The sequence below is a fragment of the Aeromonas sp. 102P genome, assembly GCF_051920345.1.
GTDB lineage: Bacteria > Pseudomonadota > Gammaproteobacteria > Enterobacterales > Aeromonadaceae > Aeromonas > Aeromonas veronii.
This window is the reverse complement of record NZ_JBQBCZ010000001.1, coordinates 373955-431401: the sequence shown is the minus strand read 5'-3', so window position 1 is coordinate 431401 and position 57447 is coordinate 373955. Positions and strand designations below refer to the sequence as shown.

Here is a 57447-nt window from a genome sequence, read left to right as displayed (position 1 = left end):
TTCCGGCACAAATTCACCGGCCAGCCACTCGATGCTCCCGTTGGCAGCCAGTTCCGCCAGCTCGGGGTCGAGCTCGGGCGCGACCACTGTGAGGTGGGCACCGGCATCCAGCAGCAGGCGCGCCTTGCGCTCCGCTACCTCGCCGCCGCCGACTAGCAGCACGGGTTTGTTGTCGAGTCGGCAAAAGATGGGCAAGTAGTCCATGGGGCCTCCGGATCAGGCGGTTCGGGTCTGGTTGGCGGTGCTGGTGGTCTCGTGTACCGCGACCGGGCGCTCTGCTTTCGGGGTGGCATACCAGTAGCCGAGGCCCATAAAGAGAACGCCGGAGACGGTGTTGCCCAGCGTCACCCACAGCAGGTTGTGGCCGATGCCGCCCAGGGTGTAGGCATCCGAGTGGGCGCCGAACCAAGAGAGGGCGAACAGGGTCATGTTGGCGATGGAGTGCTCGTAGCCGGAGGCGATAAAGGCCAGCAGGCACCACCAGATGGCGATGAAGCGGGAGGCCCCTTCGGTGCGCAGCGCCATCCAGATGGCGAGGCAGACCAGCCAGTTGCAGAGGATCCCCTTCATAAACAGGGTCAGGGCCGGGGCCTGAGTCTTGGCCAGCGCCACCTTGTGGGCCAGACTGCCCGCGTCCGGCAGCAGACTGCCGCCGTAGGAGTAGATGAGCGCCACCACGACGGAGCCAATCAGGTTGCCCGCCCAGGTCTGCGGTAGGATACGCAGCAGGTCGGCCATGGTGATTTTGCCCGTCTTCACCCCGAAGGTGAGGAACATGGTGTGGCCGGTAAACAGCTCGGAGCCGGCGATGATCACCAGCGTCAGGGCGATACCGAAGGTGGCCCCCATCACCAGCGGCCGGATGGCGGGATCCACCAGATTGCCGAGGGTGAAGATCAGGATGATGCCGAGGCCCACATAGGCCCCCGCCATGGCGGAGCTGAGCCAGAAGCCGAGCTTGTCGCTGCGCTCGAAGCGGTTGATGCGGGCCGCGTTGGCGGCGCACTTGTTGATGGTTTCCGTGTACATCTTGTGAGTCCTTGAAAGGGCTGCCCACAGGCAGCCCGAAAGAGAGTGAATTTGTCTTTAGACAGCGACCCAGACCTGCTGGTCGCGCACTTCAACGGGGTAGCTTTGAACCGACATGGCGGGGTTGTCGAAACAGTGGCCATCGCTCAGACGAAAGCGCTGCTTCTTGAGCGGGCTGGCGACCCAGAGCTCGCCGTCGTGTTCGCAAATCAGGCCCCGCGACAGCACATTGGCGGCGAAGAAGGGATCCCGGTTGTCGATGGCGAACACCTCGGCCGCCACGCTCGGGCGGAACAGGGCGATCTGGCGACCTTCAATGAGTGCGCAGACACCGGTTCCCGGCAGGATGTCGTTGAGTTGGCAGGCAAGTTTCATCATTTGGTCTCCACCTCGATCTGGTAGACGGGGATGCGCTCGGCCGGGGTCGCCGGTCGATGCTGGTCACGCTCGGCGACGAACTGAACGTCCGGGTCGCGCTTATCGCTGTTGATGAAGTGGCTGAAGCGCTTGAGCGCCTCCTCTTCATTGAGGGTGCGCGACCATTCGCACTCGTAGCTGTCGATGAGAGTCTGGATATCGCGCTCCAGCGTCTCGGCCAGTCCCAGCTTGTCGTCGACGATCACCTCGCGCAGGTAGTCGACGCCCCCTTCCAGATTGCCGAGCCAGACCGAGGTGCGCTGCAGTTTGTCGGCGCTGGTGACGTAGAACATCATAAAGCGGTCGATCAGCTTGATGAGGGTCTCGCGGTCGAGGTCAGACGCCAGCAGGTCGGCGTGGCGCGGTTTCATGCCGCCGTTGCCGCCCACATAGAGGTTCCAGCCCGCGTCGGTGGCGATGATGCCGACATCCTTGCCCTGCGCTTCCGCACATTCGCGGGTACAGCCGGAGACACCGAACTTCATCTTGTGCGGGGTGCGAATGCCCTTGTAGCGGTTCTCGAGGAAGACCCCGAGGCCGACGCTGTCCTGCACGCCGAAGCGGCACCAGGTGCTGCCGACGCAGGTCTTGGCCATGCGCAGCGCCTTGGCGTAGGCCTGACCGGTCTCGAAACCCGCCGCCAGCAGCTTGCGCCAGATGGCGGGCAGGTCATCCTTCTGGGCCCCGAACAGACCGATGCGCTGGGCGCCGGTGATCTTGGTGTAGAGCTTGTAGTCGCGGGCCACTTCGGCCACCGCCAGCAGCCCTTCCGGGGTCACTTCGCCACCGGCCATACGCGGGATGACGGAGTAGCTGCCGTCCTTTTGCATGTTGCCGAGGAAGATGTCGTTGGTGTCCTGCAGCGGGATATTGCGCGGGCTCAGCACATGCTCGTTCCAGCAGGAGGCGAGGATGGAGCCGACGGTCGGTTTGCACACCTCGCAGCCATAGCCCTGACCGTGCTTGGCCAGCAGCTCGTCGAAGCTCTTGATCCCCTCCACCTTGACCAGATGGAACAGCTCCTGACGGGAGTGGGGGAAGTGGGCGCAGAGGTGGTTGTTGACCTCGATGCCCTGCTTCACCAGCTCGGCGTTGAGCACCTGACTGATGAGCGGTACGCAGCCGCCGCAGCCGGTGCCGGCCTTGGTGTGCTGCTTGATGGCGGCCAGCGTGGTGTGACCTTCGGCTACGGCCTTGGCGATGTCGCCCTTGGAGACGTCGAAGCAGGAGCAGATCTGGGCGCTTTCCGGCAGGGCATCCACCCCCAGCGTCGGCTTCGCACCGGCGTAGGCGGGCAGGATCAGGGTATCCGGGTGGCTCGGCAGCGGCAGGGCGTTGAGCATCATCTGCAGCAGGTTGCCGTAATCTTCCACGTCACCCACCAGCACGGCGCCGAGCAATCGGCTGTTGTCTTCGCTCACCACGATCTTCTTGTAGACGCCGGCCTGATCGTCCTGAAACACATAGCTGTGGCTGCCCGGGGTGCGGCCGTGGGCATCGCCGATGGAGCCGACGGAGACGCCGAGCAGCTTGAGCTTGGCGCTCATGTCCGCCCCCTCGAAACGGCTGTCGCCGCCGAGCAGGTGGTCGACGGTGATCTGGGCCATCTTGTAGCCCGGCGCCACCAGCCCGAAGAAGCGGCCCTGCCAGGCGGCGCACTCGCCGATGGCATAGATGTCGGGGTCGGAGGTGAGGCAGTGATCGTCGATGACGATACCGCCGCGCTCAGCGATGACGAGATCACCGTAGCGGCCCAGGGTATCTTGCGGGCGAATGCCGGTGGAGAAGACCACCACATCCACTTCCAGCTGGCTGCCATCGGCAAAGGCGAGGCGGTGTTTCGCCTGCTCGCCGCCATGCATCAGGATCTCGCTGGTGCTCTTGCTGGTGTGTACCTGCACGCCCATGGATTCAATCTTGCGGCGCAGCAGCTGGCCGCCCTGACCGTCGAGCTGCTCGGCCATCAGCACAGGAGCAAACTCCACCACGTGGGTCTCGAGACCCAGCGCCTTGAGGGCACCGGCCGCTTCGAGGCCAAGCAGACCGCCCCCGATCACCACCCCGCTCTTGCCGCTCCTGGCGGCGCTGCGGATGGCTTTCAGATCCTCGATGGTGCGATAGACGAAGCACTCGTGGTGCTGACTGCCCGCAATGGGCGGCACCCAGGGGTAGGAGCCGGTGGCCAGCACCAGCTTGTCGTACCCGACCACAGTACCCTTGTTGGAGTGCACTTCGCGGTTGGCCCTGTCGATTTTTTTCACCGCTTCGCCGAGCAGCAGGCGGATGCCGTGCTTGTCGTAGAAACCGGGTTTGACGAGGGAGAGATCTTCGCTGGTGTGATGGGAGAAGTAGGAGGAGAGATGGACGCGATCGTAGGCGGGGCGGGGTTCTGCACCGAAGACGGTGATCTCGTAGCGGCCCGGGGCGGCCCGCTCGATCAACTCTTCGATGAAGCGGTGCCCCACCATGCCGTTACCCACAACGACCAGTCTGACTTTGCTCATGATTGCCTCTAGTTTGGAGTAATAAAACATCATTCTGGGGCTAGGCTACCCAGTCAGTCGGGGCGGGCAATTGATGCAAATCAAGTGTCTATTTATATATCTCATCAGGGGTAATTCGATAAAATTCAAAGATATACAAAAATAGGTATACCAGTTGAGTGTTTTGCAGCTGGGTGCGAGTGGGACATAGAGAGAAGGGGGCTATGTCTTAAAATGCAAAACGCCCCCATTTCTGGAGGCGTTTTTTTACAAACGGAACTGCGCTTACAGAATAAAGCGGCTCAGATCCTCATCCTCGACAAGCGCACCGAGGTGGGCGTTGACGTAGTCGGTATCGATGACAAAGGTCTCGCCGGATTTCTCGGAGGCGTCATAGGAGATATCTTCCATCAGGCGCTCCATCACGGTGTGCAGACGGCGGGCACCGATGTTCTCGGTACGCTCGTTGACTTGCCAGGCCGCTTCGGCCAGACGGCGGATGCCATCCTTGGTGAACTCGATATTGACCCCTTCGGTGGCCATCAGCGCCTTGTACTGATCGGTCAGCGAGGCGTTCGGTTCGGTCAGGATACGCTCGAAGTCATCTGTGGTCAGTGCGGTCAGCTCGACCCGGATCGGCAGACGGCCTTGCAGCTCGGGGATGAGGTCGGACGGCTTGGCAATCTGGAAGGCGCCGGAGGCGACAAACAGGATATGGTCGGTCTTGACCATGCCGTGCTTGGTGTTGACGGTACAGCCCTCGACCAGCGGCAGCAGGTCGCGTTGTACCCCTTCACGGGAGACATCCGGGCCCGAGCTCTCGCCGCGCTTGCAGATCTTGTCGATCTCGTCGAGGAAGACGATGCCGTTGTTCTCGACCGCTGCGATCGCTTTCTGCTTCAGCTCTTCCGGATTGACCAGACGGGCTGCTTCCTCTTCGATCAGCGCCTTCATGGCCTCTTTGACCTTGATCTTGCGCTTCTTCTTCTGGTTCTGGCCCAGGTTCTGGAACAGCCCCTGCAGCTGGTTGGCCATCTCTTCCATGCCCGGCGGGGTCATGATTTCGACGCCCATTGGGGAGGCGGAGAGTTCCAGCTCGATCTCCTTGTCATCCAGCTGACCTTCCCGCAGTTTCTTGCGGAAGATCTGGCGGGTGTTGGAGTTGTCGGCTTTCTCTTCCTCACCCCAGGTGTTGCGCGGATTGGGCAGCAGGGCGTCGAGGATGCGCTCTTCGGCGGCTTCCTCGGCGCGGTATTTCATCTTCTCCATCTCGGTTTCGCGCACCAGCTTGATGGCGGCATCGGTCAAATCGCGGATGATGCTGTCTACTTCCTTGCCGACATAGCCCACTTCGGTGAACTTGGTCGCTTCCACCTTGATGAAGGGGGCGTTGGCCAGCTTGGCCAGACGACGGGCGATCTCGGTCTTGCCGACACCGGTCGGGCCGATCATCAGGATGTTTTTCGGGGTTACTTCATGGCGCATCTCTTCATCGAGTTGCATCCGGCGCCAGCGGTTGCGCAGGGCAACGGCAACGGCACGCTTGGCATCGGCCTGACCAATGATGTGACGATCCAGCTCGTGGACGATTTCTCTCGGGGTCATCTCGGACATGATGGTGTTCCTGTATCCGGGGCGGGCAGTGCCCACCCCTTGGGAAATTGGGTTGGCTGGCGGCCTTATTTGGCTGCGTAGTCCAGCACTTCGATGGTGTGGTTGCCGTTGGTGAAGACGCAGATGTCGCCCGCAATCTTGAGGGACTTCTCGACAATGGTCCTGGCATCCAGCTCGGTGTTTTCCAGCAGCGCGATGGCGGCGGACTGGGCGAAGTTGCCGCCGCTGCCGATGGCGATGAGATCGTGCTCCGGCTGCACCACGTCACCGTTGCCGGTGATGATGAAGGATTTGTGTTCGTCGGCCACGGCCAGCAGCGCTTCGAGGCGGCGCAGGGCGCGATCGGTGCGCCAATCTTTGGCCAGCGCCACGGCGGCGCGCTCCAGATTACCCTGATGGGCCTGCAGTTTTGCTTCGAAACGCTCGAGCAGGGTGAAGGCGTCGGCGGTACCGCCAGCGAAACCGGCCAGCACCTTGCCGTTATAGAGGCGATGAACCTTGCGGGCGTTGCCCTTCATGACGGTGTTGCCAAGAGAGACCTGGCCATCGCCACCGATGACGACCTGACCGTTGCGGCGAACTGAAACTATGGTAGTCACTTTACTTACCTCGCTTGAGCCGAATGACGGCCTGACTGTGCATGACAAGAAAGATGGGGATGGCAAACGGGCTTTTCAACCCTGCCTTTGGTCGGGATAAACGGGGTAGTAAAGAGCGTGGGTGCGAGTGGCACCAAAAGAACAGGGCCGGGTGTTGCCACCCGGCCCTGCGTCATCGGTAAGCGGATTACCCTTTCTTGGGAATGCAGCCGCTGATGCCGGAGCTCTGCAGCTTGCTGTTGGCCGCGTCGGCGGCCGCCTTGCCGTTGAAGGGGCCCACCATCACCTTGTAGACGGTGCCGTTGGCGCCATTGATCACCTGCAGGCTGGAAGAGAGACCAGCGGTGAAGGCGATACGTGCCTTGAGCGACTCTGCGGAATCCTGCGAGCGCAGGGCGGCGCACTGCATCATATAGCGACCGCTGTCGGCGGCTGCGGTCTGGGCTGGCGGAGTGGCCGCTTTGGCCTTGGCCGCTTCGGCCCGCTCCCGTTCCAGCTCGGCGCGGATCTCCCGCTCCATCCGTTCCCGTTCGGCCTTGCGGTCGATCACCTGCTCTTGCGCGCTGGCAACCGGTGCACCCGAGGTGGAAGGGGTGGTCGCCGGATTGGGCTGATAGGGCTTGGGCTGGCCGATGGGCGTTCCCGGTTGGGGAATGTCGGTCGGCACCGGCTGCGGCAGTTTTTCCGGCTGCAGGGTCATGGTATCTGCCGGCGGTGGCGGCAGCACACCCGGCTGGGTCGGCGGCTCTATGATATCGACCTGCTTGTTCTCAAGCCGTTCGATGTAGCTCCACTTCTCCTGAGGCAGCCCGTTATTCTGCGCTTTTGGCTTGTTGGCCTTTACCTGCTCCTCAATGGTGGGGGCGTCGTTGCCCTTGCCATTGATCATGTAAAGGAAGCCACCAAAGCCTGCCAGCAGTGCCACGACCAGCAGCACTGGAATAACAGGAAAGCGGCGAGGGGCCGCTTTCTTGGTATTGCGGCCACCCGCCCGACGTCGCGGGCGGCTGCCGACATAATCCCGGGTTGCCATCTATTACATGCGCTCCAGGGTATGGATGCCCAGTACGCCGAGGCCCAGTTTCAGCACCTTGGCGGTGGCGGCGCACAGCAGCAGACGGCTCTGACGGGTTGCTTCGTCCACGCCATCCTTGTTGATCGGGCAGGCTTCATAGAAGGTCATGAAGTTGCCGGACAACTCGTACAGGTAGGTACAGAGCAGGTGTGGCATGCCTTTGTCGGCTACGCCGTTGACCGCGTCGGAGAACTGGATCAGCTTCTGGGCCAGCACCTCTTCGGCTTCTTCGTTCAGGGTCACCTTGCCGGTCAGCGTCTCGGCATCGATGTTGGCCTTGCGGAAGATGGACTGGATACGGGTGTAGGCGTACTGCAGGTAAGGGGCAGTGTTGCCTTCAAAGGAGAGCATCAGATCCCAGTCGAAGATGTAGTCGGTAGTACGGTTCTTGGAGAGATCCGCATACTTGACCGCACCCATGGCGATGGCGTTGACCACGTTGGCCTTCTCTTCGGCAGAGAGGTCGCTGTTGCGGCTCTCCAGCAGGGCAGCGGCGCGTTCTTCCGCTTCGTTCAGCAGGTCAACCAGCTTGACGGTGCCACCGGAACGGGTCTTGTAGGGACGACCATCCTTGCCCAGCATCATGCCGAAGGCGTGGTGCTCGAGGGGGACGGATTCCGGTACATAGCCCGCTTTGCGGGTGATGGTCCAAGCCTGCATCAGGTGCTGGTGCTGACGGGAGTCGATGAAGTACATGACACGGTCGGCGCCCAGGGTTTCATAACGGTATTTGGCACAGGCGATGTCGGTGGTGGTGTAGAGGAAACCGCCATCGCTCTTCTGGATGATGACGCCCATGGCCTCGCCATCCTTGTTCTTGAACTCGTCCAGGAAGACAACGGTGGCGCCTTCGCTTTCGACCGCCAGCCCCTTGGCTTTCAGGTCGGCCACGATCTCCGGCAGCATGTCGTTGTACATGGACTCGCCCATGATGTCCTTGTTGGTCAGGGAGACATTCAGGCGGTCATAGTTGATCTGGTTCTGTTCCATGGTCATGTCGACCAGCTTCTTCCACATGGTACGGCAGTACTCATCGCCGCCCTGCAGCTTGACCACGTAGTTACGGGCGCGCTCGGCGAAGGCTTCGTCTTCGTCGTAGCAACGCTTGGCCTGGGTGTAGAAGGCTTCCAGATCCTTGAGCGCCATGTCGCTGGCGTGCTCGTTGGACATTTTCTCCAGATAGGCGATCAGCATGCCGAACTGGGTGCCCCAGTCGCCGATGTGGTTGGCGCGGATCACTTTGTGGCCGAGGAACTCCAGCGCGCGCGCAGCCACGTCACCGAGTACGGTGGAGCGGATGTGGTGCACCGCCATCTCTTTGGCCACGTTGGGGGCGGAGTAGTCCACCACCACGGTTTGTGGAGCGGGCAACCGTACGTTGGCGTTGGCAGAGGTCACCATGGCCTCGACCTGACCGGCCAGCCAGCGCTGGTCGAAGAAGAAGTTGATGAAGCCGGGGCCGGCGATCTCGACCTTGGCGATCAGGTCGGAGGCAGGCAGGTGCTCGATGATGGCCGCTGCCAGCTCACGGGGATTCTTGCGGGCCGGTTTGGCCAGCAGCATGGCCAGGTTGGTAGCCAGGTCGCCGTGAGCTTTTTCCTTGCATCGGTCTACTTGCACGCGGGCTTCCAGGTCCGCCGGCAGGACGCCTGCTGACTTGAGATTGGCTACCGTTTGTTCAAGTAGATGATGAATATGCTCTTTCATAACTGACCACCAAGGTTGCGCGTCGAAAAATGACTGATATATAAGGGCGTGAATTTTACCCGCATCGGCCCGAGAAAACTATAGGGATGACCCGCCGCTCGCTGTCGGGCGGATATTTCACTGCGTTTGGCGCCATATTCCAGAATATTGGGCGGAAATTACGGTGCTTATCCATTTCTACTGCATATCGAAGCGGCTTGTCCAGGCTATTTTCCCCTGATTGTTAAGGGTTTTTCCTTTCCGATGACGGGAATGATCTCCTCCCTCTGGCCCGGCGTATTAACAGAGGTTCCCAACCGAGGAGTTTGCGATGCGACTGGCGCTGTTTCCCCTATCTGCCCACCTGCTGCCCGGCGGCATCATGCCGCTGCGGATCTTCGAACCGAGATACCAGCGGATGATCGCCGAGGCGGGGGAGTCCGGCTTTGCCCTCTGCATGGTGGACCCTCGCCAGCCCGACGCCCTGCGCAACATGCTGCCCATCGCCACCCGGGTTACCATCATCGATTTCGACCGGCTGCCGGACGGCATGCTGGGGATCACGGTGCAGGGGATGGAGCGGGTGCAGATAGAGGATCTGTGGCAGGAGCAGGATGGCCTGCGTATCGGCGAGGTGACGCCGCTGACGGCCTGGCCGCCCCGCCGGCTCCATCCCGATCAGCAACCGCTGGTCGAGGCGCTGCGGGAGGTGTTTGCCGACTATCCCGACTACGCCGCCCTCTATCCCGCCCCCCGCTGGGACGATGGCAACTGGGTGGCCCAACGCTGGCTGGAGGTGCTGCCTATCCCCCCCGAGCAGAAACAGCTGCTGCTGGCCGCCGCCGACAATCAGCCCGCCATCGCCCTGCTCAAGGGGGTACTGGTGGCCAGCCACTGATTTTTTCTGACCCGCTGATCCGCCACTGCCGCAGCACCGTACAAGTCATCACCACAGCATGATGTTCGACAGCACACCAAAGGGATGGCGCAATGGCATATACTGGCCAACCACACTCGACCATACGCAGGACCTCACCCGTGATGGATAACCCGGATGGCGACCTCAAATCTCTGCTGAGCAGGGTGGCAGAGCAGGCCGACAAGGCTGCTTTTGCCCGCCTGTTCCAACACTTTGCGCCGCGTATTCGCAGCTACGGCCTGCGCCACCTCGGCAGCGAAGCCAACGCCATGGAGCTGGTACAGGAGACCATGCTGCTGGTGTGGCAAAAGGCGCGCCTCTACCACCCCGAGAAGGGGGCGCCGACCACCTGGATCTACACCGTGATGCGCAACCAGTGCTTCGACATGCTGCGCCGTCGTCGCGCCAGCAAGGAGGATCTCTGTGCCGAGGAGCTGTGGCCGGTGCTGGAGTTTCAGGCCGAAGAGGAGCACCTGAGCGGGGGGGAAGATGCGGTGCTGACTCGTCAGATGGCCCATTATTTGGGCACCCTGCCGGAGCCGCAACAGCAGGTGGTGCGTGGCATCTATCTGCAGGAGTTCTCCCAGCAGGAGTTGGCGGAACGACTCGGCGTGCCGCTCGGTACCATCAAGTCCCGCCTGCGGCTGGCGTTACAGAAACTGAAAGAGCAAGTGGAGCAAGGCCATGATTAAAGCCCATCCGACCGACCCTATGCTGCGTGCCTTCGCCGCTGACGAGCTCCCTCTGCCGCTGGCGGTGGGGCTCTCCGCTCACTGTGAACTCTGCCCCGATTGTGCTGCCCGACTGAAGACATTCGAAGAGGAGCTGGCGCAGCAATATCTTGCTTCGCCAGCGGAGCCCGACGTGGACTCCCGCGATGAAGTGGCGCTGGATGCCGGATTCGACGCCATGCTGGCGGATATTCTGGCCCAGCCGCTGGCTGAGCCCCTCTCCGAGCCAACACACGACCAGCCCCGAGCACAGCCCGGCGAGCTGGAGGTGGCCGGTCACGCCTACCGTTTGCCACGGGTGCTGGCCCGTTATCGTTCGCCCAAGTGGCGCCATATCGGGGCCATTCGTCAACAGAGTTTGCCGCTGGACGAGATGGGGGCGCGAGCCAGTTTGCTCCACATCGAAGCGGGCGGCCGCATCCCCGAACACACTCATCAGGGCTATGAGCTGACCCTGCTGCTGGCGGGCAATATTCAGGATGGCGATACCCTTTACAAGGCGGGTGATTTCATCTGGCGCGATGCCAGCCACTCCCACAGCCCGCATACGCCGGACGGTTGCCTCTGCTACACGGTGCAGGATGCGCCGGTGCAGTTCACCAAGGGGTTGTCGCGGCTGCTGAATGGCATCAGCCAGCACCTCTACTGAGCACCATGACGCCATAGAAAAAGGGACCAAGTTGGTCCCTTTTGTCATTCCATGGCTGTCGGTCAGGCGACAAACACCAGATAGACGGCGAATGCCACGATAAAGCGGTAGATGGCGAACGGGATAAAGTCGATGCGGCGGATCAATGTCAGAAAGGTCTTTATCGCAAACATTGCTACCACGAAAGCGGTGATAAAGCCCACGGCAAACATCGGGAAGTCGGCCATCGAGAGAAAATCGCGGCTCTTGTAGAGATCAAGCCCGCTGGCCGCCACCATCATGGGCACCGCCATGATGAAAGAGAACTCGGCGGCGGCGTGACGGCTGATCCCCATCAGCATGCCACCACTGATGGTGGCGCCGGAGCGGGAGAAGCCGGGCCACAGGGCCAGACACTGGAACAGACCGATGCCGAACGCCTGCTTGTAGCTGATGTCATCCAGGGTTTCAGCTGTGACGGCCGGGCGGAACTTCTCGGCGATGATCAGCAGGATGCCCCCCGCGACCAGCGCGTACATGACGGTCTGTGGGCCAAACAGGTTGGCCTTGATCCAGCTGTGGATGGCCAGACCGACCACGATGGCGGGCATCATGCCGAGGATGACATGCACCAGCGACAGGGTCGCGTGATCCCGGGACGGCTTCTGGCCGAAGTGAATGCCAATCAGGCCAAACAGGCGGCGCCAGAAGACGGCGACCACGGCGAGGATGGAGCCAAGCTGGATCACCACTTCGAAAGTGGCAGCCTTGGGCCCTTCAAAGCCCAGCAGATGGCCGACGATAATCATGTGGCCGGTGGAGGAGACGGGGAGGAACTCGGTCAGTCCCTCGACGACGCCCAGAATAAAGGCGACCAGCAGGCTATAGGTGTCAGTCATCGAACAAATAATCCTTAACTTCGTTGATGTAAAAACGCCCCGGGAGGGTCTCGGGGCGGCTTATCTTGCTCGATAGTGACTGCTGAGGCTATGTAAAAATCATGAAACCTTTAAGTCAGTCGCGGATAAAACGGTAGCGGGTTTGGTGGTGATAACGCCCGCCCGGCAGCAGCCAGGGGTTGCCCAGCTCGGGGCGATTGGGGCTGTCCGGTAGCTGTTGCGCCTCAAGACAGAAGCCGTCGTGATCCCGGTGCGACTGGCCGCTGCGGTTCGGGGTATTGGCCAGCCAGTTGCCGCTATAGAACTGCAGCGAGGGCTGGTTGGTGTAGACCTCCATCGCCAGCTGTCTGTCACCCGATACCACGCGAGCAGCCCACTCCTGCGCCGGGCCGTTGAGCACAAACGCGTGGTCGTATCCCTTGGCCTGTTGCTGCTGGGGATGGCTCAGCCAATCCAGCCCGACAAGGCGCTCTTGGCGCAGATCGAATGGCCCCTCCACCGGGGTGATGGCAATCGGCAAACCGCTCGGGTCGGTCGGCAGGAAGTGGTCGGCATTGATGCTGATGAGGTGGTCACGTACATCGCCGCCGTCCGGGTCGTCATCGAGATTGAAGTAGGCATGGCTGGTGAGGCTGACCGGCGTCGCGGCATCTGTGCTGGCCACAAAATCGACCACCAGATCGCTCTGCTCCAGCCGGTACTCCAGGGTTACCCGCAGATTGCCGGGAAATCCCTGCTCCCCCGCCCGGGAGAGCAGTGCCAGCTTGATCCGATCCGCTTCCAGCTCCTTGATCTGCCAGCGCTGGCGATGAAAGCCAGCCTGCCCGCCGTGCAGACAGTTGGGTGCCTGATTGGCATCCAGCGGCCAGTGCTCGCCATCCCGCACCAGCTCGGCACCGCCGATGCGGTTGGCAAAGCGTCCTGCCACCGCGCCCAGCCACACCTGCTGGGTGGGATAGGCGTCGTCGGCACAGCCCAGCAGCACTTCACGCCGTTTGCCCGCCACCGGCAGGGTGAGGGAGGTGAGGGTGGCGCCGAAGTCGAGGCCGCGCAGCCGCAGCCCCTTCTCGTTTTCCAGTTTGAACGGGGTCATGGCGCTGCTCATAGCTTGCCTGCACCGGCGCTGGCAGAGCAGACGTAGCAGTCGGCCTTGAGACCGGAGAGGGCCGGATACTCTGCCTCGACGGCGGCAATCACCTCGGCCACTTTCTCCGGGCGCAGCAGGGCGACCACGCAGCCGCCGAAGCCGCCGCCGGTCATCCGGACGCCGCCATCTGTGCCGATTTTAGCCTTGATGATCTCCACCAGACCGTCGATGGCGGGCACTGTGATTTCGAAGTCATCGCGCATGGCGGCGTGCGACTCGGCCATCAGTTCGCCGAGCCGTGTCAGATCGTGGCTCGCCAGTGCATCGGCGGCCGCCAGGGTGCGGGCATTTTCACCGACGATGTGACGGGCACGGCGGTAGCAGGCCTCATCCAGCCCGGCCTTGCCCGCTTCCAGTCCGGCCAGATCGAGGTCGCGCAGCGCCTTGACCCCGTAGTGACGGGCGGCGGCTTCGCACTGCTGGCGACGAGTGTTGTATTCGCTGTCCACCAGACCGCGGCGCACGTTGGAGTTGACGATCAGCACCGCCAGATCCGCCGGCATGGGGATGAGGCGGGTCTCCAGCGAGCGGCAGTCGAGCAGCAGGGCGTGGTCAGTTTTGCCGCTGGCGGAGATCATCTGATCCATGATGCCGCAGTTGCAGCCGACGAACTTGTTCTCCGCCTGCTGGCCGTTGAGGGCGATCTCCGCCTGGCTGATGTCGAGCCCCTGCGCCTCTTTGAATGCCTGACCGATGGCCACTTCCAGCGAGGCGGAGGAGGAGAGCCCCGCCCCCTGCGGCACGTTGCCGGAGACCACCAGATCGAGGCCGCGCAGGGCATAACCGCGCTCTTGCAGATACTTCACCACGCCGCGGATGTAGTCGCTCCAGCGCTGGCTGGGGTGGTGCGCGATGGGCTGGTCGAGGTCGAATTTGTCGCGCTGATTGTCGTAGTCGGCGGCGATCACCTGCACTTGCCGGTCATCGCGCAGGCCGATGGCGACGCAGGTCTCGTAGTCGATGGCGCAGGGCAGCACGAAGCCGTCGTTGTAGTCGGTATGTTCACCGATGAGGTTGACGCGGCCGGGGGCGCGCACCAGCAGATCGGGCGCTTTGGCAAATTGCTCGGCAAAAACGGTGCTGACGCGTTGGCTGGGGGTCATTGGGCCTCCTCATTGGTGTGGGTGGTTTGGGTGTAGTGAACGGGGCTCAGGGCACGCAGCCGCTCGGCAGCCTGCTCGGGGGTAAGGTCACGCTGGGTTTCGGCCAGCATCTCGAAGCCCACCATAAATTTGCGCACGGTGGCGGAACGCAGCAGTGGCGGATAGAAGTGGGCATGCAGTTGCCACGCCTCGGGGCAATCCGATTTGGGCGGTGCAAAGTGCCAGCCCATGGAGTAGGGGAAGCTGCACTCGAACAGGTTGTCGTAGCGGCTGGTGAGCTCCTTGAGCGCCACCGCCAGATCCTGTTGCTGGGCCTGGGTCATATTGAGCATGGAGGGGACGTGCGCCTTGGGCAGCAGTAGGGTTTCGAACGGCCAGGCGGCCCAGAAGGGGACCACGGCGAGCCAGTGTTCGGTCTCTACCACGATGCGCGAGCGATCCGCCAACTCCCGCTCCACATACTCCAGCAGCATGGGACTGCCATGTTCGGCCAGCCAGTCGCGCTGGTGCTGCTCTTCGCGGGCGATCTCGTTGGGCAGGAAATCGCTGCCCCAGATCTGGCCGTGGGGGTGCGGGTTGGAGCAGCCCATGACTGCCCCTTTGTTTTCAAAGACCTGCACCCATTCCCATTGGGCCGACAGCTCGGCGACCTGATCCATCCAGGTGGTGATCACCCCCTCGATGGCGGGCAGCGGCAGCTCGGGCAGGGTCTTGCCGTGATCCGGCGAGAAGCAGATGACCCGGCTGGTGCCGCGGGCGGCTTCCAGTTTCAGCAGGGTATCGCTGGCGCTATCGGCGGCCGGGGTATCCTGCATCAGAGCGGCGAAGTCGTTGGTAAAAACGAAGGTGCCCTGATAGTCGGGGTTGATGTCGCCGGTGACCCGGGTGTTGCCCGCGCAGAGGAAACAGTCGGGATCGTGGGCCTGTTTGGGGGCCTGACTCACCTTCTCCACCTGTCCCTGCCAGGGGCGTTTGGCCCGATGGGGGGAGACCAGCACATACTGGCCGGTAAGCGGGTTGAAGCGGCGATGGGGATGATCGACGGGGTTGAACATCATCTCTCCTGAATAAAGTATTGAAAAATAGAATCGTTTATTACCGGGGAGCAGGCAGGCCTACTCTTCGTAACCGTTCGGATTGGCGGATTGCCAGCGCCAGCTGTCGGCGCACATGGCGTCGATGTTGCGGGTCGCCCGCCAGCCCAGCTCGCGCTCGGCCTTGGCCGGATCGGCCCAGCAGGCGGCGATATCGCCCAGGCGACGCGGTTCGATGCGAAATGGCAGCGGCTTGCCACAGGCGGCGGAGAAGGCGGCGACCAGCTGCAACACGCTCTGGCCCTCGCCGGTGCCCAGGTTGTAGGTGTGCACGCCACCCTTGGCGCAGTGTTGCAGCGCCTTGACGTGCCCCTCGGCGAGATCCATCACGTGGATGTAGTCGCGCACGCCGGTGCCATCCACAGTTGGGTAATCGTTTCCAAAAACCGACAGGCAGTCGCGACGACCGATGGCCACCTGAGTGATATAGGGCATCAGATTGTTGGGAATGCCTTGGGGATCTTCCCCCATAGTGCCCGAGTCGTGGGCGCCGACCGGGTTGAAGTAGCGCAGCAGGGTCATGCTCCAGTGGGGCTCGGCCAGCTGCAGATCTTCGAGGATCTCCTCGATGATCAGCTTGGAGCGACCGTAGGGGTTGGTAGCACTGCGGGGGAAATCCTCGCGGATCGGCAGATTGGCGGGATCGCCGTAGACGGTGGCCGAGGAGCTGAACACCAGATTGTGCACCCCGGCCCGTTTCATCGCCTGCAGCAGGGTGAGGGTGCCACCGAGGTTGTTCTCGTAGTAATCCAGTGGAATGCGAGTCGACTCACCGACCGCCTTGAGGGCGGCAAAGTGGATCACCGCATCGATCTGCTGTTCGGCGAAGATCCGATCCAGTAGGGCTGCATCGCGAATATCTCCTTGATAGAACAGGGGTTGCTGGCCGCTGATAGCCGCGACTCGAGTCAATACGCTGCGCTTGCTGTTGCAGAGGTTGTCGACCACCACGGGATTCATGCCTGCCGCTTGCAGGGCCAGACAGGTGTGGCTGCCGATATATCCGCAACCGCCGGTGACCAGAACGTTCATCTTGCTCTCCACTAAAAAGTGTCTGGAAGCAGTCTAGCCGAGGGTGTGGCGACCAAACTGTGAGCTTGCTTGCAAAATGGTGTAAACGATTACACTGTTTTTATGGTCATCCTGACGGCAGATATACGTTTCACCCCTGTTTTCAATGGGTTTGCTGGGTATAATGGCGCTCTATTGCACAGTGAAAGAAGTGAAAACAGCATGAGCACCATCAAGGATGTCGCCCGTTTGGCCAATGTGTCGGTGGCAACGGTTTCACGGGTGATGAACAACTCCCCCAAGGCCAGTGCCGCGTCTCGCGAAGTGGTGCAGAAGGCCATGGCTGAACTGGGCTATACCCCCAACGCCAACGCGCGGGCACTGGTCAGCCAGACTTGCGACACCATGGGGGTGGTGGTTGGTGACGTGGCGGATCCCTTCTTCGGTGCACTGGTGAAGGGGGTCTCCGGCATCGCCGTCGAGCAGAACCTTCACCTGCTGATGGGTAACGGATTTCACAAGGCGCGTCAGGAGCGTGAGGCGATCGAGCTGCTGATCGGCAAGCGCTGCGAGGCGCTGGTGGTGCACAGCAAGGCGCTGAGCGACGAGGAACTTTACGATTACGCCATGCGGGTGCCCGGTATGGTGTTGATCAACCGCGATATTCCGGCCCTCAAGGGGCGCTGCATCGCCCTCAACAACCGGCTGGGTGCGGCTACGGCGACTCGCCACCTGATCGAACTGGGTCATCGCCATATCGCCTTTATCAGCTCGGATCATGCCATCGAGGATGCCACCTTGCGCCTGCAGGGCTATCAGGATGGATTGATGGAAGCCGGTCTGGCAGCCGATCCCGAGCTTATCGAGAGTGGCACCCCGAACGAGGAGGGGGGCGAGCGCGCCATGCTCAACCTGCTGGCCAAGGGGCTCAAGGTGACCGCTGTGGTGGCCTATAACGATGCCATGGCGGCGGGCGCCATCTCCGTGTTGGCGGACAACGGCCTGCGAGTGCCGGAGGAGGTCTCGGTAGTGGGCTTCGATGACATCATCTATGCCAGATATTTGCGCCCCAAGCTCTCCACCATGCGCTATCCCATCGAGTTGATGGCGGCCCAGGCGGCCAAGCTGGCCATTCAGCTGGCGGCGGGGGAGAGTGACGCGATCCAGAGCCGGATCTATACCCCCACCCTGATCAATCGCCACTCGGTGGCACCGGTTCGGGCCGGATAGCCCCCTTTTGCGGCCCTGTTCGGGGCCGTTTCTTGCACAGTTATTGTTTTACCTGTTTTTAATCATTTTTACTCCGCTTTACTTAACAAAATCGGTGTAATCGTTTACATCTGTGTGAGCGAGATCGCCGTTCCCTGCGTCATACTTCTCTAGACTGAATACGTTTTCCAATCAGCAGGGAGAGAGTGAATGTTCAGGGAGATAGTGGCGCGTCAGGATTGGCAGACTCAGGCCATTACGTCGGTAAATCGTCTGGCTGCCCATACCCCCATGTTCAGCTGGCGCAGCGAAACGGATGCCAGGGGTGATCTGGCCTCTTCCTCCCGTCTCTTGCTCGATGGCGAGTGGCGCTTCTCCTTCTTTGCCGCCCCCGAGCGGGTGCCCGAGAGCTGGCTGGTGCAGGATCTGGCGGATACTTGCCCCATTACAGTGCCGGGTAACTGGCAGCTGGATGCCGCCTATCCGGCTGCGCGGCCGCTCACCGATGGCCCCATCTACACCAATATCAAGTACCCCTTTCCCTGCGATCCGCCCCGGGTGCCGGCAGAGAACCCCACCGGTTGCTACTCCCGCGAGTTCGAATTGCCCGCCGACTGGCTGGCAAGCGGCCAGAGCCGGATCATCTTCGACGGGGTGAGCAGTGCCTTCCACCTCTTCTGCAACGGCCGCTGGGTAGGTTACTCCCAGGACAGCCGCCTGCCCGCCGAATTCGATCTGACCCCATATCTGCAGAGCGGTCGCAACCGGTTGGCGGTGCTGGTACTGCGCTGGTCTGATGGCTCCTATCTGGAAGATCAGGATATGTGGTGGCTGTCGGGGATCTTCCGCTCCGTCAGCCTGTTGCACAAACCGTCCCGCCATCTGATGGATATCCGGGTGACGCCCGAGCTGGATGCCTGCTATCGGGATGGCCGTCTCAAGATTGCACTGCAGGTGGTTAATGGGGCCGGTCTGTCGGTGGAGGCCAATCTCTATGACGGTGGCGAGCGGGTTGCGACCCTGCGCCAGCCGATCGGCACCCAACCCATTGATGAAAAAGGGGCTTACGACGATCGCGCCGAACTGTGGCTCGATGTGGCTGCGCCGCGCAAGTGGAGCGCCGAGACGCCCCATCTCTATCGCCTGACTCTGACCCTGCTGGACGAGCAGGGCCAGGCTATCGAGAGCGAGGCGTGCGATATGGGCTTTCGGGTGGTGGAGATCCGTGGCGGCCTGCTGCGAGTCAACGGGCAGCCGCTGCTTATACGCGGTGCCAACCGTCATGAACACCATCCCGCCAAGGGTTATGCCATCGATCGCGCCACCATGGAGCGGGATCTGCTGCTGATGAAGCGGCACAACTTCAATGCGGTGCGTTGCTCCCACTATCCCAACCATCCCGACTTCTATCGCCTCTGCGATCGGCTCGGTCTCTATGTGGTGGACGAGGCGAATCTGGAGACCCACGGCATGACCCCCATGGGGCGGCTGGCGCGGGATCCCGCCTGGAGCAACGCCTTTCTGGAGCGGGCGACCCGCATGGTGGCACGGGATTTCAACCACCCCTCGATCATCATCTGGTCGCTCGGCAACGAGTCGGGTTACGGCCCGGCCCATGATGCCATGTATGGCTGGATCAAGCGCAGCGACCCGAGCCGTCCGGTGCAGTACGAGGGGGGCGGGGCCGATACCCCGGCCACCGACATCATCTGCCCCATGTATGCCAGAACCCATCAGGATCAACCCTTTCCTGCGGTACCCAAGTGGGCGCTGGCCAAGTGGATCGGCCTGCCCGGCGAGCACCGGCCGCTGATCCTCTGCGAATATGCCCACGCCATGGGCAACAGTCTGGGGGGCTACGTCCACTATTGGCAGGCGTTTCGCGATCATCCACGCCTGCAAGGCGGGTTTGTCTGGGATTGGGTCGATCAGGGGCTCGACAAATACACCGCCGATGGTCGCCACTACTGGGGCTATGGCGGCGACTTTGGTGATGTGCAAAACGATCGTCAGTTCTGCTGCAACGGTCTGCTGTTCCCGGATCGCACCCCCCATCCCACCCTGTTCGAGGCAAAACGTGCCCAGCAGCCGTTCCGCTTCACCCTGCTTGAGCACACACCGCTGCGGGTGCGGATCGAGAGCGAATACCTGTTTCGGGAAACCGACAACGAGCGGCTTTGCTGGCAGCTGTGCGAGAACGGCCATGTGCAGCAGCAGGGGGAGGTTTCCCTCATGCTGGAGCCGCAAGGGGTGGTCGAGTTGACCCTGAGCGGGACGCTGCCCCCCTTTGCGGCAGGCTCACTGGCCTGGCTCGATCTGGCCATCGTGCAGCCACAGGCCACTCTCTGGTCGCAGGCGGATCACAAGGTCGCCCGTCAGCAGTTCACCCTGCCTACCCCCCTTGCCCTGCCAGCGCCGGTCGCTGCCGCTACCCTGAGCGAGCAGCCGGATGGCTGGCGGATCACCGCCGCAAACAGCCAGTGGTGGCTCGACAAGCAGAGCGGCTGCATCACCAGTTGGCAAAAATCGGGGCAGGAGCAGTTGCTGGCGCCGATCATGGATCACTTCTACCGGGCGCCGCTCGACAACGACATTGGCACCAGCGAAGCGGATCACGCCGACCCCAACTCCTGGATTGCTCGCTGGCAGGGCTGTGGTCTCGGTCAGTGGCAGCACCGCTGTCTGGGGATCACGGTCGCCGGAGGGGATATCCGGGTCAGTCATGGCTACTTCCACCACGATGAGCTGCTGCTGGTGAGTCACTGGCATCACCGCTTTACCGACGATGGCGCCATGAGCCTGGAGATAGAGACCGAGCTGGCGCAGGTGCTGCCTTCGCTGCCGCGGATTGGTCTGCAGATCCATCTGGCCGAGGTGCCAGCGCGAGCAGAATGGCTGGGGCGTGGCCCTCACGAGAACTATCCGGATCGTCTGCTGGGCGCCGATCTTGGGCGCTGGAGTTTGCCGCTGGAGGCCATGCACACCCCTTACATTTTCCCGAGTGACAACGGCTTGCGCTGCGATACCCGCCAGTTGCAGTTGGGTAGCACGACAGTAAACGGCTGCTTCCATTTCAGTGCCAGCCGCTTCAGTCAGCAGCAGCTGGCCGCCGCCCGTCACCAGAGCGATCTGGTGGCTGAAGAGGGGCTGTGGGTCTGTCTCGATGGCGCCCACATGGGGGTGGGCGGTGATGACTCCTGGAGCCAAAGCGTGCGTCCCGAGTATCAACTGCTCGAGCGTCGTTACCGTTGGGGCTGCACTCTCTGTTAAGCCAGCTATTGAGGCGACTGTCGAGCCAGTGCGCCATTTTGACAACAGACCAGTAACGACTAGCCTCAATGCTGTGGGAAAGATTGAGTCTCAAGTTTGATTTTTATTTATATGTATTTGAAAAATAAATATAAAGTTTCAATGTAACAGAGTGTAAACGTTTTCATTTTGTCGTCATGATCACAGAAGAAATGACAACAAACTGATTACATTGATTGGCGCTTGCTCAATTGCTCGCCACCCTACAACACAGATAGACACATCGGAGCACACATAATGAAAAAACTGACCACAGTTGCCGCCCTGCTGATGGGCATGATGGCTGGAGCCAATGCCCAGGCTGACACTCGTATCGGGGTAACCGTCTACAAATACGACGACAACTTCATGGCGGTCGTGCGCAAGGCCATCGAGAAGGAGGCGTCAGCCACTCCGGGGGTGGAGCTGCTGATGAACGACTCCCAGAACGACCAGTCCAAGCAGAACGACCAGATCGACGTGCTGCTGGCCAAAGGGGTGAAGGCGCTGGCCATCAACCTGGTTGACCCGGCTGCGGCCCCGGTGGTGATCGAGAAAGCCCGTGGCGAAGATATCCCGGTGGTCTTCTACAACAAGGAGCCGAGCGCTACCGATCTGGCCAGCTACGACAAGGCCTACTACGTGGGCACCGACTCCAAGGAGTCAGGGATCATCCAGGGTCAGCTGATTGCCAAACACTGGAAAGCCCATCCGGAGTGGGATCTGAACAAGGATGGCGTGATCCAGTTCGTGCTGCTGAAAGGGGAGCCGGGCCACCCGGATGCCGAAGCGCGCACCTCCTACGTGGTCAAGACCCTGAACGATGGCGGCGTCAAGACTGAACAACTGCACATGGATACCGGTATGTGGGATACCGCCATGGCGAAAGACAAGATGGACGCCTGGATCTCAGGCCCCAACGCCAACAAGATCGAAGTGGTCATCGCCAACAACGACGGCATGGCAATGGGTGCGGTCGAGTCACTGAAAGCCCAGGGCAAGACTGCCATTCCGGTATTCGGCGTCGATGCGCTGCCGGAAGCGTTGGCCATGGTCAAGAGCGGTGCCATGGCGGGTACCGTGCTGAACGATGCGGCCAACCAGGCCAAAGCCACCTTCGAGCTGAGCAAGAACCTGGCTGAAGGCAAACCGGCCGGTGAAGGCACCAAGTGGAATATCGTCGACAAGGTAGTACGTGTTGCCTACGTCGGTGTGGATAAAGACAACCTGTCCCAATTCGAGTAATTCCCTCCTCCAGGGCAAGGGAGATCCCCTTGCCCTTTTTTCAACCAGATGTGATGGCTGATATGACAACACAGCAACAATCAGAATGGCTGTTGGAGATGATTGACGTCAGTAAGAGCTTTCCCGGCGTCAAGGCACTCGATAATGTCAATTTACGGGTCCGTCCTCATTCTGTGCATGCGTTGATGGGCGAGAACGGAGCGGGAAAATCCACACTGCTCAAGTGCCTGTTCGGCATTTACGAGAAGGATCAGGGCAAGATCTTCTTCAAGGGGCAGGAGATCAACTTCACCTCCTCCAAAGAGGCGCTGGAAAATGGCGTCTCCATGGTGCATCAGGAGCTCAACCTGGTGCTGCAGCGTACCGTGATGGACAACATGTGGCTCGGCCGCTACCCCACCAAGGGGTGGTTTATCGACCACGGCAAGATGTATGACGACACCAAGCGCATCTTCGATGAGCTGGATATCGACATCGACCCCAAGGTGAAGGTCGCGACCCTGTCGGTCTCCCAGATGCAGATGATCGAGATCGCCAAGGCGTTCTCCTACGATGCCAAGATCGTCATCATGGATGAACCCACCTCCTCGCTGACCGAGAAAGAGGTGAACCACCTCTTCAAGATCATCAACAAGTTGAAGGATAAGGGGTGCGGCATCGTCTACATCTCTCACAAGATGGAGGAGATCTTCCAGCTCTGTGACGAGATCACCATATTGCGGGATGGCCAGTGGGTGGCAACCCAGCCGCTCAAGGGCATGACCATGGATCAGATCATCGGCATGATGGTCGGCCGTGAACTGACCCAGCGCTTCCCGGAAAAGACCAACCAGCCGAAAGAGGTGATCCTCGAGATCGAACACCTGACGGCGAAGAACCAGCCTTCCATTCAGGATGTGACCTTCAACCTGCACAAGGGGGAGATCCTCGGCATCGCCGGACTGGTGGGGGCCAAGCGCACCGACATCGTCGAGACCCTGTTCGGTATTCGTGATCGCAGTCAGGGCAGCATCAAGCTGCACGGCAAAGAGGTAGCCAACCACAACGCCCACGAAGCGATCCGCAACGGCTTTGCGCTGGTGACGGAAGAGCGCCGCTCCACCGGTATCTACTCCCGGCTCGATATCGCCTTCAACTCCCTGATCGCCAACATGGACAGCTACAAGGGCTCCATGGGGCTGCTCAGCGACAACAAGATGAAGAGCGATACCCAGTGGGTGATCGACTCCATGCGGGTCAAGACGCCGACCCAGCAGACCCAGATCGGTTCCCTCTCCGGGGGCAACCAGCAGAAGGTGATCATCGGTCGCTGGCTGCTGACCCAGCCGGAGATCCTGATGCTCGACGAGCCCACCCGCGGTATCGACGTCGGGGCCAAGTTCGAGATCTACCAGCTCATCCTGGAGCTGGCGAAGAAGGACAAGGGGATCATCATCATCTCGTCAGAGATGCCGGAGTTGCTGGGGATCACCGACCGCATCATGGTGATGAGCAATGGCCGGGTCGCCGGGATCGTCAATACCAAAGAAACTGACCAGAGCGAGATACTGCGCCTGGCATCTCTGTACCTCTAGAGACAGGAAGACATTTATGGAGTCGGCTAAAAATTTCAATCTGATGCAGGCGCTCAAGGAAAACGCCATCTATCTGGTGCTGCTGGTGCTGCTCATGGTCATCGTGATCCAGGAGCCCTCCTTCCTGAGCCTCACCAACTTCAGCAACATCCTGACCCAGTCCTCGGTGCGGGTCATCATAGCGCTGGGGGTGGCGGGCATCATTATCACTCAGGGGACGGACCTCTCGGCCGGTCGTCAGGTCGGTCTGGCGGCGCTCATCGCGGCGACCATGCTGCAGGCGCTGACCAACGTCAACAAGGTGTTCCCGACGCTGGGGGAGGTGCCCATTCCTGCGGTGATCCTGCTGGTGTGCGTGGTGGGTGCCCTGATAGGTCTGGTCAACGGTCTTATCGTCGCCTATCTGAACGTGACCCCCTTTATCACCACCCTGGGGACCATGATCATCGTCTACGGTATCAACTCCCTCTACTTCGATTCGGTGGGCGCTTCGCCGGTGGCCGGTTTTGACCCCCGATTCTCCAGCTTCGCCCAGGGCTTTATCCGGATCGGCGGCTTCAAACTCTCGTACCTCACCTTCTACGCGGCCATCGCCAGCGTTTTTGTCTGGGTGCTGTGGAACAAGACGCGCTTTGGCAAAAACATCTTCGCCATCGGTGGCAACCCCGAGGCAGCCAAGGTCTCCGGCGTCAATGTGGCGGTCAATCTGGTAATGATCTATGCGCTGGCGGGGGTCTTCTACGCCTTCGGCGGCATGCTGGAAGCAGGCCGTATCGGTAGCGCCACCAACAACCTCGGCTTCATGTACGAGCTGGATGCCATCGCGGCGTGCGTGGTGGGCGGCGTGTCGTTTGCCGGCGGGGTGGGAACGGTCGCGGGTGTGATCACCGGCGTACTTATCTTCACCCTGATCAACTATGGTTTGACCTATATCGGGGTCAGCCCTTACTGGCAGTTCATCATCAAGGGCGGCATCATCATTCTGGCGGTGGCATTGGATTCCATGAAGTACGCCAAGAAGAAATAACGATTGGCAGGGAGGGTTGGCGCTGCCAACCCTCTCTTCTGGAGGGAACCCATGCCATTCAAGGTCAAGATTTACCTCTTGCTGCTACTGGCCATTCTGGTCACCATCGGCACCGCCGGGCTCAGCGTCAACCACTTCATCAGTGGCTACATTCGCACTCAGGCCACCCACAACATCAACGAACAGATCACCCTGGTCAAAGAGAAGCTGGCCAGCGACATCAATCAGAAAATCCTGTTGGCCGCCAACCTCAACTTCGGGGTGACCAACGTCAAGAAGACCCTGCAAGAGACCGGTTTTCACAACATCGTCAAGGTGATCGGCGACATGGCCTTCGACGTGAGCGGTGTCATCAACGATACGGCCAAGGTCGATGCCCTGCGCAAGCTGATCCCCGCCGCCAACAACCAGATCACCGTCAGCCCGCTGCAACAGGTGGATGGCAAGCCGGTCATCACCATTCTGGTGCCGCGCGGTGCCGATTCGGCCTATCTCTACTACCTCGACATGAGCGAGTTCAAAAGCCTGCTGGAGAAGATGAGTGGCGATGGCCGCTACTTCTCGTTGGCCGACAGTCAGGGCAACAGCCTCTATGACAGCAAGCCGCAAGGGGAGAGTGAAGCGCGCCCCAACCAGCTGGATATTCGTGGCAGCAGCTGGACGCTGACCGGCTACATCGATCTTGACTACATCCGGGCCATGACCCGGGCCCTCAACGGCCAGATCATCATGGCACTGTGCGGCGTGGCGATCGTTGTGATGGTGCTGGCGATGCTGGCTCTCAGTGTGGCCTATCGCCCCATCCTCTCGCTGCGGGATCTGGTGCTGGAGCTCTCTCGCGGCAGCGGCGATCTCACCCGCCGACTGGCGGTGACCAGCAAGGATGATCTGGGCCAGATCTCGGCCGGCATCAACCGCTTTATCGAGCGGTTGCAGGAGATGATGGGGGAGGTGCGACAGGCGAGCGGCCAGCTCAACAGCGGTATCGAGGGGCTGGCCAGTCAGACCGGCGCCGCCCAGTCCCTGCTGGCGGATCATGTACGCGAGACCGAGCAGGTGGTGACTGCCATCAACGAGATGAGCCGCACCGCGGTCTCCGTCTCCGAGAGTGCAGCCAGCACCGCCCAGCTCACCGGCCAGAGCCAGCAGCTGGCGAGCCAGTCCCGTCAGGTGGTGGATCAGGCGATGGCCAGCGTGATGGCGCTGGTGGACGAGGTGGAGGAGACGGCCCGCTCCATCGAGGCGATGCAGCAGGATGTGCTGCAGATCGGCTCCGTGCTGGGGGTGATCGGCAGCATTGCCGAGCAGACCAACCTGCTGGCCCTCAACGCCGCTATCGAGGCGGCTCGCGCTGGTGAACAGGGGCGCGGTTTTGCGGTGGTGGCGGACGAGGTGCGTTCCCTCGCGGCCCGCACCCAGCAGAGCACAGCCGAGATCCAGACCATGCTGGCCAGTCTGCAGCGGGGCACCCGAACTGTGGTGGATGCCATGGGCAACACCAAGCAGAGCTGTCAGGGGGCGGCCGAGAACACTACCAGGGTCAACGAGTCGCTGGATCTGATGGCAGGGGAAGTAGTGGAGATCAACGATCTCATCAGCCATATCGCCACGGCGGCGGAGCAGCAGAGTGCGGTGGCCGAAGAGATCAACCGCAACATGAGCGCCATCGCCGAGGTGATCCGTCAGCTGACTCACAATGGCGAAGCGACGGTTGCCAGCTCCGCTGCGATGCAGCAGACCTACGACCGGCTGCGGGAGATAGTGGGCCACTTCCGGCTGGAGTGAGGCCGGTGTTCAGTCAATAACAAAACAGGGCCATCCGGCCCTGTTGTTGTTTTCCTGTCTGCCTGAATCAACCGGCTTTGCGGCGCAGATAGACCCCGGCTTCCATGTGATGGGTCCAGGGGAACTGGTCGAACAGGGCGAAACGGGCGATCTCGTGGGTTTCGCCCAGCACGGCCATGTTGGCCTGCAGGGTCTCGGGGTTGCAGGAGATGTAGAGGATGTTGTCGTACTCCTGCACCAGCTTGACGGTGGCATCGTCGAGACCGGCGCGGGGCGGGTCGACGAAGATGGTGTTGCACTGGTAGCTCTTGAGATCGACCCCCTTGAGGCGGTTGAACTCCCGTTCACCACGCATCGCCATGGTGAACTCCTCGGCCGACATACGCAGGATGATCAGGTTGTCGACGCCGTTGGCGGCGATGTTGAACTGGGCGGAGTCGACGCTCGGCTTGGCGATTTCGGTGGCCAGCACCTTGCGGAAGTTCTGCGCCAGCGCGATGGAGAAGTTGCCGTTGCCGCAATAGAGCTCCAGCAGGTCCCCTTCGCTCCCCTTGGTCACATCCAGCGCCCAGGCCAGCATCTGTTCGTTGATGGCGGCGTTGGGCTGGGTGAAGCTGTTCTCCACCTGTTTGTAGGTGAGCTGGCGACCCGCCACGTTGAGCTGTTCGATGACGAAGTCATCTCCCAGACAGATCTTCTGCTTGTGGGCGCGGCCAATCAGTTGCAGCTCGAACCCTTTGGCGCGCAGATCGGCCTGCAGCGCTTCGGCGGCCTGTTGCCATTCGGCCTCCAGCTTGCGGTGATAGAGCAGGCTGACAATGATCTGGCCGGACTGGGTGGAGAGGTAGTCGATCTGGAACAGCTTGCGGCGCAGCACCGGGTGTGGGCGCAGCCCCTCCAGCAGCAGCGGCATCAACTGGTTGATGAGGCGGCTGGCGGTGGGGAAGTGGTCTATCTTGATGATCTCTTTGGTCGCTGGGGCATACATGCAGTGGAAGAGGTCATCCCCTTCGTGCCAGATGCGAAATTCGGCGCGCATCCGGTAGTACTCCGCCGGTGAGCTGTGCACTTCCAGCGCCGGGAGGGTGAAGCCGGCAAACAGCTCGGTGAGGCGAGCGCGCTTTTCGTCGAGTTGGGCCTGATAGTCGGCCGCGGTTCTAGGCGCCGGAGCGTTCGCGGAAGGCTGTTGGGATTGGGTCATAAATACCTCACATGCACACCGGCCGGGCCGGGTCGAAATCGGGGGAAGGCAACAGGCCACCCAAAGGGGCCCGATTTTAAAAGCCAGCCGCAGATTGTCCAGCATTTTGTGGTCAAGAAGTGTTCAGTCAGGCCGATAGCTGATCTACAGGCATGGTGGGAGGACACATTATGCAGATCGAAGGCGTGGGCGCAGCCCAACCCAAGGGAGTGGGTGTTTCTCCCAAATCGCCGCAACAGGCGGAGCAGAAACAGGTCAAGAGCGAGGAAGAGGTCTCCTTGCACAAGCCGCCCAAGTGGGCGCAGGTGCTGATCCAGCAGGCATTGCAGTTCTCGCTGGAGATCAACGGCCAGGGCTATCAGGCGCCGAAGGTGAAAGAGCCCGAGGAGATCACCCCGGAGACCCTGTTCGACTTCCAGTCGGTGGCGGACAACGTGCTGCAGTTCGTGACCGGGCGGCTTGGTGCCGCACGGGCCGATGGCAAATCTGACGACGACCTGACCGGGATGATGGAGCAGGCCCGCAAGGGGGTCGACAAGGGCTTTGACGAGGCGAAGAAGCAGCTCGGCAAGTGGGCGACTGACAACGACGATATCAAAACCGGTATCGATCAGAGCTACAAGCTGATCCAGAAAGGGCTCGAGGAGTTCGAGAAGGAGTTCTTCGGCAAGGTCTCTCCGACCGACATGGGACAGGCCGAGATGGCCAGTCGCCAGCAGGGGTATCTGGAGATCCAGACCAAGGATGGCGACAAGGTGGTGCTGCGATTCAACGACAGCTGGCAGACCAAGTCCCAGAGCAGCGAGAGCGGCAGCCAGTTCAGCCTCAAGTCGAGCCAGAGCTTCAGCTTCTCGCTGGAGGGGGATCTCAACAGCGACGAGATGGAGTCCATTGGCAAGCTGGTCAAGGGGATCGACGAGCTGGCGGGGAACTTCTTCTCCGGCAACTTCGAGGATCTGCTGGATAAGGCGAATGAACTGAAGCTGGATGACAGTCAGCTGGCTTCCTACTCCCTCAAGCTCAAGCAGAGCGTCAAGCTGAGCCAGACCTATCAGGGGGCGCACTCCCTGCAGGATCTGATCAAGCCGTTTGCCGACTATCTGCCGAAGCTGGATCAGGTGCAGAAACAGGCGGATAGCCTGCTGCCACCATCCCAACAACAGGCGCTGACCCCGGCCGTGCTGGCCGCGAGAGGAGAAGAAGAACCGGCGCAGGTCGATCGCTTCACTAGCTTCAACCAGCGGATGCTGGAGGCGCTGCGGATGATCAACCAGTTCCAGCCCTCCACCGAGCCCGCCAGCAAGCGCGTCTGAGCCACAGCGCGTTACGCAAGTAATGACCTGCCGTTTGCCAGCCCTTCCCGGGGCTGGCAAACTGGCCTTTTCTCCAATCCGGTTGCCCCATGAACCCCAAGAAGCCAAGAGACAAGCGCGAGCTCTGCTACCCCTTTATCTTCGAAACCTCGCTCAAATGTGATTTTGAAATCGCCACGGACGAGCTCTGCTGTCAGGTCGGGGCTGTGCTGTCACACCTTGCGCCGGATGCCGATACCGAGCCCATGCTGGCTGATCTCGCGGCGTTGCAGCGACTTATCTACAACCTAAACGGCTCGGTGCGCGGCAAGCTGGGGATCTTCGACGCAGATCTTGAGTGGCTCAAGGCCCGTTACGACCACTACAACGAGGCGAGTCGCGGGAGCGTCACCGGTTTCGTGCTGCCACAGGGGCCGCAGCCCATCCCCACCCTCCATCTGTGCCGCTGCGGCAGCAAGAAGGTGGTGCGGCTGCTGGTCAGGCTGGAAGAGAGCGAGGTGGCCTTCGATCCCATTCTCTATCGCTTCGCTAACCTGCTGGCCAACTTCTTCTTCGTGCTCACCGTCTACCTCAAGCAGCGCTGGCAGGTGCCGGAAGTACCCTACGTCAGCATCAATTACTGATGTCGGCAGGCAAAGAGCCGAACGCCATGGTGGATTGAACGGAATAAAAAACCGGAGCCTTGGGCTCCGGTTTTGTTTTTCAGCGCGTCAGTTGCCCGCTCAGCTGGAGATCAGCACCCGGGCCGAGTTGGCCGGAATGGTCAGCTGGACCTCGCCCTGCACCACTTCAAACTTCTCGCCGTTGAAGGCGTCGGTGAAACGGCTGGCGGGGCTGGCGGTCTGCCACAGGGGCAAGCTGATGGTGCGCGGCTCGCTCGGATGGCGGTTGCAGGCCACTACCACCTGATCGCTTTGCAGAGTGCGGGCGAACACATAGCTGTGGGGCCCGGCATAGAGGGTCTGGATATCGCCGCGGCGCAGGGAGGGGCGCTGGCGGCGGATCTGGATCAGCCGACGATAGTGGTCGTGCAGCACGTGATCCCAGTCTGTGGTATCCCACGGGAAGCAGCGGCGGCAGTCCGGATCGTTGCCGCCGGAGAGCCCCACTTCATCGCCGTAGTAGATGGAGGGCACGCCGATATAGGTGAGCAGCAGGGTGGCGGCCAGCTGCATCCGCTGTTTGTCCTCTCCCAGCAGATGGAGGAAGCGGGCGGTATCGTGGCTGTCCAGCAGGTTGAACTGTGCCAGCTGGTTCTTGAACGGGATGTGGGCCCGCGCCAGCTTGAGCCAGCGATCCAGCTCTTCGGCGCTGATCTTGATGGGGTGGTAGGCGATATCCTGCCCCGCCAGGAAGGCGCGGACCGGGTGGGCGAAGCCATAGTAGTTCATGGCGCCATCCTCCTGATCCCCTTGCAGCCACTGGCTCGCCTCGAAGAAGTGTTCGCCGAGTACATAGGCGTCCGGGTTCTCCTGCTTCACCGCCCCGCGAATGGCGCGCACGTGACTGCGATTGCCCTCGGCGGTGCCGCGCTCGCCCAGCATGTGGATGACGTCAAAGCGCCAGCCATCGATCTGGTAGGGGGCGCGCATCCAGTAACGGAGGATGGCGTCGTCGGCCCGATAGACGGCGTCTTGTACCTTCTCGCAGGAGAAGTCGAGCTTGGGCAGGCTGCGAATGCCCTTCCAGCTGACGTAATCACCTTCTTTGTCAAAGGTGTAGAAGCTGCGCCACGGGGAGTCCGGGTTGCTCTGGGCCCCCAGTGGCGGGCAGAACCAGGGGTGCTCGGTAGAGGTGTGGTTGACTACCGCATCGAGGATGATCTTCATGCCACGCTGGTGCAGGTTGCGGGTCAGCTCGGCGAACTGCTCGTTGCTGCCGAGGTGGGCATCGACCTTGAAGTAGTCCTGGGTGTCGTACTTGTGGTTGCTCGGCGAATCGAAGATGGGGTTGAGGTAGAGCGCCGTCACCCCGAGAGATTGCAGATAGTGCAGCTTGGCATCGATCCCCGCCAGATCGCCGCCATAGAATTCGCAGGCGCCGTGGCCCTCTTCGTGGCGACTGACCGGCTCGCCCCACGCCTTGCTGATGACCGCCTTGCCACGGTACTCGTACTCGTGATGCTTGACGCTTAGCGACGGATCGCCGTTGCAGAAGCGGTCGGGGAAGATCTGATAGAACACCTGATCCTGCACCCAGGCTGGTGGCTGGTGCAGGCTGTTGAAGCGAAAATGCTGTTCCCGTGGCGGCATGGACGCGCTGACGCCCGCCCCGTGCAGCCACCACTGCTCCTCGTCGGTGAGGCACTTGAAGCTGTAGAGGTGGATATCCTGTCCCTTGATGAGCGGCAGGGTCGCCTGCCACACCTGCAGCCGATCGCGGGTGGAGACTGCCGTCATCGGGATCAGGTACTCCTCGTTATCCGGCTCGTGGCGCAGCCACACCTCGCGGATCGGCGCATCCAGCTCGCTAAAGAGGGTCAATTGCAGTGCGTCGGCGCTCTCTTTGAACCAGGGCGCCACCTGGGGATGAAACAGAAACGGATGGGTCATGATGCTTATTGAGTCAGAAGATCGGCGAGGGCATTACCCTGTTCATGCAGTGTTTCGAGCTGGCCTGCCAGCGACTTGGGATCCAGTCCCAACTGGTCGGCGAGCGGTTTGGGGAAGCGGGCGATGATGGCCTGGGCAGGCACGCCCGCGTTCCAGGCGAAGGAGATAAACACGGCGAGGCGGATCAGCACCGCCTCCTTGCTGACCGGATCGTGGGAGAGCGGGTCAAGCTGTTGGGAGATGGCATCGACGAAGGCCTCGGAGAGGTTCCAGCGCCGCGCCAGCTCGGCACCGAGCTGGGCATAGTCGTAGCCCAGCATCTCCCGCTGGGCCTCGACCCGGCTGCTGCCGTTCTGGATCGCCATGTTGATGAGCTCGGCCTCTTCCGGCAAGGTGCTCTGGATAAGCAGCTCGCCGATGTTGTGGATCAGGGCGCAGGTGAAGGCGGTCTCGGGATCCATCACTTTGGCCTCCTGGGCCAAGGTTTTGGCGATGGTGGCGACCTGGAAGGTCTCGGTCCAGAACTTGTTCTTGTCGAAGCTGGGCGGGGCCTTGAAGGTGCCGATGATGCCGGAGGCGACCACCACGGAGCGCAGCCGGTTGAAGCCGAGCCGGATCACCGCCTGTTCGATGGAGGTCACTTCGTTGCCCCGGCGCAGGGCGGCCGAGTTGGCCATCCGCAGCACCTTGACGCTGATCACCTGATCCATGGCGATCTTGGCCGCAATCTCGTCGATGCGGGCATTCTCGTCGTTGAAGCTCTGCATCAACTCGTGCAGCAGCTTGGGAATAGTGGGGAGTTGTTTGATCTTGTCAAACAGGCGATCCATCGACATGGCTGAGGCAGCCTCCGTTGCGAACTCTGCCTCATATTGTGCCACAGCCGGACAACATGTTCCTGTTTGTGATGCGGCTTTGTGAGCGCTAGAACACCCAGTCGCGCAAGGTGTATTCCAAACGGTGCTGTTTGCCCTGCAGGATCAGGTTCTGACTGGTGCCGCTCAAGGTTGCCCCCTCGGTCAGGGTGGTCAGTACGGCCTGTTCGATAGTGTCGAGCGGCGGCATGCAGGCCATTTCGGTGCTGCCCAGACTGGTGACCCACAGCTTGTCATCTTCCAGATGGCCCTGACCGAAGTAGCGGTTGCAACCGGCGATGCCGTTGACGGTGAAGTGCTCGCCGATCTCGAAATCGGGGGGATTGTCGCGGGGGGCCTTGATCGGTTCGCCATCCAGTTTGCTCAGTACCCAGTGGTGGTGTTGCAGATCTTGCTGAACAAAGGCGGACGAGCTGCAGCCAGCGAGCAGTAACAGGGGGATCAGCAAAAAGGGCAATCTGGGCATGAGGGGGCTCCGGTTGGGGGAGCGTCAAGAATACCCTTTTTGGGCAGTCGGGAGCAGGGCGGGAGAGGGGACGACCGACCGCTTCTGTCGCCCCTTGTCCCGCACGACTGTCGCTTAATGGCAACACACGGGTGATGTTGCCATCGATTTACGCTATCTCAGGGCTCAGTTGGCGAACAGCCGCTCGGCATAACGGGCGAGACCGGCGGCCACCGAGCCGAAGTCATCCCCCCCCTCAAGCTGTATGGACGGGAGCTTCTGGCGGATAAAGCTGGCGATCAGCGGCGAGCGGGCGCTACCGCCGGTGACGAAGATGCGATCCGGCTGCACACCGGCGGCGGCAATCGCTTCGTCCATCAGCTCGCCAATCTTCTCCAGCAGCAGGGCTGAGGCGTTGGCCAGCTGTTCGCGGGTCAGCTCCGCTTCCAGCCCTTTTCCAGCTCGGCCAGCGATTGGCGATTGAGCTCCTGCTCCGAGAGGGCGATCTTGCCCTGCTCGGCACGCCATACCAGCTGGTGGCTCAGCTTGTGGGCCCGCAGGCTGGCCAGACGTCCCAGCTTGCTGCCGGGCTGGCTGTCGAGCTGCAGATCCTGCAGCTGGCGGGCGGTGTCGAGGCTGTAGAAGCGGCTCTGGGCGCTGACGTCGTTGATGGCGGCCGCATCCCAGAACAGCGGGTGGGGCAGCGGCTTGCCGGTCTTGAGGGTCTCGTGCATGCCGAGCAGCGGCATCATCCCCTCCACCGTCAGGCGGATATCGAAGTCGTTGCCGCCGATCCGCTGGCCGCTGTGGCCGAGCAGATCGCCGCTGCGATCCAGCTGATCGCGGTAGCTGGGACCCATCCGCAGCATGGAGCAGTCGGTGGTACCGCCGCCGATATCCACCACCAGCACCACGGCGTCTTCGGTGAGGCGCGCCTCGAATTCAAACCCGGCGGCCACAGGCTCGTAGAGGAACTCCACCTGCTCGAAACCGGCCAGACGGGCCGCCTCGGTCAGGATGGCGATAGCTTGCTGGTTGCTCTCTTCCCCCGCCAGACCCTGGAAGTTGACCGGTCGGCCGATCACCGCCTGGCGGATCGGGGCGCCGAGCTGCTGCTCCGCCTGCTGGCGGACATGGAGCATCATGGCGCAGACGATGTCTTCAAACAGGGCGATCTGGGGGGCCTTGAGGCCATAGGCACCGAGGAAGGATTTCGGCGATTTGATGTAGTAGCCGTCGTCCGGCTCTTCCAGATAGCGCTCCAGCGCGGCACCGCCAAAGCTCAGCTCGTCGATCAGTCCCTCTTCGCGCATCTGGCGGCGAACCATCTGGGCACGGGTGACCACGGGGCCACGCAGCTTGAGGTACTCCGCCTGCTGGGCGGGGGCCAGCCCTTCGGCCAACAGACCGGCGATAGCATCCCGGTGGGGGGCATGCAGGGTGGAGGGGAGATAGCGGGATGCGCCAAGATTGAGCAGCCTGGGGCTACCTTGTTCCATCACGGCCACGGCACAGTTGGAGGTGCCGTAATCAAATCCGATAAACATGGGCGCCAGACTCCTGAATAAAAAAGGGGGGCTAGCCTACCCGAAGGCGCCGGGTCTCACAACCCGGCGCGTGACGAAGAGAGGGCGAGCCCTTATTCCACTTCGTTGTCGCAGCGGCCCTGGCTCTCGATGGCGCGGATATTGCCGAGGGTGGTATCGGCGATGGCGTGCAGTGCCTCGCGGGTCAGGAACGCCTGATGGCCGGTGAACAGCACGTTGTGGCAGGCTGACAGGCGGCGGAACACGTCATCGGTGATCACTTCGTTGGACTTGTCGGAGAAGAAGAGATCCTCTTCCTCTTCGTAGACGTCCAGCCCCAGAGCACCGATACGGGAGGTCTTGAGCGCCTCGATGGCGGCGTTGGAGTCGAGCAGGCCGCCACGGCTGGTGTTGATGATCATCACCCCGTCCTTCATCTTGGCGAACGCCTCCTTGTTCAACAGGTGGTAGTTCTCTTTAAACAGCGGGCAGTGCAGGCTGATGATGTCGGATTGGCGGAACAGGGTATCGAGATCCACGTACTCGGCACCCAGCTCGATGGCTGCCGGATTCTGGTAAGGATCGTTCACCAGCAGGCGAACCCCGAAGCCCTTAAGGATGCGCAGGGCGGCCAGACCGATCTTGCCGGTGCCGATGACGCCAACGGTCTTGCCATGCATGTTGAAGCCGACCAGCCCTTCCAGCGAGAAGTTGGCGTCGCGGGTGCGCTGATAAGCCTTATGGATGCGGCGGTTGAGGCACATCATCATGCCGACAGCATGCTCGGCGGTCGCCTCGGGGGAGTAGGCGGGCACTCGCACCACTTTCAGCCCCAGCTCTTTGGCAGCGGCCAGATCCACGTTGTTGTAACCGGCGCAGCGTAGGGCAATCACCTGGGTGCCGTTGGCAGCCAGTTCGGTCAATACCTCGCGGTCGGCATCGTCATTGACGAACAGACACACCACCGGGAAGCCGTGAGCCAGTCGGGCCGTTTTGGCCTCCAGCCGCACATCGAAAAACTCCAGATCGAAGCCGTACTGGCTGTTGGCCTGGTTGAAATGCTCTTTGTCATAGCTCTTGGTACTGAATACGGCGACTTTCATGGTATGTGCTCCGCAGCGTGTGTGTCGTCAAATTACAACAAAATGGGTCAGCTATCACCGGACAAACCGGCTGGTTATTGTCCCCAGGGCATAATGGGAACGGCGCTGACTGCACTCTTGTACGAACCATCCACCAGTTTGGTGCTGTAGGTCAGGTAAACCAGTGCATTGCGTTTCTTGTCGTAAAAACGCACCACTTTCTGCTCCTTGAACACCAGTGAAGTGCTGACATCGAACACCTCTTCTCCCGCCTTCAGCTTTTCGGGCAGGGTGATAGGGCCGATCTGGTGGCACGACAGGGAGGCGTGGGAGGGATCTTCCGCCAGTCCCAGCCCGCCTTTTACACCACCGGTCTTTGGGCGAGCCAGATAGCAGGCGACGCCGTCGATGCGCGGGTCGTCGAACGCCTCCACCAGGATCTTGTGGTTGGGGCCAAACAGCTTGAAGGCAGTGCTCACTTCACCGACCGGGTCGGCCTTGTCGGCCAGCGCCGGGCCAGCAAACAGGGCCCCCAGCAGCAGGGGCAGGGCGCGGCGCAGGGCATTATGTCGCGTGTGGTTATGTGTCATGGTCTCTCCTGTTGGCCCGGCACTCCTCAATAGGGAATGCCCAGGCGACGATAGAGGCTGGCAAGCACCCAGGCGGGGCCTATCAGCAGAAATTGCAGGTCGGCGAGGAAGGAGGGGCGTTTGCCCTCGATCTTGTGGCCGACAAACTGGGCTATCCAGAGAATCACGAACGCTGCCACGGCGGGCCACAACAGCGGCCCCTGCCATTGGTGGCAGATCCACAATCCCAGTGCGGTCAGCCCGGCCATCCCCGCGAACAGCGAAAACGACAGCTGCAGGTAGAACAGCAGCACCGGAATGGCTGCCACTGCCGCCCAGTTGAGGGGCTCTGGCAAGGGCCCGTGTGGCAGACACCAGAGCAGCGCCAGCGAGCAGAAATAGATGCCCGGCACCGCCAGTTTGTGGATGGCGACGTTTATCGGATGGCGATGGCTCTGCCCGTACTGCGCAAACCACTCCTGGATTCCCTTCATGGCACCTCCCTGGCGCACTGAGTTCTCGCTGCCTGACCTTCGTGGTCAGGCGCTCGGGATGCTTATCCCTGCGGTGGATACTCCCAATATTGGGCCGGAATGGATTTTAGCAATGGGGTCATGTCCGGATTGGGCAGGGCGATGGTGACCCGCTGATCGAGGTTGGCGCTGGCGAGCGCTTCGCGGATCTTGGGGTTGTCATTGAAGAACTTCATAAAGCTGCCATCGGCATAGGCCCGCTCCAACCCGGTCTGAATCGCCTTGGCCAGCTTGGGGTATTCGGGGCTGACGAAGAAGAACTGGGCGAAGGGGTAGCGGATCAGCAGATGCTGCTCGATGGCGAGGTTGGGATACTGCGCCACCAGCTCGCTGCGCTCGGCGAAGATCTCCACCAGGGCGCGCGGGAAGAAGTCGATCTTGTCGCCGTCGTTGATAAGGCGAAACAGGCTGCTGTATCGGCCGGAGAAGGTCGGGATGCCCGCATTTTCCAGAATTTTGTTATCGGCCCAACCGACCCCTTGCGCCGCCTTCAGCTGTTTGAGGTCGGCCAGGGTATTGATCTGGTTGAACTTCTCTTGGGCATCCGCGTGGATGAATGACAGCCGCAATCCTTCCAGCCCGCGAAAAAGCGGAATGGGGACGGCAATCAGGGAGGATTCGAGCTCGCTGGAGGTGCCCATCCAGAAGACGTTGATGGTCTTGCCCTTGCTCAGCTGCTGCTGGAGGGTGAACTGGTTGAGGTCGAGTTCGACAGGCTGGATGCGAAAGGGTTGCCCGGAGCGGGTCAGGGCCAGTTCCAGCAGCTTGTACTGGTACTCCTGGTCAAGATTGTTGACGGGACGGCTGGGGACCTTGACCGTCAGAACCTGTGCTTGTGCCAGCAGTGGCAGGCACAAACACAGCTTGATGAGCCATTTCACTCTCTGTTCTCCTGTAGATTCCGGAAGGTGTCCGGAGTCTAACAGAACTTGTCACCATCTTGCTGCGAGGCGTTGTGCAAGGTTTGAGCGCAGGGCCCTGCCTTGCTGGCGTCTGTTGCACCAGAATGGTGACGGTTCTTCGAAGAATCAGGCGACGCGACGGAACACGTGGGTATCGTTAAATTCCTTGGTGCTCTGGCATTCGACGCAGAAACGGGATTCCGGACGGGCATGCAGCCGCTTGAGGGAGATCTCGTCACCGCAAGATTCGCAGTAACCAAAATCCCCTTCGCTGATGCGCTTCAATGCGCCCCGCAGCTTGCGCAGGTGCAGCTTGTCGTGCTCGATGCGGTTCAGCTCCAGACGGCGGGCTTCCTCGATACTGGCACGGTCAATTTCATCAGCCATCTCGTTGGTGTCGGTGGCGATGGCCTGGCTGGCCTGGGAGTTCAGGCGCTCTTCGAGCTCGACGATCTGTCGCTCGATCTGCCCCTTGTAAAAGGCCAGTTGGTCTTCAGTCATGAAATCACACATACGATTAACTACCAGTCAGTTTACTAACCCAATTATCCCTGTTTATGGGGGCTGTCTGCCTACAGACCAAGCCCTTGTATCCCGATTTGCACCTGTTTCATGCAAGAGAGTGCAAATCAGGGCGGGCCTTGTACCAAAAAAATGCAGCCAAGCAAAGCAAATAGGATAAGGATTGTGCGCCCTTGCAAAAAAATGGTCCGTTCCTGCGGGGGATTGGTCGGGATCTGGCGCCTGCTTCACCCTCTGTTGGCATCGCCTTTGCAACGATGAGAGGGGGGCTTCGTACGGATTTGAGTGTTTAGTATTTGGTGCCGCCTTGGTCATTATATGCGCCGTTATTTATAGTTTTTTAAACACGCCCGCTTGACATTGCCCTTGATGGCGGGCTTTTATGGTGATGTTGATTACAATTTTATAACAAGGGTGTTCCATATATTAGACACCCTTGCCAATGGCAACCGTAAAGTCGGGGTTTAACATGGACAGTATCAAAGGCTGGATGGAGAGTAATCGCATCACGGAGGTGGAGTGCCTGTTCCCGGATTTCACCGGCAACGCCCGGGGCAAGATCATCCCAGCCAACAAGTTTTTGCGCGAAGGGGGCATGCGTCTGCCCGAGGTGATTTTCACCCAGACGGTGACCGGCGAATATCCGGATGACGACAGCATGATCGACCCGCTGGAGCGGGACATGCAGCTCTATCCCGACCCCAACACCATCCGTTTTGTCCCCTGGGCGCTGGAGCCCACTGCCCAGGTGATCCACGACTGTTTCGACGTCAACGGCAAGCTGATCGACATCGCGCCGCGCTCCGTGCTGCGTCGGGTTCTGTCATTTTACGAGAAGCAGGGCTGGAAGCCGGTGGTGGCGCCCGAGCTGGAATTCTATCTGGTCACCCGCAACGAAGACCCCGACTATCCGCTGGTGCCGCCGGTGGGCCGCAACGGCCGCCCTGAGACCGCCCGCCAATCGTTCAGTATCGATGCGGTCAACGAGTTCGACCCCATTTTTGAAGACATGTATGACTACTGCGAGGCGCAGGAGCTGGAGGTGGACACCCTGATCCACGAGTCGGGCGCCGCCCAGATGGAGATCAACTTCCTGCATGGTGATGCCATCGATCTGGCGGATCAGGTGTTCCTGTTCAAGCGCACCATGCGTGAGGCCGCACACCGCCACGGCATCTATGCCACCTTCATGGCCAAGCCGATGAGTGACGAACCGGGGTCGGCCATGCACATCCACCAGAGTCTGGAAGATGTGAACGGCCACAACCTGTTCGGTACCCCGAACGGCGGCAACAGCGAACAGTTCATGCACTTCATTGCCGGTTTGCAGAAATACACCCCGGCGGTGACCGCCCTGCTGGCCCCCAACGTCAACTCCTACCGCCGCCTCACCTTTGGCGAGAGCGCGCCACGCAACGTCCAGTGGGGGGTCGAGAACCGTACCTGCGGCCTGCGGGTGCCCTTCTCTGACCCGAGCGCGCGGCGGGTGGAAAACCGCTTCGCCGGTGCCGATGCCAACCCCTATCTGGCACTGGCCGCCACTCTGGCTTGTGGCTATCTCGGCATGATGGAGAAGCTGGAGCCGCTGCCGGAGATGAAGTCGAGCGCCTATGACCTGCCCTACAGCCTGCCCCGCTCGCTGGAGGAGGCACTCAGCCATCTCGAACAGTGCGAGCCCATCAAGGAGATGCTGGGCGAGCGCTTCACCCGCGCCTTCGTCGCGGTCAAACGCAAAGAGTACGAGACCTACTTCGGGGTGATCAGTCGCTGGGAGCGGGAGTTCCTGCTGCTGAACGTCTGATCCCCCTGTAACGGGGGGCCGGAGTCGGCCTCCCCGATCCCTGTATTGAAGAGACCGGAACGCGAGTCAGGTGGCGGCAGCCACCTGTGAGTGGTTGTGGCCGAAAGAGCGCTGCGACCTGGATTGATTAACGATTGAATCTTGCCAAATCGAAGGCGCAGGGGAGTAACGAATGCAGCAGACACGCCGTGAGTGACTGTGGCTGCGAACGTGCCGACTCACCTGACTATTTGACGACTGAATCTTGCTAAATCGAAGGAACCGAGGAGCAACAAATGCAGCAGACAACCCGTGAGTGGCAACAACTGGATGCCAGCCACCACCTGCACCCCTTTACCGACTTTCAGGCCCTGAACAAGAAGGGATCGCGCATCATTACCAAAGCCAGCGGCGTCTATCTGGAAGACTCCGAGGGAAAACGCATTCTCGACGGCATGGCGGGCCTGTGGTGCGTCAATATGGGCTATGGCCGCCAGGAGCTAGTGGATGCCGCCACCCGTCAGATGCAGCAGTTGCCCTACTACAACCTCTTCTTCCAGACCGCTCACCCGCCGGTGATCGAGCTGGCGACCCTGCTGGCCGAGGTGACGCCAGCCCATCTCAACCACGTCTTCTTTACTGGCTCCGGCTCCGAGTGCAACGACACCGTGCTGCGGATGGTGCGCCACTACTGGGCCAGCAAGGGTCAGCCTGACAAACAGGTGATCATCAGTCGCCACAACGCCTACCACGGTTCTACCGTGGCGGGGGCGAGCCTGGGCGGCATGAAAGGGATGCATGCCCAGGGTGGCCTGCCCATTCCCGGCATAGTGCACATCGATCAGCCCTACCACTTCGGTGAGGGGCAGGGGATGAGTGCCCACGACTTCGGGCTGGAGCGGGCCCGTCAGCTGGAGCAGAAGATTCTGGAGTTGGGGGTGGACAAGGTGGCTGCCTTTATCGGCGAGCCGATCCAGGGGGCGGGCGGCGTCATCATTCCGCCTGACAGCTACTGGCCGGAGATCCAGCGCATCTGCGATCACTACGGCATCCTGCTGATCGCCGACGAGGTGATCTGCGGCTTTGGCCGTACCGGCCACTGGTTTGCCAGCGAAGGGTTTGGCATCAAGCCGGACCTGATGTGTCTGGCCAAGGGGATCACCTCCGGTTATCTGCCGCTCGGCGCTGTGATGGTGAGTGACCGGGTTGCCAAGGGGTTGGTGGAGGAGGGGGGCGAGTTCAACCACGGCTTCACCTACTCGGGTCATCCGGTCTCTTGCGCCGTGGCGGTGGCCAACATCCAGCTTATGCAGAAAGAGAGCATAGTTAAGCGAGTGCATGATACTATCGGCCCCTATTTGCAGCGCCGCTGGGCGGAGCTGGCCGATCATCCGCTGGTGGGAGAAACCCGTGGCAAAGGATTGGTCGCCGCGCTGGAAATCGTTGAGGACAAGCAGACCAACCGGCGTTTCCCAGCTCAGGCAAATGCGGGGATGACTTGCCGGGAGTTCTGCTTTAACAATGGCTTGGTGATGAGGGCGGTAGGCGATACCATGATCATATCGCCCCCCTTGGTCATCACCGAGGAACAGGTTGATGAATTGGTCGATCTGGCCAGGCGCAGTCTGGATCTGACAGCCGCAAAGCTGAAGGGTTGAGGCGGGTCGGGCAGGTTGGCATGCGCATACAATTTGCTTAGGAGACAAGGATGATGTCTTTCAAAACAGGAGTGATCGCTGCCTCTGTGGCTCTGGTCATGGCAAGTGCCGGAGCAATGGCTGAAGAGAAGGTGCTGCACGTCTACAACTGGAGCGACTACATAGCGCCGGATACCCTGGATAACTTCCAGAAGGAGACGGGGATCAAGGTGGTCTATGACGTGTTCGACAGTAACGAGGTACTGGAAGCCAAGTTGCTGGCGGGTAGTTCGGGCTACGACATCGTGGTGCCATCCAACCCCTTCCTGGCCAAGCAGATCAAGGCGGGCGTGTTCCAGAAACTGGACAAGTCCAAGCTCTCCAACTGGCAAAACATGGATGTCGACCTGCTCAAGGCGCTCGAGCCGAGCGATCCGGGCAACCAGTACTCCATCCCCTATCTGTGGGGCACCATCGGATATGCCTACAACGCCGAGAAGGTGAAAGCCGTGCTGGGGGCCGATGCCCCGGTCAACTCCTGGGATCTGGTGTTCAAGCCGGAGAACATGGCCAAGTTGAAAGAGTGTGGCGTCTCCTTCCTCGATTCACCGACCGAAATGCTGCCGGCGGCCCTGCAATATCTGGGCTTCAAACCGGATAGCCAGAAACCGGCCGAGCTGAAGAAGGCTGAGGAGCTGTTCCTCTCCATCCGTCCTTATACCGCCTATTTCCACTCCTCCAAGTACATCTCGGATCTGGCCAACGGCAACCTCTGCGTCGCGGTCGGTTACTCCGGTGACTTGCAGCAGTCCAAGGCGCGGGCAGCCGAGGCCAAGAATGGCGTCGCGCTCACCTACACCATTCCGAAAGAGGGGGCAGGCAGCTTCTTTGACATGATCGCCATTCCGGCGGATGCCAAGAACGTCGAGGCGGCCCACACCTTCATCAACTACCTGATGAAGCCCGAGGTGATCGCCAATATCACCAACGTGGTGCAGTTCCCGAACGGCAACAAGGCGGCAACCCCGCTGGTGGATGAGGCGATCCGCACCGATCCGGGTATCTACCCTGATGCGGCGACCCTGCAGAAGATCTACACCTTCCCGGATCTGCCGGCCAAGGTGCAGCGTCTGATGACCCGCAGCTGGACCAAGATCAAGTCCGGCAAGTAAGTAACGAATGCCCCTCCCGGTCCGCAGTTCGGCCGGGAGGGTAGTGATGCCATCCATCCGGATGGGCCGCGCGAATGGATGCGCAGACGGTCAACCACTGAAACAGGAGAACTGACACCGTGAATACAACCAGATTGCTAACCATAGCGCTGACCATGGGATTGGCGAATGTGGCCCAGGCTGCCCCTGTGCTGCACTTCTACAACTGGTCTGACTATATCGGCGAGACTACCCTCAGCGATTTCCAGCAGGCGACCGGGATCAAGACCGTCTATGACGTGTTTGACTCCAACGAGACCCTGGAAGGCAAGTTGCTGACGGGGCGGACCGGTTACGATTTGGTGGTGCCCTCCAATAATTTCCTGGCCAAGCAGATCAAGGCGGGAGCCTTCCAGAAACTGGATAAATCCTTGCTGCCCAATCTGGCCAACCTGGATCCCGTGCTGCTCAAGCAGCTCGACAAGATGGATCCGGGTCATCAGTACGCGGTGCCCTATCTGTGGGGGACCAACGGCATCGGCTACAACGTCGACAAAATCAAGGCGGTGCTGGGGGTCGACAAGATTGACTCCTGGGCCACCATCTTCGAACCGGAAAACATGGCGAAACTCTCTCGCTGCGGCGTCGCCTTTCTCGACTCTGCCGACGAGATGATCCCTGCTGCCCTCAACTACCTCGGGCTCGATCCCAACAGTCATGCGACGGGGGATATCAAGCAGGCCGAGGCGCTGCTGCTCAAGGTGCGGCCCTATGTAGCCTACTTCCACTCCTCCAAATACATCGGCGATCTCGCCAATGGTGACATCTGCGTGGCGGCCGGTTTTTCCGGCGACATCCTGCAAGCCGCTGCCCGCGCCGATGAAGCTGGCAAGGGGGTGAAAATTGCCTACAGCATTCCGAAAGAGGGGGGCAATCTCTGGTTCGACATGATGGCGATCCCGTCCGATGCCACCAATGTCAAAGAGGCGCACGCTCTCATCAACTACGTCCTGCAGCCCGAAGTGATCGCCAAGGTCAGCGACTATGTGGGCTACGCGAATCCCAACTCAAGGGCGGGCGAGTTTATGGATGAGGCGGTGCGCAACAATGAGGAGGTATATCCCCCTCAAGCCGTGCTGGAGCGACTCTATGTGCAGGAAGCACATCCCCGCTCGGTACAGCGTCTAATCACCCGGAGTTGGACCAAGATCAAGTCCGGTACCTAACCTTGGTGCCCGTTCGGGGACGCCAAATCGCTTTTATGGATCGGCCGCAAGGCTGGTATCACGTTGGGGAGTTTGGTAATGGCGATAGCCTCCAGTGCCTACAAGAAAGCCCTCGAGGGCAGTCAGCAGCGCAAAGAAGTGCTGGTGAAAATTGATCGGGTAAGCAAGCAGTTCGACGAAACGCTGGCGGTCGATAACGTATCTCTCAATATTCACAAGGGGGAGATTTTCGCCCTGCTCGGCGGGTCCGGTTCCGGCAAATCGACCCTGCTGCGGATGCTGGCCGGTTTCGAGCGCCCGACCGAGGGGCGGCTGTTCCTCGACGGGGTCGACATCACCGACATGCCCCCCTATGAACGCCCCATCAACATGATGTTCCAGTCCTACGCCCTGTTCCCCCATATGACGGTGGCCCAGAACATCGCCTTTGGCCTCAAGCAGGATGGCCTGCCCAAGGCCGAGATCGATGCCCGAGTGGAGGAGATGCTCAAGCTGGTGCAGATGACCCAGTATGCTCGCCGCAAACCGCATCAGCTCTCCGGTGGCCAGCGCCAGCGGGTGGCGTTGGCTCGTTCCCTGGCCAAGCGTCCCAAACTGTTGCTGCTGGATGAACCCATGGGGGCGCTCGACAAGAAGCTGCGTTCCAAGATGCAGCTGGAGCTGGTTGAGATCATCGAGCGGGTCGGGGTTACCTGCGTCATGGTGACCCACGATCAGGAAGAGGCCATGACCATGGCGGAGCGGATCGCCATCATGCACCTCGGCTGCATCGAGCAGATCGGCAGCCCGATGGATATCTACGAGACTCCGGCCAGTCGGCTGGTGTGCGAGTTTATCGGCAACGTCAACCTGTTCGACGGCCTGCTGGTGGAGGATGAGCAGGACCACGCCACCATCGCCTGCGCCGATCTGGAGCAGCCCATCTATGTGGGCCACGGCATCAGCTCCCGCGCCGAAAACAAGAAGGTGACCTACGCCCTGCGGCCGGAAAAACTGCTGATGAGTCTGCAAAAGCCGGAGGAGATCGAGCACCCGGACTTCAACTGGACCAAGGGTGAGGTCTATGACATCGCTTATCTGGGCGGTCACTCGGTTTATCACATCCAGCTGCCCTCGGGCAAAATCGTTCAGGCTTTCATCGCCAATGCCGAACGCCACGGCAAGCGGCCAACCTGGGATGACCAGGTGTTCCTCTACTGGGAAGATGACAGCGGCGTGGTGCTGCAATCATGAAGTTCTTGCAACGACTGAAGCGGGTCGGGGGGCGCCGACTGGTGATCGGCATCCCCTTCTTCTGGCTGTTCCTCTTTTTCCTGCTGCCCTTCGTCATCGTGGTGAAGATCAGTTTTGCGGAAGCGGATGTGGCGATCCCGCCCTACACCGATGTGGTGAGCTGGGCCGACAATCAGCTCACCATCCTGCTCAACATGGGCAACTACCTGCTGCTGCAGGAGGATGAGCTCTATATCGCGGCCTATCTGGGCTCCCTCAAGATGGCCTTCGTCAGCACTTTGCTCTGCCTGCTGATTGGCTATCCGATGGCCTACTCCATCGCTCGGGCCAACAAGGAGACCCAGACCGTTCTGCTGCTGCTGATCATGATGCCGACCTGGACCGCCATTCTGATCCGGGTCTATGCGTGGATGGGGATCCTCAGCAACAACGGCCTGCTCAACAGCGTCTTGCTGGGGATCGGGGTGATCGACGAACCGCTGCAGATCCTCAACACCAACCTGGCGGTCTATATCGGCATCGTTTACTCCTATCTGCCGTTCATGGTGCTGCCGCTCTACGCCAATCTGGTCAAACACGATCAGAGCCTGCTGGAGGCTGCTTCTGACCTAGGGGCCCGCAACCTAACCCGCTTCTGGCAGATCACGGTGCCGCTCTCCAAAAACGGCATTATCGCCGGCTGCATGCTGGTGTTCATTCCGGTGGTGGGGGAGTTCGTTATTCCGGAAATGCTGGGCGGCCCGGAGACCCTGATGATCGGCAAGGTGCTGTGGCAGGAGTTCTTCAACAACCGCGACTGGCCGGTAGCCTCTGCACTGGCGGTGGTGATGCTGGCGGTGCTGATCATTCCGATCATCCTCTTCAACCGTAACCAGGCCAAAGAGCTGGAGGGCAAGGCATGATGAAGCGTTTCGGTTTTGCCAAACTGATGCTCTGGTTGGGGCTGCTGTTTATCTACCTGCCCATGATCATCATGGTGATCTATTCCTTCAACGCCTCCAAGCTGGTGACGGTGTGGGGTGGCTGGTCGCTCAAGTGGTATTTCGGCCTGCTCGATAACAAGCAGCTGATCGGGTCTGTGTTCCGCTCGCTGGAGATCGCCTTCTACACCGCGATCGCCGCGGTGGCGCTGGGGACGGTGGCAGCCTTCGTGCTGACCCGAATTCCCCACTTCCGTGGTCGCACCCTGTTCGGCGGCATGGTGACGGCGCCGCTGGTGATGCCCGAGGTGATCACCGGTCTGTCGCTGCTGCTGCTGTTCGTGGCGATGGCCCAGCTGGTGGGCTGGCCCGCCGAGCGGGGCATGTTGACCATCTGGATCGCCCACACCACCTTCTGTACCGCCTACGTGGCGATCGTGGTGTCGGCGCGGTTGCGGGAGCTGGATCTCTCCATCGAGGAGGCTGCGATGGATCTTGGCGCCAAGCCGTGGAAGGTGTTCTTCCTGATCACCATCCCGATGATCGCCCCCTCGCTGGCGGCAGGTGGCATGATGTCGTTTGCCCTGTCGCTGGATGATCTGGTGCTGGCGAGCTTCGTCTCCGGCCCGGGCTCGACCACCTTGCCGATGGAGGTCTTCTCGGCGGTACGGCTCGGGGTGAAACCCGAGATCAACGCGGTAGCCAGCCTGATCCTGCTGTCGGTATCGCTCTTTACCTTCGGCAGCTGGTATCTGATGGCCAGGGCGGAGAAGCGCCGTCGCGCCGAGATAGCCATGACCACCCAGATGCAGGCCGTCGTCTGACGCCATGATAAGATCCGCCTACTCTCGTCAACCTGGAGGATGAGTATGCGGATCTCCCTTTTTAGCGGTCGTGGCACCGAGCTGGTGCCCGGCCTCACCAGCGCCATTCACAAGCAACCGATCTCTGCACCAGTTCGCTGTACCTTTGCCGGTCTGGAAGAGGATGAACAGTGTGACCAGCGCCACCACGGTGGCCCGGATCGGGCGCTCCACTACTATCCTGCCGATCACTATCTCTGGTGGCAGACCTGGCAAACCGCGCTGGACTTGCCTGCGCCACGTACACCCTGGCAACCTGCCGCCTTTGGCGAGAACCTCTCCGGTCTCGGGCTGACCGAGGCGCAAGCCTGCATTGGCGATGTCTATCGACTCGGCGAGGCGCTGATCCAGATCAGCCAGCCGAGATCCCCCTGCTTCAAGCTCAACCAGCGCTTTGGCTATGGCCAGATGTCGCAGGTGATGCAACTGAATGGCCGTTGTGGCTGGCTGCTGCGGGTGCTGGAGGAGGGGATGGTGTCGCCGGAGTCGGCCATGGAGCTGGTAGACAGACCCTATCCCGAACTGACGGTGAAGCGCACGGCGGATATCCTGTTCAATCAGGTGCGCAATGAAGCGGATCTGCTGATGTTGCTGGAGAATCCGGCCCTTTCCCCCAACTGGCGCCAGCATGCAGCCGACTGGCTGGAGCATGGTACTGTGGCTGACTGGCAGCGCCGTCTGCTGGGACCGGCATCCCTGCGCCTGGCCTGACAGCCGGTTACCGGAATGTCACCAGCTGGCTGCAGCCCGGTAAACGGATGAAAAGAGTGCTGAATAGTTGAGCGAACGGCACTTTTTTTCCTGCCAAACGCAAAAAAGGCTTGTGTCGGGTCTGGGCTTTCGGTAAATTCCCGTCCCGCAGACATCGGTGTGTAGCGCAGCTTGGTAGCGCACTTCGTTCGGGACGAAGGGGTCGGAGGTTCGAATCCTCTCACACCGACCAAATTTGAAAAGGCCGCTCAATAGAGCGGCCTTTTTGCATTTATCCTTCCTGTTTTCCCGATTTTCTTTAGCTGCTGACCTGTTACCTGGCCAAGTGACCTGACCTGCTGTATGCAGGGGCGAAGCAAGACCACAGACATTAAAAGGGCCACCGCTCGGTGGCCCATCGGTGGAGTCTGATCCTGACTCCGGCACTCTAGATTGTGGCAATCTCGCTATGGGTCTTGTCTATGGTGCTCTCCTTGCGCGCCAGGCGCTTACTCAGATATGCCAGTGCTGATGCCGCAAAGCCTTGAAACTGTGTTGAGACAGCAAGGCCGCGTGCTTGGGGTACTCACTAATGAAATGTTCTATTCCCTCCATCAGTTGTGCACGTAATGAAATCACGGGCTCATGCCAGGCTTGCAGGCATAAATGGCCGGGGATCAACTGCTCCTGATAATCTTCCAGCAGCTGCTCTGGCCAGGGTTCAATACCGGAATTGCGTTGCAGCAAATAGTGGGCGGCGGGTTCACGGGCATAAATGAACTGAATTTGGGCCAGATCGCGTTGGCATAGCGTTTGACTGTTGATGTGACAGGTCAAATATTTTCCCGTTTTCAGATCCAGAAAGTGACCGCGTTGCCGACAGGGAACGATGCGATACCAAGGCAAGGGTGAGGAGAGAGAATACCCCTCAAGCTCCTGTTCCAACCAGTGGCGACACTCGGGTGTCTGCACCTCGTCGAGCATGGACTCGAGCTGTGTCAACAAGGCTCTGGATGGTTTGATGGCCAGTTTCGCACTCATCGCCTGCAATCCTCCCTCTGCACACAATCCCGACTATCAGTATGGACCTTGTTCGGCCAGAGGGGGTAAGGAATCTAATGATTAAAAGTGGATTAGCCGCGTGGTTTTTATGCACTAACTTGGTTCAACCTACCAGATAGGTGCCGGTGCCGAAGGCGATGTGAGTGCCCTCTTCGTTGTGCAGCTCCATCCGGGCTACGGCGACTTTGCTTCCCGCCCGGATGATGTGGGCGGTGGCGATAAACTCGTTGCCGCGCCCCGGGCGCAGGTAGTCCACCCGCAGATCTATGGTGCCGAGGCGAGCGAAGCGCTCCTTGAGATAACTGGGGGAGAACTCCTCCAGCTCGTCGATGCAGGATGCGGCGACGATCATGCCGCCCGCCACATCCAGCAGCGTGGCGGTGACGCCGCCATGCAGGATGTTGTGGAAGGGGTTGCCGATCAGCTTCTCATCCATCTTGATGCGCAGTTCCACCTTGTCGAAGTCGTAGTGGGTCACCTGCATGCCGATCAGCTTGTTGAACGGCATCTTCTCGGCAAACAGGTTGGCAATGCCACTGAGCGCCATCTTCTTGAGCATCTGTTTCATTCTCTGATCCCAATCCTTGTCATCAAAGCCGAGTAAAAACTCCAGCCAGTCTGCAACAGTTCCTTAACAGTCGCAATGGCAGGTTTATTGTGGGCAGCGGCTGCTTTAGAATGGCGACCCCAAAGGAGAGCCCATGACCGCGATTGCCGAAACCCTGCCAGATCCTCAGCCAGAGAGTCCGCTTGCCCTGCTGCAGGCGGTCTTCGGCTATCAGCAGTTTCGGCCGGGCCAGCTCGAGATCATCGAGCAGATAGTCGCGGGGCGCGATGCGTTGGTGCTCAAGCCCACTGGCGGCGGCAAGTCGCTCTGCTACCAGATCCCGGCACTGCTGCGGCCCGGGCTCGGGGTGGTGGTCTCTCCCCTTATTTCGCTGATGAAGGATCAGGTCGACAGCCTGCGCGCCAACGGTGTGGCGGCGGTCTACATCAACTCGGCCCTCAGTCGGGAGGAGATGATTCAGAACTTCGCCGCCATGCGCCGCGGCGAGATCAAGCTGGTCTATGTCTCCCCCGAGCGCTTGCTGCAGCACGAGTTTATGGATCGGCTGGCCGAACTGCCGCTCGGGCTGTTCGCCATCGACGAGGCGCACTGCGTCTCCCAGTGGGGCCACGATTTCCGGCCTGAGTATGCGGCGCTGGGGCGGCTAAAACAGTGGTTCCCACAGGTGCCTGTGGTAGCGTTGACCGCCACTGCCGACGAGGCGACCCGCAGCGACATGCTGCACCGGTTGGAGCTCAACGATCCCTTTATTCACACTGCCAGCTTTGATCGCCCCAATATCCGCTACAGCCTGGTGGAGAAGTTCAAGGCGGCCGAGCAGCTGCTGCGTTACGTGCAGAGCCAGAAGGGCAACTGCGGCATCGTCTACTGCTCCAGTCGCAACCGGGTGGAGGAGGTGGCCGAGCGGTTATCCCGCCACGGCTGCAAGGCTGCGCCCTATCATGCTGGGCTGCCGCTCGAGCAGCGCCAGCAGACCCAGGATGCCTTCCTCAAGGACGACATCGAGATAGTGGTGGCGACGGTGGCGTTCGGTATGGGCATCGATAAGCCCAACGTGCGCTTCGTGGTGCACTACGACATCCCGAAGAACATCGAATCCTACTATCAGGAGACCGGCCGCGCCGGGCGCGATGGCACCCCCGCCGAGGCTCTGCTGCTCTACGATCCCGCCGACATCGGTCGGGTGCGCCGTCTGCTCGACAACATCGAGAATCCCCAGCAGTTGCAGGTGGAGCAGTACAAGCTCAACGTGATGGCCGCCTTTGCCGAAGCGCAGACCTGCCGCCGTCAGGTGCTGCTCAACTACTTCGGCGAGTACAACGACAAGCCGTGCGGCAACTGCGATATCTGCCTCGATCCGCCCAAAAGTTATGACGGCACCGAAGATGCCCAGAAGGCGCTCTCCTGCGTCTGGCGGGTGGGCCAGAATTTCGGGGTGGGTTATGTAGTGGAGGTGCTGCGCGGGTCGCTGAACCAGCGCATCAAGGATCACGGCCACGACAAGCTCTCGACCTACGGCATCGGCAAGGATCAGAGCCACGAATACTGGATGAGCGTGATCCGCCAGCTGATCCACAAGGGGCTGCTGACCCAGAACATCACCCGCAATCTGGTGTTGCAGTTGACCGAGGCGGCCCGCCCCGTGCTGCGTGGTGAGGTGAAGCTGGAGCTGGCGGTGCCCCGCTTGCAGCCCATCTCCAGCCGCAAGGAGAAGCGCAATGGCCTGCTCGACAACGCCAACTACGACAAACGGCTGTTCAAGGAGTTGCGCGGCCTGCGCAAGCAGATTGCCGAGGACGAAGAGGTGCCGCCCTACGTGGTGTTCAACGATGCGACCCTGGTGGAGATGGCTCAGCTGATGCCGATGACCGAAGACGAGATGCTGGCCATCAACGGTGTCGGGCACCGCAAGCTGGAACGCTTTGGCGAAGCCTTTATGGATCTGATCATCGACTACTGCCGGCGGTAGGGTCGATTAGGCAGCCTAATCGACCACGGTAAGCGCGGCTCGGAAGAACCAAGGGTTAGACGCGAGGTTATTTCAGGCTGGCGTAGAAGGCCGCCAGATTGTCGATATCCGCATCGGTCAGCGGCGCCATGAAGGGGTCCATCAAGGGCTCTTTGCGGGTGCCATCCTTGAACGCTTTCAACTGTTTCACCAGATAGGCGGCATTCTGACCCGCCAGATGGGGATAGTTGGGGATCATCGCCTTGCCTTCCACGCCGTGACAGGCGGCACAAACCGCCGCTTTGGCTTTGCCGGCTTCAATATCGGCAGCCTTGGCCTGATGACCCCACGCCAGTGCCAGCAGGGGCAGGGCATATACCCATTTTTGCATCTTCTTCTCCTTGAATTGAAAAATGATGGTCGCCAGTTAGCGCAAGCATGGCTGACGGCAGTATAAAGAGTGACACGAGCATACGCAGGGACGAATGGCACAACCATGAAGTTGATCAACACTTTTGCGACCGAGCTGCCCTGGGCCTGTGAACCCGTGGCCCCCCAGCCGCTGCAGCAACCCCGGTTGCTTCATCTCAACCGGACTTTGCTGGATGAGCTGGGATTGGGAGGCGTCAGCGAGGCTGACTGGATCGCCTGTTGTGGCGAGGGAAAAGTGCTGCCCGGTATGCAGCCGGTAGCGCAGGTCTATGCCGGCCATCAGTTCGGGGGTTATAGCCCCCGGCTTGGGGATGGCCGCGCGCTGCTATTGGGTGAGCAGCAGGCGCCTGATGGTCAGCGCTGGGATCTGCACCTGAAGGGGGCAGGAAAGACGCCGTTTTCCCGCTTTGGCGACGGCCGCGCTGTATTGCGTTCGAGCATTCGCGAATATCTCGCCTCCGAGGCGCTCCATGCTCTCGGCATCCCGACCACCCGTGCGCTGGTATTAGTGGGGAGTCAGGAGCCCGTTTATCGCGAACAGGTGGAGACGGGGGCGACCGTGCTGCGCACCGCCCCCAGCCACTTGCGATTCGGTCATATCGAGTATTTCGCCTGGAGCGGGCAGGGGGAGAAGATCCCGCTGGTTATCGATTATCTGCTGCGCCACCACTTCCCCGAACTGGAGAGTGGTGCCGAACTGTTTGCCGAAGTGGTGCGCCGCACCGCGCGCCTGATTGCCAAATGGCAGGCGGCGGGCTTCTGTCACGGGGTAATGAATACCGACAACATGTCGCTGCTCGGCCTGACGCTGGATTACGGCCCCTACGGCTTTATCGATGCCTACGTGCCGGACTTTGTCTGCAACCACTCGGATCCGGCGGGCCGCTACGCGCTGGATCAGCAGCCTGCGGTCGGTTACTGGAATCTGCAAAAACTGGCGCAGGCGCTGGCTGGCCATGTAGACGGTGATGCGCTGGCTGCAGCGTTGGCCCAGTACGAGCAGCAGCTGATGTTGCACTACTCCGAGTTGATGCGGGCCAAGCTCGGACTGGCAGTGTGGGAGGAGGATGACCCGGCTCTGTTCCGCGAGTTGTTCCGGTTGCTGGCGGCCCACAAGGTGGATTACCACCTGTTCCTTCGTCGTCTCGGTGAGGTAACGCAAGAGGGGGCGTGGCCTGCGTCTCTGCTGGCCCTGTTGTCTGAACCTGGTGTTTGGCAGGCGTGGCTGGAACGCTATCGGGCGCGGCTAATGCGCGAAGGCAGCGAGGATGCCGTGCGCAAGGCGCAGATGGATGCCATCAATCCCAAGTATGTGCTGCGTAATGCGCTGGCCCAGCAGGTGATAGACGCCGCCGACGCAGGGGATATGCAGCCGTTCGAACGGCTGTTCGCCGCCTTGCAGCACCCCTATGATGAACAACCCGAATATGAGGGTCTCGCCACCCCGACTCCGGCATGGTATTGCGGTGGTGAGCTCTCCTGCAGTAGCTGAGAGACAGGGAATGAGTTGGCAAATCAAACAGGTAGATAGCGAAGCTGGCGTAGTGACGCTGGATTGTCCGGCACTCGACTGGGACACGTTTCCGCTGTTGGCGCAGGTCTTGCTGCGAGAGTGGGAGCTGCAGCCGCTCGAGCAGGATACGGGAGCCGACCGCCATAGCTGGTTGCTGGAGTTTGAAGGGAGCCAGTTTCGGCTGGAGTACGAACACTACAGCGGCTGCTGGCTGGAGGCGGTGCGCCCGGCGGATCGGGAGGCGCTGCTCTGGCTCGCCAGACAGCACAAGGCGTGACTATCGCCCACAAGGCCTGCTCTGCGGCTGGCCAACCTGGACAAGCGTAATCGCATAAAGATTGAACTATCGGTTTTGGGGCGTATAATCTCGCCCCTCGATTATCGCCAATGGTGGCGATATGGGTTCCCTAACCCCATTAACCAAAAAGGTCACAAGATGAATCTGACCCCTGCGCAGTACCAAACGGCGCTCGTTCGCCTGTCGTTGTTCCACATCCTGATCATTGCCAGCAGCAACTATCTGGTGCAACTGCCGATCACCGTGTTTGGCTTCCACACCACCTGGGGCGCGTTCAGCTTCCCGTTTATCTTCCTGGCCACAGACCTGACGGTGCGGATCTTCGGTGCTGGTCTGGCACGCAAGATTATCCAGACCGTGATGCTGCCTGCGCTGGCGGTCTCCTATGCGCTCTCCGTGCTCTTCTTCGAAGGGAGCTTCCAGGGCGTGGGTCATCTGGCCGAGTTCAACCTGTTCGTGGCGCGTATCGCGCTGGCCAGCTTTATGGCCTATCTGGTAGGGCAGTTCATGGATGTGGTGGTGTTCAACCGCCTGCGTCTGCTCAAGCAGTGGTGGATTGCACCTGCGGCCTCCACCCTGTTCGGTAATCTGGTTGATACCATCGCTTTCTTCAGTGTGGCCTTCTGGCGCACCACAGATCCCTTCATGGCAGAGCACTGGGTCGAGATCGCAACCGTCGATTACGTATTCAAGTTGCTGATAAGCCTTGGTTTATTCGTGCCGCTCTACGGTGTCTTGCTGCGCTACCTCAGCCGCAAGCTGGTGGGCGAGGCCGGATTATCCAGCCTGCAAACGGCCACCCGGCAAGCCTGACGAGATTGACCACCCTTCGCGGTGGTCAATTTTTTTGCACTTTCTGCAAATAGCGCTTGCCTAGTTAAATGAGAATGATTATTGTTAACTTGTTTTCCGGGAAAGACTTCATTCGTTCCAACGTGATGGACTTCTTGTGAAGGCACGACATTGCTCACATTGCTTCCAGTTAAGGGCCAGTTTATCTGGCCCTCTTTTTTTGTCATTTTTCAGCAAGTTGCAGGCATAAAAAAACGGGAGCCAAGGCTCCCGTCGTCACGCTGTTTGTGGCTTACTCGATATCGAGTGCCTCGGGGGAGAGGATCACCCCTGTGGTATCGGCGTAGAGGTGGTCGTCAGGCAGGAAGGTCACGCCACCGAAGTTGACCGGCAGATCGGTCTCCCCCACATCCTTGCTGTCGGCACCGACCGGAATGGCTGCCAGTGCCTGAATGCCGATATCCAGATCTTCCAGAATATCGACTTCGCGGACGCAGCCGTAGCAGACAATCCCTTCCCAATCGTTCTCGGCCGCCGTGGTGGCGATGTCGCTGTCGATCAGAGCGCGGCGCATGGAGCCACCGCCATCGATCAGCAAGACGCGTCCCAGTCCGTTCTCTTTGACGAGTTCACGGATCAGACCATTCGATTCGAAGCATTTGACGGTGGTGATGACGCCGCCGAAAGAGGCGCGGCCGCCGAAGGAGCAGAGCATGGGTTCAAGCACATCCACCATGTCCTGATAGATGTCGCACAATTCAGAAGTATTGTATTCCATAGTGTCAAATCCACGGCTGGAAACAGGTGCAACCAGTATAAGGAGTGGGTGTGGCATTTCAATGAATATTCCTTGCACAGATCACCTGTCGCCGCTTTTCTGCATAAGCTCAATGCAGTTCACTGCCAGTTTGCGAGAGGTCCATCGTGCTTATCCGTCATAAGTTGATCCTGAATACCGTGCTGGTTGCCGTTGCCATGCTGGTACTGAGCGGCCTGTTTATCTACTCCAGCCAGGTGCACCGTCACCTGACTGAAGCCCAGCGCAATATCGACCAGCTGGAGATCGCCATGCTCAACCTGCGGCGGGCCGAGAAGGATTTTCTGATCCGTAAGGATATGACCTTCGTCGAGCGCTTCAATCAGGGGCTGTCAGATTTTCACCAGCACAATCGGGAGCTGGTGACCGATGACAATCTGGCGGCTGTCGAGGGGGAGCTGACCAGACTGGATCAGCAGATCAGCGGTTATGGCAAAGCCTTCAACGATCTGGTGGCCCAGCAGAAGAAGATTGGTCTGGGGCCGGAGGAGGGGCTCTATGGCAAGTTGAGGGCGGCGGTGCATGAGGTGGAGAATGGGCTCAAGCAGCTGGATCAGCAGGGGTTGCTCATCACCATGCTGCAGCTGAGGCGGGCGGAGAAAGACTTCATGCTGCGCTCCGACATCCAGTATCTGGAGCGTTTCGAGACCTTGCACAAGAGTTTTCAGGATAGCCTTGCCACTTTGCCGGAGGCGGATCGTGGGAAGCTGGAGCAGGCCAGCAAGCAGTACCGGCAGGACTTTGTGGCGCTGGTGCAGGGAATGCAGATACTGGGGCTGAAAGAGGATGAGGGGCTGCGCAACCAGATGCGGGATCTGGTGCATCAGACCGAACAGGGGTTTGCCGCCGTCGATCAGCACATTATCGCTGAGCTGGAGCGGCAGAGCGCTCGCCTCAACAGCCTGATGCTGGTCTGTGGCGGTGTGATTGTGGTGCTGATCGGCATCATGAGCGTGTTGCTGGGGCGCAGCATCGATCGTCCCATTACTCAGGTGAATGACACCGTCAACCGTATTCGTCAGGATAATGACCTGCGCTTGAAGATAGAGCTGCGCGGGGCCGATGAAATGGCCCAGCTGGCAGGCAATCTCGACGTGATGCTGGGCGGGTTTCGCAACCTGATTGGCGATGTGAAGCAGAGCGTGCACACCCTGACCGAAGCGGCTGATCACCTCTCGGCCAACGTCAAGCGCACCAGTGAAGGGGCGGCGCGCCAGCTGCAGGAGACCGACATGGTGGCGACCGCGTCCACCGAGATGGGCTCCACCATCGAAGAGATCGCCCGCAACACCGAGCAGGCGGCCAACAATGCGCAGGCGACCAACAACAAGGCGATGGAGGGGCGGGCTGCGGTCGAGAATACTGTCGAGCAGATCCGCTCGCTGGCGGGCAATCTGGAGAGTTCATCCCGCGAGGTGAGCCAGCTGCAAAAAGAGAGCGAGACCATCGGCTCCGTGCTCGATGTGATCCGCGGCATTGCCGAGCAGACCAACCTGCTGGCCCTCAACGCAGCCATCGAAGCTGCTCGGGCAGGAGATCAGGGGCGTGGTTTTGCGGTGGTGGCCGATGAGGTGCGCAATCTGGCCATCCGTACCCAGAAATCGACCCAGGAGATTGCTGGCATCATCAGTTCGCTGCAGAAACAGACCGGCAGCATCGTCGAGGTGATGGCGACCTGCCGCGAGCAGGGCAACCGCAGCTCGGATCAGGCCAGTACTGCAGGGGAGTTGCTGGGGCAGATCACTCAGGATGTTACCCACATCATGGATATGAGCACCCAGATTGCGGCAGCCATCGAACAGCAGAGTCTGGTGGCCAACGAGGTGAACCGCAACGTCAACAACATCCGCGACATCGCCCAGGAGTCGAGCATCATGGCGGAGGAAAATGCGAGATCCAGCGAGGGCCTCAACGAGCAGGCCCAGCTGCTCAACAAGGCAGTGGCAAAATATCGGGTTTAGTGAGCAGACTGGCATCCTTGTGAGGTTTTTGCACCAGAGTGGCAATGATTTGATCGTAATGGCTGTTATTGGGGTAATTCGCTCATATAATCGCCGCCACTATGATGATTCGGAAGGATTCGATGGCAAAGTTGCTGGTGGCCGTATTCGGGCTGCTCTGTTCCTGTCTGGTGTTGGCAGGTTCGGCGCCCCAGGCTACCCCACTCAAGCCCGGTATGGAACCGCTGCTCAGCTGGTTCAACGGGGCCTTTACGAGCCGGGAGCAGGCCAGTTACGACAGCCGCTTTACCAGTGCCGAGCTGCGCCTGATGGAGATCTGGCCCGGCTATCAGGGCTATCGCTGGGTCTATGCCGAGCAGTATCTGAGCATGCGCTCCATTCGCCCCTTTCGTCAGCGCATCTATCGCTTCTCACCCGCCCCTGACGGGCGGATCCTGATGGCAGAGCTGACCATGCCCCGAGCCACCGATTTT

Annotated in this window: 51 protein-coding genes, 1 tRNA gene and 1 pseudogene (2 of these 53 only partly in view); 26 read left to right on the top strand and 27 right to left on the bottom strand. The window is 60.5% G+C overall.

What is annotated here, in order from left to right:
- The 8 genes from cysG to argS form a co-directional block, all read right to left on the bottom strand.
- Positions 1-204, bottom strand: partial view of a siroheme synthase CysG gene (gene cysG, locus ACTG1K_RS02115; protein ID WP_440004757.1) — the start only. Its footprint begins 1197 nt before the window's first position; 204 of the gene's 1401 nt are visible here — the first part of the coding sequence; it begins with the start codon at positions 202-204; the stop codon falls past the left edge of the window.
- Positions 205-216: 12 nt separating this feature from the next.
- The gene (nirC, locus tag ACTG1K_RS02110) at positions 217-1029 is read right to left on the bottom strand and encodes a nitrite transporter NirC (protein WP_440004756.1); all 813 of its coding nucleotides are present in this window, start codon (positions 1027-1029) and stop codon (positions 217-219) included.
- Positions 1030-1086: 57 nt separating this feature from the next.
- On the bottom strand, positions 1087-1404 hold the full coding sequence (gene nirD / locus ACTG1K_RS02105; protein WP_421284246.1) for a nitrite reductase small subunit NirD: 318 nt from the start codon (positions 1402-1404) through the stop codon (positions 1087-1089).
- Positions 1404-3950, bottom strand: coding sequence for a nitrite reductase large subunit NirB (gene nirB, locus ACTG1K_RS02100; protein ID WP_440004755.1), 2547 nt, complete (start codon positions 3948-3950; stop codon positions 1404-1406). The genes nirD and nirB overlap by 1 nt, the downstream gene beginning before the upstream one ends.
- A gap of 264 nt (positions 3951-4214) precedes the next feature.
- Positions 4215-5543, bottom strand: coding sequence for an HslU--HslV peptidase ATPase subunit (gene hslU / locus ACTG1K_RS02095; protein WP_100644792.1), 1329 nt, complete (start codon positions 5541-5543; stop codon positions 4215-4217).
- Between the two features lie 65 nt (positions 5544-5608).
- Positions 5609-6142 carry an ATP-dependent protease subunit HslV gene (gene hslV / locus ACTG1K_RS02090; protein WP_005342555.1) on the bottom strand — a complete coding sequence of 178 codons (534 nt, stop codon included), beginning with the start codon at positions 6140-6142 and terminating at the stop codon, positions 5609-5611.
- Between the two features lie 187 nt (positions 6143-6329).
- Entirely contained in the window at positions 6330-7175 is an 846-nt protein-coding gene (locus ACTG1K_RS02085) for an SPOR domain-containing protein (protein WP_005340771.1), read from the bottom strand.
- 3 nt (positions 7176-7178) lie between these two features.
- On the bottom strand, positions 7179-8924 hold the full coding sequence (gene argS, locus ACTG1K_RS02080; protein WP_120416343.1) for an arginine--tRNA ligase: 1746 nt from the start codon (positions 8922-8924) through the stop codon (positions 7179-7181).
- Positions 8925-9234: 310 nt separating this feature from the next.
- Between argS and ACTG1K_RS02075 the strand changes: the two genes are divergently transcribed.
- From ACTG1K_RS02075 to ACTG1K_RS02065, 3 genes are all read left to right on the top strand, one after another.
- Positions 9235-9801 (top strand): LON peptidase substrate-binding domain-containing protein, encoded by a 567-nt coding sequence (locus ACTG1K_RS02075; protein WP_075116190.1) that lies wholly within the window; start codon positions 9235-9237, stop codon positions 9799-9801.
- Between the two features lie 143 nt (positions 9802-9944).
- Positions 9945-10514: a sigma-70 family RNA polymerase sigma factor gene (locus tag ACTG1K_RS02070; RefSeq protein WP_440006789.1), complete on the top strand. Its 570-nt coding sequence runs from the start codon at positions 9945-9947 to the stop codon at positions 10512-10514.
- Positions 10507-11202 carry a ChrR family anti-sigma-E factor gene (locus ACTG1K_RS02065; protein ID WP_425856652.1) on the top strand — a complete coding sequence of 232 codons (696 nt, stop codon included), beginning with the start codon at positions 10507-10509 and terminating at the stop codon, positions 11200-11202. The genes ACTG1K_RS02070 and ACTG1K_RS02065 overlap by 8 nt, the downstream gene beginning before the upstream one ends.
- A 62-nt stretch (positions 11203-11264) precedes the next feature.
- Here the strand turns inward: ACTG1K_RS02065 and bacA are convergent, their stop codons facing one another.
- The 5 genes from bacA to galE form a co-directional block, all read right to left on the bottom strand.
- Entirely contained in the window at positions 11265-12080 is an 816-nt protein-coding gene (gene bacA / locus ACTG1K_RS02060; protein WP_005355537.1) for an undecaprenyl-diphosphate phosphatase, read from the bottom strand.
- 115 nt (positions 12081-12195) lie between these two features.
- A complete protein-coding gene (gene galM, locus ACTG1K_RS02055; protein WP_440004754.1) occupies positions 12196-13185 on the bottom strand; it encodes a galactose-1-epimerase in 990 nt (329 codons plus the stop codon).
- Positions 13182-14330: a galactokinase gene (gene galK / locus ACTG1K_RS02050; RefSeq protein WP_440004753.1), complete on the bottom strand. Its 1149-nt coding sequence runs from the start codon at positions 14328-14330 to the stop codon at positions 13182-13184. Before galK ends, galM begins: the two co-directional genes overlap by 4 nt.
- Positions 14327-15385, bottom strand: a complete 1059-nt coding sequence (locus ACTG1K_RS02045) for a UDP-glucose--hexose-1-phosphate uridylyltransferase (protein ID WP_236269123.1) — start codon at positions 15383-15385, stop codon at positions 14327-14329. The genes galK and ACTG1K_RS02045 overlap by 4 nt, the downstream gene beginning before the upstream one ends.
- A gap of 60 nt (positions 15386-15445) precedes the next feature.
- A complete protein-coding gene (gene galE / locus ACTG1K_RS02040; RefSeq protein WP_440004752.1) occupies positions 15446-16456 on the bottom strand; it encodes a UDP-glucose 4-epimerase GalE in 1011 nt (336 codons plus the stop codon).
- 201 nt (positions 16457-16657) lie between these two features.
- Here galE and ACTG1K_RS02035 point away from each other — a divergent pair, with 201 nt between their 5' ends.
- From ACTG1K_RS02035 to ACTG1K_RS02010, 6 genes are all read left to right on the top strand, one after another.
- Positions 16658-17665, top strand: coding sequence for a substrate-binding domain-containing protein (locus ACTG1K_RS02035; protein ID WP_201958943.1), 1008 nt, complete (start codon positions 16658-16660; stop codon positions 17663-17665).
- 189 nt (positions 17666-17854) lie between these two features.
- Entirely contained in the window at positions 17855-20914 is a 3060-nt protein-coding gene (locus ACTG1K_RS02030; RefSeq protein WP_440004751.1) for a beta-galactosidase, read from the top strand.
- 276 nt (positions 20915-21190) lie between these two features.
- Positions 21191-22177, top strand: a complete 987-nt coding sequence (mglB, locus tag ACTG1K_RS02025; RefSeq protein WP_440004750.1) for a galactose/glucose ABC transporter substrate-binding protein MglB — start codon at positions 21191-21193, stop codon at positions 22175-22177.
- A 53-nt stretch (positions 22178-22230) separates the two neighbouring features.
- Positions 22231-23751: a galactose/methyl galactoside ABC transporter ATP-binding protein MglA gene (gene mglA / locus ACTG1K_RS02020; protein ID WP_033136359.1), complete on the top strand. Its 1521-nt coding sequence runs from the start codon at positions 22231-22233 to the stop codon at positions 23749-23751.
- A 16-nt stretch (positions 23752-23767) separates the two neighbouring features.
- Positions 23768-24778, top strand: coding sequence for a galactose/methyl galactoside ABC transporter permease MglC (gene mglC, locus ACTG1K_RS02015; protein WP_005342585.1), 1011 nt, complete (start codon positions 23768-23770; stop codon positions 24776-24778).
- Between the two features lie 51 nt (positions 24779-24829).
- Complete coding sequence (locus ACTG1K_RS02010; protein ID WP_440004749.1) at positions 24830-26563, top strand: methyl-accepting chemotaxis protein; 1734 nt, start codon at positions 24830-24832, stop codon at positions 26561-26563.
- Between the two features lie 67 nt (positions 26564-26630).
- On the opposite strand, the gene trmA is transcribed toward ACTG1K_RS02010, so the two are convergent.
- Positions 26631-27764: a tRNA (uridine(54)-C5)-methyltransferase TrmA gene (trmA, locus tag ACTG1K_RS02005; protein WP_139735457.1), complete on the bottom strand. Its 1134-nt coding sequence runs from the start codon at positions 27762-27764 to the stop codon at positions 26631-26633.
- A 170-nt stretch (positions 27765-27934) separates the two neighbouring features.
- Here trmA and ACTG1K_RS02000 point away from each other — a divergent pair, with 170 nt between their 5' ends.
- A complete protein-coding gene (locus ACTG1K_RS02000) occupies positions 27935-29077 on the top strand; it encodes a DUF5610 domain-containing protein (protein WP_374845488.1) in 1143 nt (380 codons plus the stop codon).
- Positions 29078-29166: 89 nt separating this feature from the next.
- Positions 29167-29700 (top strand): ATP--cob(I)alamin adenosyltransferase, encoded by a 534-nt coding sequence (locus ACTG1K_RS01995; RefSeq protein WP_042081773.1) that lies wholly within the window; start codon positions 29167-29169, stop codon positions 29698-29700.
- Between the two features lie 99 nt (positions 29701-29799).
- Here the strand turns inward: ACTG1K_RS01995 and malZ are convergent, their stop codons facing one another.
- From malZ to ACTG1K_RS01950, 9 genes and pseudogenes are all read right to left on the bottom strand, one after another.
- Positions 29800-31629, bottom strand: coding sequence for a maltodextrin glucosidase (gene malZ / locus ACTG1K_RS01990; protein ID WP_206876819.1), 1830 nt, complete (start codon positions 31627-31629; stop codon positions 29800-29802).
- Between the two features lie 5 nt (positions 31630-31634).
- Complete coding sequence (locus tag ACTG1K_RS01985) at positions 31635-32465, bottom strand: HDOD domain-containing protein (protein WP_005355498.1); 831 nt, start codon at positions 32463-32465, stop codon at positions 31635-31637.
- 88 nt (positions 32466-32553) lie between these two features.
- Entirely contained in the window at positions 32554-32970 is a 417-nt protein-coding gene (locus tag ACTG1K_RS01980; protein WP_042081784.1) for an META domain-containing protein, read from the bottom strand.
- A gap of 165 nt (positions 32971-33135) precedes the next feature.
- Positions 33136-34496, bottom strand: a pseudogene (yegD, locus tag ACTG1K_RS01975) (molecular chaperone).
- 92 nt (positions 34497-34588) lie between these two features.
- The gene (locus ACTG1K_RS01970; protein ID WP_005340720.1) at positions 34589-35578 is read right to left on the bottom strand and encodes a 2-hydroxyacid dehydrogenase; all 990 of its coding nucleotides are present in this window, start codon (positions 35576-35578) and stop codon (positions 34589-34591) included.
- Between the two features lie 74 nt (positions 35579-35652).
- Complete coding sequence (locus ACTG1K_RS01965; RefSeq protein WP_005355485.1) at positions 35653-36147, bottom strand: CreA family protein; 495 nt, start codon at positions 36145-36147, stop codon at positions 35653-35655.
- Positions 36148-36173: 26 nt separating this feature from the next.
- Entirely contained in the window at positions 36174-36620 is a 447-nt protein-coding gene (locus ACTG1K_RS01960) for an Mpo1 family 2-hydroxy fatty acid dioxygenase (protein WP_440004748.1), read from the bottom strand.
- A 62-nt stretch (positions 36621-36682) separates the two neighbouring features.
- Positions 36683-37540 carry a hypothetical protein gene (locus ACTG1K_RS01955; protein ID WP_069555513.1) on the bottom strand — a complete coding sequence of 286 codons (858 nt, stop codon included), beginning with the start codon at positions 37538-37540 and terminating at the stop codon, positions 36683-36685.
- 147 nt (positions 37541-37687) lie between these two features.
- A complete protein-coding gene (locus ACTG1K_RS01950) occupies positions 37688-38074 on the bottom strand; it encodes a TraR/DksA family transcriptional regulator (protein WP_005356952.1) in 387 nt (128 codons plus the stop codon).
- Positions 38075-38552: 478 nt separating this feature from the next.
- Between ACTG1K_RS01950 and ACTG1K_RS01945 the strand changes: the two genes are divergently transcribed.
- From ACTG1K_RS01945 to ACTG1K_RS01905, 9 genes are all read left to right on the top strand, one after another.
- The gene (locus ACTG1K_RS01945; RefSeq protein ID WP_013723370.1) at positions 38553-39884 is read left to right on the top strand and encodes a glutamine synthetase family protein; all 1332 of its coding nucleotides are present in this window, start codon (positions 38553-38555) and stop codon (positions 39882-39884) included.
- A 275-nt stretch (positions 39885-40159) separates the two neighbouring features.
- Positions 40160-41521: an aspartate aminotransferase family protein gene (locus ACTG1K_RS01940; RefSeq protein WP_139433466.1), complete on the top strand. Its 1362-nt coding sequence runs from the start codon at positions 40160-40162 to the stop codon at positions 41519-41521.
- 53 nt (positions 41522-41574) lie between these two features.
- Positions 41575-42672 (top strand): extracellular solute-binding protein, encoded by a 1098-nt coding sequence (locus ACTG1K_RS01935; protein WP_005340709.1) that lies wholly within the window; start codon positions 41575-41577, stop codon positions 42670-42672.
- 119 nt (positions 42673-42791) lie between these two features.
- Positions 42792-43877, top strand: a complete 1086-nt coding sequence (locus tag ACTG1K_RS01930; RefSeq protein ID WP_440004747.1) for a polyamine ABC transporter substrate-binding protein — start codon at positions 42792-42794, stop codon at positions 43875-43877.
- A gap of 78 nt (positions 43878-43955) precedes the next feature.
- On the top strand, positions 43956-45110 hold the full coding sequence (gene potA / locus ACTG1K_RS01925; protein WP_005340704.1) for a polyamine ABC transporter ATP-binding protein: 1155 nt from the start codon (positions 43956-43958) through the stop codon (positions 45108-45110).
- Positions 45107-46012, top strand: coding sequence for an ABC transporter permease subunit (locus tag ACTG1K_RS01920; protein ID WP_005340703.1), 906 nt, complete (start codon positions 45107-45109; stop codon positions 46010-46012). Before potA ends, ACTG1K_RS01920 begins: the two co-directional genes overlap by 4 nt.
- Positions 46009-46854: an ABC transporter permease subunit gene (locus ACTG1K_RS01915; RefSeq protein WP_005355472.1), complete on the top strand. Its 846-nt coding sequence runs from the start codon at positions 46009-46011 to the stop codon at positions 46852-46854. The genes ACTG1K_RS01920 and ACTG1K_RS01915 overlap by 4 nt, the downstream gene beginning before the upstream one ends.
- A 45-nt stretch (positions 46855-46899) precedes the next feature.
- Entirely contained in the window at positions 46900-47604 is a 705-nt protein-coding gene (locus tag ACTG1K_RS01910) for an MOSC domain-containing protein (RefSeq protein WP_335848902.1), read from the top strand.
- 155 nt (positions 47605-47759) lie between these two features.
- A tRNA-Pro gene (locus ACTG1K_RS01905) sits at positions 47760-47836 on the top strand.
- Positions 47837-48096: 260 nt separating this feature from the next.
- Here ACTG1K_RS01905 and ACTG1K_RS01900 read toward each other — a convergent pair.
- Together ACTG1K_RS01900 and ACTG1K_RS01895 are read right to left on the bottom strand one after the other, a co-directional pair.
- Entirely contained in the window at positions 48097-48624 is a 528-nt protein-coding gene (locus ACTG1K_RS01900) for an AbiTii domain-containing protein (RefSeq protein ID WP_440004746.1), read from the bottom strand.
- A gap of 124 nt (positions 48625-48748) precedes the next feature.
- On the bottom strand, positions 48749-49213 hold the full coding sequence (locus ACTG1K_RS01895) for a thioesterase family protein (protein ID WP_005355465.1): 465 nt from the start codon (positions 49211-49213) through the stop codon (positions 48749-48751).
- 133 nt (positions 49214-49346) lie between these two features.
- Between ACTG1K_RS01895 and recQ the strand changes: the two genes are divergently transcribed.
- Positions 49347-51182 (top strand): ATP-dependent DNA helicase RecQ, encoded by a 1836-nt coding sequence (gene recQ, locus ACTG1K_RS01890; RefSeq protein WP_042081697.1) that lies wholly within the window; start codon positions 49347-49349, stop codon positions 51180-51182.
- Between the two features lie 67 nt (positions 51183-51249).
- On the opposite strand, the gene ACTG1K_RS01885 is transcribed toward recQ, so the two are convergent.
- Positions 51250-51552 (bottom strand): c-type cytochrome, encoded by a 303-nt coding sequence (locus tag ACTG1K_RS01885; RefSeq protein WP_005340687.1) that lies wholly within the window; start codon positions 51550-51552, stop codon positions 51250-51252.
- 105 nt (positions 51553-51657) lie between these two features.
- On the opposite strand from ACTG1K_RS01885, the gene ACTG1K_RS01880 reads away from it, so the two are divergent.
- From ACTG1K_RS01880 to ACTG1K_RS01870, 3 genes are all read left to right on the top strand, one after another.
- Positions 51658-53085, top strand: coding sequence for a protein adenylyltransferase SelO (locus ACTG1K_RS01880; protein WP_440004745.1), 1428 nt, complete (start codon positions 51658-51660; stop codon positions 53083-53085).
- Between the two features lie 10 nt (positions 53086-53095).
- Entirely contained in the window at positions 53096-53383 is a 288-nt protein-coding gene (locus tag ACTG1K_RS01875; RefSeq protein ID WP_110304281.1) for a DUF3630 family protein, read from the top strand.
- 159 nt (positions 53384-53542) lie between these two features.
- Positions 53543-54217 (top strand): 7-cyano-7-deazaguanine/7-aminomethyl-7-deazaguanine transporter, encoded by a 675-nt coding sequence (locus tag ACTG1K_RS01870; RefSeq protein WP_005340680.1) that lies wholly within the window; start codon positions 53543-53545, stop codon positions 54215-54217.
- Between the two features lie 271 nt (positions 54218-54488).
- On the opposite strand, the gene rraA is transcribed toward ACTG1K_RS01870, so the two are convergent.
- Complete coding sequence (rraA, locus tag ACTG1K_RS01865; RefSeq protein WP_005340678.1) at positions 54489-54974, bottom strand: ribonuclease E activity regulator RraA; 486 nt, start codon at positions 54972-54974, stop codon at positions 54489-54491.
- 146 nt (positions 54975-55120) lie between these two features.
- Between rraA and ACTG1K_RS01860 the strand changes: the two genes are divergently transcribed.
- Positions 55121-56974: a methyl-accepting chemotaxis protein gene (locus ACTG1K_RS01860; RefSeq protein ID WP_368150112.1), complete on the top strand. Its 1854-nt coding sequence runs from the start codon at positions 55121-55123 to the stop codon at positions 56972-56974.
- A gap of 122 nt (positions 56975-57096) precedes the next feature.
- Positions 57097-57447, top strand: the 5' portion of a protein-coding gene (locus tag ACTG1K_RS01855) for a chromophore lyase CpcT/CpeT (RefSeq protein WP_069527634.1). 300 nt of this gene lie beyond the right edge of the window; only the first 351 of its 651 coding nucleotides appear in the window; it begins with the start codon at positions 57097-57099; its stop codon lies beyond the right edge, outside the window.

Bases quoted from the DNA above. Each gene is read 5' to 3' on its own strand.
- nirC (WP_440004756.1), bottom strand. From the start codon at position 1,029: ATGTACACGGAAACCATCAACAAGTGCGCCGCCAACGCGGCCCGCATC.
- nirD (WP_421284246.1), bottom strand. From the start codon at position 1,404: ATGAAACTTGCCTGCCAACTCAACGACATCCTGCCGGGAACCGGTGTC.
- nirB (WP_440004755.1), bottom strand. From the start codon at position 3,950: ATGAGCAAAGTCAGACTGGTCGTTGTGGGTAACGGCATGGTGGGGCAC.
- hslU (WP_100644792.1), bottom strand. From the start codon at position 5,543: ATGTCCGAGATGACCCCGAGAGAAATCGTCCACGAGCTGGATCGTCAC.
- ACTG1K_RS02085 (WP_005340771.1), bottom strand. From the start codon at position 7,175: ATGGCAACCCGGGATTATGTCGGCAGCCGCCCGCGACGTCGGGCGGGT.
- argS (WP_120416343.1), bottom strand. From the start codon at position 8,924: ATGAAAGAGCATATTCATCATCTACTTGAACAAACGGTAGCCAATCTC.
- ACTG1K_RS02075 (WP_075116190.1), top strand. From the start codon at position 9,235: ATGCGACTGGCGCTGTTTCCCCTATCTGCCCACCTGCTGCCCGGCGGC.
- ACTG1K_RS02070 (WP_440006789.1), top strand. From the start codon at position 9,945: ATGGATAACCCGGATGGCGACCTCAAATCTCTGCTGAGCAGGGTGGCA.
- ACTG1K_RS02065 (WP_425856652.1), top strand. From the start codon at position 10,507: ATGATTAAAGCCCATCCGACCGACCCTATGCTGCGTGCCTTCGCCGCT.
- bacA (WP_005355537.1), bottom strand. From the start codon at position 12,080: ATGACTGACACCTATAGCCTGCTGGTCGCCTTTATTCTGGGCGTCGTC.
- galM (WP_440004754.1), bottom strand. From the start codon at position 13,185: ATGAGCAGCGCCATGACCCCGTTCAAACTGGAAAACGAGAAGGGGCTG.
- galK (WP_440004753.1), bottom strand. From the start codon at position 14,330: ATGACCCCCAGCCAACGCGTCAGCACCGTTTTTGCCGAGCAATTTGCC.
- ACTG1K_RS02045 (WP_236269123.1), bottom strand. From the start codon at position 15,385: ATGTTCAACCCCGTCGATCATCCCCATCGCCGCTTCAACCCGCTTACC.
- galE (WP_440004752.1), bottom strand. From the start codon at position 16,456: ATGAACGTTCTGGTCACCGGCGGTTGCGGATATATCGGCAGCCACACC.
- ACTG1K_RS02035 (WP_201958943.1), top strand. From the start codon at position 16,658: ATGAGCACCATCAAGGATGTCGCCCGTTTGGCCAATGTGTCGGTGGCA.
- ACTG1K_RS02030 (WP_440004751.1), top strand. From the start codon at position 17,855: ATGTTCAGGGAGATAGTGGCGCGTCAGGATTGGCAGACTCAGGCCATT.
- mglB (WP_440004750.1), top strand. From the start codon at position 21,191: ATGAAAAAACTGACCACAGTTGCCGCCCTGCTGATGGGCATGATGGCT.
- mglA (WP_033136359.1), top strand. From the start codon at position 22,231: ATGGCTGATATGACAACACAGCAACAATCAGAATGGCTGTTGGAGATG.
- mglC (WP_005342585.1), top strand. From the start codon at position 23,768: ATGGAGTCGGCTAAAAATTTCAATCTGATGCAGGCGCTCAAGGAAAAC.
- ACTG1K_RS02010 (WP_440004749.1), top strand. From the start codon at position 24,830: ATGCCATTCAAGGTCAAGATTTACCTCTTGCTGCTACTGGCCATTCTG.
- trmA (WP_139735457.1), bottom strand. From the start codon at position 27,764: ATGACCCAATCCCAACAGCCTTCCGCGAACGCTCCGGCGCCTAGAACC.
- ACTG1K_RS02000 (WP_374845488.1), top strand. From the start codon at position 27,935: ATGCAGATCGAAGGCGTGGGCGCAGCCCAACCCAAGGGAGTGGGTGTT.
- ACTG1K_RS01995 (WP_042081773.1), top strand. From the start codon at position 29,167: ATGAACCCCAAGAAGCCAAGAGACAAGCGCGAGCTCTGCTACCCCTTT.
- malZ (WP_206876819.1), bottom strand. From the start codon at position 31,629: ATGACCCATCCGTTTCTGTTTCATCCCCAGGTGGCGCCCTGGTTCAAA.
- ACTG1K_RS01985 (WP_005355498.1), bottom strand. From the start codon at position 32,465: ATGTCGATGGATCGCCTGTTTGACAAGATCAAACAACTCCCCACTATT.
- ACTG1K_RS01980 (WP_042081784.1), bottom strand. From the start codon at position 32,970: ATGCCCAGATTGCCCTTTTTGCTGATCCCCCTGTTACTGCTCGCTGGC.
- ACTG1K_RS01970 (WP_005340720.1), bottom strand. From the start codon at position 35,578: ATGAAAGTCGCCGTATTCAGTACCAAGAGCTATGACAAAGAGCATTTC.
- ACTG1K_RS01965 (WP_005355485.1), bottom strand. From the start codon at position 36,147: ATGACACATAACCACACGCGACATAATGCCCTGCGCCGCGCCCTGCCC.
- ACTG1K_RS01960 (WP_440004748.1), bottom strand. From the start codon at position 36,620: ATGAAGGGAATCCAGGAGTGGTTTGCGCAGTACGGGCAGAGCCATCGC.
- ACTG1K_RS01950 (WP_005356952.1), bottom strand. From the start codon at position 38,074: ATGTGTGATTTCATGACTGAAGACCAACTGGCCTTTTACAAGGGGCAG.
- ACTG1K_RS01945 (WP_013723370.1), top strand. From the start codon at position 38,553: ATGGACAGTATCAAAGGCTGGATGGAGAGTAATCGCATCACGGAGGTG.
- ACTG1K_RS01940 (WP_139433466.1), top strand. From the start codon at position 40,160: ATGCAGCAGACAACCCGTGAGTGGCAACAACTGGATGCCAGCCACCAC.
- ACTG1K_RS01935 (WP_005340709.1), top strand. From the start codon at position 41,575: ATGTCTTTCAAAACAGGAGTGATCGCTGCCTCTGTGGCTCTGGTCATG.
- potA (WP_005340704.1), top strand. From the start codon at position 43,956: ATGGCGATAGCCTCCAGTGCCTACAAGAAAGCCCTCGAGGGCAGTCAG.
- ACTG1K_RS01920 (WP_005340703.1), top strand. From the start codon at position 45,107: ATGAAGTTCTTGCAACGACTGAAGCGGGTCGGGGGGCGCCGACTGGTG.
- ACTG1K_RS01915 (WP_005355472.1), top strand. From the start codon at position 46,009: ATGATGAAGCGTTTCGGTTTTGCCAAACTGATGCTCTGGTTGGGGCTG.
- ACTG1K_RS01910 (WP_335848902.1), top strand. From the start codon at position 46,900: ATGCGGATCTCCCTTTTTAGCGGTCGTGGCACCGAGCTGGTGCCCGGC.
- ACTG1K_RS01900 (WP_440004746.1), bottom strand. From the start codon at position 48,624: ATGAGTGCGAAACTGGCCATCAAACCATCCAGAGCCTTGTTGACACAG.
- ACTG1K_RS01895 (WP_005355465.1), bottom strand. From the start codon at position 49,213: ATGAAACAGATGCTCAAGAAGATGGCGCTCAGTGGCATTGCCAACCTG.
- recQ (WP_042081697.1), top strand. From the start codon at position 49,347: ATGACCGCGATTGCCGAAACCCTGCCAGATCCTCAGCCAGAGAGTCCG.
- ACTG1K_RS01885 (WP_005340687.1), bottom strand. From the start codon at position 51,552: ATGCAAAAATGGGTATATGCCCTGCCCCTGCTGGCACTGGCGTGGGGT.
- ACTG1K_RS01880 (WP_440004745.1), top strand. From the start codon at position 51,658: ATGAAGTTGATCAACACTTTTGCGACCGAGCTGCCCTGGGCCTGTGAA.
- ACTG1K_RS01875 (WP_110304281.1), top strand. From the start codon at position 53,096: ATGAGTTGGCAAATCAAACAGGTAGATAGCGAAGCTGGCGTAGTGACG.
- ACTG1K_RS01870 (WP_005340680.1), top strand. From the start codon at position 53,543: ATGAATCTGACCCCTGCGCAGTACCAAACGGCGCTCGTTCGCCTGTCG.
- rraA (WP_005340678.1), bottom strand. From the start codon at position 54,974: ATGGAATACAATACTTCTGAATTGTGCGACATCTATCAGGACATGGTG.